Annotated in this window: 56 protein-coding genes, 1 pseudogene and 2 riboswitches (1 of these 59 only partly in view); of the genes and pseudogenes, 43 read left to right on the top strand and 14 right to left on the bottom strand. The window is 37.9% G+C overall.

Annotation, left to right across the window (positions count from 1 at the left end; translation table 11 throughout):
* Window positions 1-120 precede the first annotated feature (120 nt).
* The 6 genes from F3D3_RS02750 to F3D3_RS02720 form a co-directional block, all read right to left on the bottom strand.
* Window positions 121-1176: an AraC family transcriptional regulator gene (locus F3D3_RS02750; protein WP_069870995.1), complete on the bottom strand. Its 1056-nt coding sequence runs from the start codon at window positions 1174-1176 to the stop codon at window positions 121-123.
* A 432-nt stretch (window positions 1177-1608) separates the two neighbouring features.
* A complete protein-coding gene (locus tag F3D3_RS02740; RefSeq protein ID WP_175438268.1) occupies window positions 1609-2028 on the bottom strand; it encodes a DUF3237 family protein in 420 nt (139 codons plus the stop codon).
* On the bottom strand, window positions 2018-3160 hold the full coding sequence (locus F3D3_RS02735) for a mandelate racemase/muconate lactonizing enzyme family protein (protein ID WP_069870990.1): 1143 nt from the start codon (window positions 3158-3160) through the stop codon (window positions 2018-2020). The genes F3D3_RS02740 and F3D3_RS02735 overlap by 11 nt, the downstream gene beginning before the upstream one ends.
* A 16-nt stretch (window positions 3161-3176) precedes the next feature.
* Entirely contained in the window at window positions 3177-4106 is a 930-nt protein-coding gene (locus F3D3_RS02730) for an alpha/beta hydrolase (protein WP_069870988.1), read from the bottom strand.
* A gap of 54 nt (window positions 4107-4160) precedes the next feature.
* On the bottom strand, window positions 4161-5462 hold the full coding sequence (locus tag F3D3_RS02725) for an SLC13 family permease (RefSeq protein WP_069870987.1): 1302 nt from the start codon (window positions 5460-5462) through the stop codon (window positions 4161-4163).
* Window positions 5463-5616: 154 nt separating this feature from the next.
* Window positions 5617-6522, bottom strand: coding sequence for a LysR family transcriptional regulator (locus tag F3D3_RS02720; RefSeq protein WP_069870985.1), 906 nt, complete (start codon window positions 6520-6522; stop codon window positions 5617-5619).
* A gap of 341 nt (window positions 6523-6863) precedes the next feature.
* On the opposite strand from F3D3_RS02720, the pseudogene F3D3_RS23190 reads away from it, so the two are divergent.
* A pseudogene (locus tag F3D3_RS23190) lies at window positions 6864-7058 on the top strand (transposase); the annotation flags it as partial.
* A gap of 605 nt (window positions 7059-7663) precedes the next feature.
* On the opposite strand, the gene F3D3_RS02715 reads toward F3D3_RS23190, so the two are convergent.
* From F3D3_RS02715 to F3D3_RS02705, 3 genes are all read right to left on the bottom strand, one after another.
* Window positions 7664-8746 carry a lipocalin-like domain-containing protein gene (locus F3D3_RS02715; protein WP_069870983.1) on the bottom strand — a complete coding sequence of 361 codons (1083 nt, stop codon included), beginning with the start codon at window positions 8744-8746 and terminating at the stop codon, window positions 7664-7666.
* A 70-nt stretch (window positions 8747-8816) separates the two neighbouring features.
* The gene (locus tag F3D3_RS02710) at window positions 8817-9650 is read right to left on the bottom strand and encodes a lipocalin family protein (protein WP_175438266.1); all 834 of its coding nucleotides are present in this window, start codon (window positions 9648-9650) and stop codon (window positions 8817-8819) included.
* A 99-nt stretch (window positions 9651-9749) separates the two neighbouring features.
* Window positions 9750-11462, bottom strand: coding sequence for an IS1634 family transposase (locus tag F3D3_RS02705; RefSeq protein WP_069870979.1), 1713 nt, complete (start codon window positions 11460-11462; stop codon window positions 9750-9752).
* Between the two features lie 350 nt (window positions 11463-11812).
* On the opposite strand from F3D3_RS02705, the gene recQ reads away from it, so the two are divergent.
* Complete coding sequence (gene recQ / locus F3D3_RS02700; RefSeq protein ID WP_069870977.1) at window positions 11813-13618, top strand: DNA helicase RecQ; 1806 nt, start codon at window positions 11813-11815, stop codon at window positions 13616-13618.
* Between the two features lie 111 nt (window positions 13619-13729).
* Here the strand turns inward: recQ and F3D3_RS02695 are convergent, their stop codons facing one another.
* A complete protein-coding gene (locus tag F3D3_RS02695; protein ID WP_069870975.1) occupies window positions 13730-14050 on the bottom strand; it encodes a DUF2007 domain-containing protein in 321 nt (106 codons plus the stop codon).
* 291 nt (window positions 14051-14341) lie between these two features.
* Here F3D3_RS02695 and F3D3_RS02690 point away from each other — a divergent pair, with 291 nt between their 5' ends.
* Complete coding sequence (locus F3D3_RS02690) at window positions 14342-14770, top strand: flavodoxin (protein ID WP_069870973.1); 429 nt, start codon at window positions 14342-14344, stop codon at window positions 14768-14770.
* A 115-nt stretch (window positions 14771-14885) separates the two neighbouring features.
* Complete coding sequence (locus tag F3D3_RS02685; RefSeq protein WP_069870972.1) at window positions 14886-15476, top strand: DUF3793 family protein; 591 nt, start codon at window positions 14886-14888, stop codon at window positions 15474-15476.
* Window positions 15477-15593: 117 nt separating this feature from the next.
* On the opposite strand, the gene F3D3_RS02680 is transcribed toward F3D3_RS02685, so the two are convergent.
* From F3D3_RS02680 to F3D3_RS02670, 3 genes are all read right to left on the bottom strand, one after another.
* Window positions 15594-17000 (bottom strand): Na+/H+ antiporter NhaC family protein, encoded by a 1407-nt coding sequence (locus F3D3_RS02680; RefSeq protein WP_069870970.1) that lies wholly within the window; start codon window positions 16998-17000, stop codon window positions 15594-15596.
* Between the two features lie 49 nt (window positions 17001-17049).
* Complete coding sequence (locus F3D3_RS02675; RefSeq protein WP_069870968.1) at window positions 17050-18204, bottom strand: alanine dehydrogenase; 1155 nt, start codon at window positions 18202-18204, stop codon at window positions 17050-17052.
* A 292-nt stretch (window positions 18205-18496) separates the two neighbouring features.
* On the bottom strand, window positions 18497-19915 hold the full coding sequence (locus tag F3D3_RS02670) for a sigma-54-dependent Fis family transcriptional regulator (protein WP_069870966.1): 1419 nt from the start codon (window positions 19913-19915) through the stop codon (window positions 18497-18499).
* Between the two features lie 363 nt (window positions 19916-20278).
* Between F3D3_RS02670 and F3D3_RS02665 the strand changes: the two genes are divergently transcribed.
* Together F3D3_RS02665 and F3D3_RS02660 are read left to right on the top strand one after the other, a co-directional pair.
* A complete protein-coding gene (locus tag F3D3_RS02665; RefSeq protein WP_069870964.1) occupies window positions 20279-20566 on the top strand; it encodes a hypothetical protein in 288 nt (95 codons plus the stop codon).
* Window positions 20567-20580: 14 nt separating this feature from the next.
* Window positions 20581-20979 carry a hypothetical protein gene (locus F3D3_RS02660; protein ID WP_069870961.1) on the top strand — a complete coding sequence of 133 codons (399 nt, stop codon included), beginning with the start codon at window positions 20581-20583 and terminating at the stop codon, window positions 20977-20979.
* Between the two features lie 235 nt (window positions 20980-21214).
* Here F3D3_RS02660 and F3D3_RS02655 read toward each other — a convergent pair whose 3' ends face one another.
* A complete protein-coding gene (locus tag F3D3_RS02655; RefSeq protein WP_069870960.1) occupies window positions 21215-21598 on the bottom strand; it encodes a CoA-transferase in 384 nt (127 codons plus the stop codon).
* A gap of 35 nt (window positions 21599-21633) precedes the next feature.
* On the opposite strand from F3D3_RS02655, the gene F3D3_RS02650 reads away from it, so the two are divergent.
* From F3D3_RS02650 to F3D3_RS02475, 37 genes are all read left to right on the top strand, one after another.
* Window positions 21634-22491 (top strand): TetR/AcrR family transcriptional regulator, encoded by an 858-nt coding sequence (locus tag F3D3_RS02650; protein ID WP_069870959.1) that lies wholly within the window; start codon window positions 21634-21636, stop codon window positions 22489-22491.
* A 232-nt stretch (window positions 22492-22723) separates the two neighbouring features.
* A complete protein-coding gene (gene murQ / locus F3D3_RS02645; RefSeq protein WP_084388774.1) occupies window positions 22724-23635 on the top strand; it encodes an N-acetylmuramic acid 6-phosphate etherase in 912 nt (303 codons plus the stop codon).
* 89 nt (window positions 23636-23724) lie between these two features.
* Window positions 23725-25422, top strand: coding sequence for an ABC transporter substrate-binding protein (locus F3D3_RS02640; RefSeq protein ID WP_069870958.1), 1698 nt, complete (start codon window positions 23725-23727; stop codon window positions 25420-25422).
* A 142-nt stretch (window positions 25423-25564) separates the two neighbouring features.
* Complete coding sequence (locus tag F3D3_RS02635) at window positions 25565-26533, top strand: ABC transporter permease (RefSeq protein ID WP_069870955.1); 969 nt, start codon at window positions 25565-25567, stop codon at window positions 26531-26533.
* A 12-nt stretch (window positions 26534-26545) separates the two neighbouring features.
* On the top strand, window positions 26546-27448 hold the full coding sequence (locus F3D3_RS02630; RefSeq protein ID WP_084388772.1) for an ABC transporter permease: 903 nt from the start codon (window positions 26546-26548) through the stop codon (window positions 27446-27448).
* Between the two features lies 1 nt (window position 27449).
* Window positions 27450-28436, top strand: coding sequence for an ABC transporter ATP-binding protein (locus tag F3D3_RS02625; protein ID WP_069870953.1), 987 nt, complete (start codon window positions 27450-27452; stop codon window positions 28434-28436).
* Complete coding sequence (locus tag F3D3_RS02620) at window positions 28429-29442, top strand: oligopeptide/dipeptide ABC transporter ATP-binding protein (protein WP_069870951.1); 1014 nt, start codon at window positions 28429-28431, stop codon at window positions 29440-29442. Before F3D3_RS02625 ends, F3D3_RS02620 begins: the two co-directional genes overlap by 8 nt.
* Window positions 29432-30496 carry a serine hydrolase gene (locus F3D3_RS02615; RefSeq protein WP_084388770.1) on the top strand — a complete coding sequence of 355 codons (1065 nt, stop codon included), beginning with the start codon at window positions 29432-29434 and terminating at the stop codon, window positions 30494-30496. The genes F3D3_RS02620 and F3D3_RS02615 overlap by 11 nt, the downstream gene beginning before the upstream one ends.
* Before the next feature lie 165 nt (window positions 30497-30661).
* Complete coding sequence (locus F3D3_RS02610; protein WP_069870949.1) at window positions 30662-31459, top strand: PHP domain-containing protein; 798 nt, start codon at window positions 30662-30664, stop codon at window positions 31457-31459.
* A 44-nt stretch (window positions 31460-31503) separates the two neighbouring features.
* Entirely contained in the window at window positions 31504-31821 is a 318-nt protein-coding gene (locus tag F3D3_RS02605; protein WP_069870948.1) for a PTS sugar transporter subunit IIB, read from the top strand.
* A 102-nt stretch (window positions 31822-31923) separates the two neighbouring features.
* Complete coding sequence (locus tag F3D3_RS02600) at window positions 31924-33195, top strand: PTS sugar transporter subunit IIC (RefSeq protein ID WP_139132000.1); 1272 nt, start codon at window positions 31924-31926, stop codon at window positions 33193-33195.
* Window positions 33196-33280: 85 nt separating this feature from the next.
* Complete coding sequence (locus F3D3_RS02595; RefSeq protein ID WP_139131999.1) at window positions 33281-33610, top strand: PTS lactose/cellobiose transporter subunit IIA; 330 nt, start codon at window positions 33281-33283, stop codon at window positions 33608-33610.
* Window positions 33607-34704 (top strand): DUF871 domain-containing protein, encoded by a 1098-nt coding sequence (locus F3D3_RS02590; RefSeq protein WP_069870943.1) that lies wholly within the window; start codon window positions 33607-33609, stop codon window positions 34702-34704. The genes F3D3_RS02595 and F3D3_RS02590 overlap by 4 nt, the downstream gene beginning before the upstream one ends.
* Window positions 34705-34755: 51 nt before the next feature.
* Window positions 34756-35694, top strand: coding sequence for an N-acetylglucosamine kinase (locus tag F3D3_RS02585; RefSeq protein WP_069870941.1), 939 nt, complete (start codon window positions 34756-34758; stop codon window positions 35692-35694).
* Between the two features lie 12 nt (window positions 35695-35706).
* Window positions 35707-36867 carry an anhydro-N-acetylmuramic acid kinase AnmK gene (gene anmK / locus F3D3_RS02580; protein ID WP_069870939.1) on the top strand — a complete coding sequence of 387 codons (1161 nt, stop codon included), beginning with the start codon at window positions 35707-35709 and terminating at the stop codon, window positions 36865-36867.
* Window positions 36848-37135, top strand: coding sequence for a hypothetical protein (locus tag F3D3_RS02575; protein WP_069870937.1), 288 nt, complete (start codon window positions 36848-36850; stop codon window positions 37133-37135). Before anmK ends, F3D3_RS02575 begins: the two co-directional genes overlap by 20 nt.
* 82 nt (window positions 37136-37217) lie before the next feature.
* Window positions 37218-37928 (top strand): GntR family transcriptional regulator, encoded by a 711-nt coding sequence (locus F3D3_RS02570; protein ID WP_069870936.1) that lies wholly within the window; start codon window positions 37218-37220, stop codon window positions 37926-37928.
* A gap of 235 nt (window positions 37929-38163) precedes the next feature.
* Entirely contained in the window at window positions 38164-39966 is a 1803-nt protein-coding gene (locus F3D3_RS02565; RefSeq protein WP_242877063.1) for an ABC transporter ATP-binding protein, read from the top strand.
* A complete protein-coding gene (locus F3D3_RS02560; RefSeq protein ID WP_069870934.1) occupies window positions 39963-41741 on the top strand; it encodes an ABC transporter ATP-binding protein in 1779 nt (592 codons plus the stop codon). The genes F3D3_RS02565 and F3D3_RS02560 overlap by 4 nt, the downstream gene beginning before the upstream one ends.
* A gap of 198 nt (window positions 41742-41939) precedes the next feature.
* Complete coding sequence (locus F3D3_RS25105) at window positions 41940-42041, top strand: hypothetical protein (RefSeq protein ID WP_374700057.1); 102 nt, start codon at window positions 41940-41942, stop codon at window positions 42039-42041.
* Between the two features lie 33 nt (window positions 42042-42074).
* A complete protein-coding gene (locus tag F3D3_RS02555) occupies window positions 42075-42770 on the top strand; it encodes a DUF3658 domain-containing protein (protein WP_069870932.1) in 696 nt (231 codons plus the stop codon).
* A gap of 31 nt (window positions 42771-42801) precedes the next feature.
* The gene (locus tag F3D3_RS02550; RefSeq protein ID WP_069870931.1) at window positions 42802-43365 is read left to right on the top strand and encodes a hypothetical protein; all 564 of its coding nucleotides are present in this window, start codon (window positions 42802-42804) and stop codon (window positions 43363-43365) included.
* A gap of 242 nt (window positions 43366-43607) precedes the next feature.
* A complete protein-coding gene (locus tag F3D3_RS02545) occupies window positions 43608-44822 on the top strand; it encodes an ATP-binding protein (RefSeq protein ID WP_069870929.1) in 1215 nt (404 codons plus the stop codon).
* A 493-nt stretch (window positions 44823-45315) separates the two neighbouring features.
* Window positions 45316-46533, top strand: coding sequence for a sugar diacid recognition domain-containing protein (locus tag F3D3_RS02540; RefSeq protein ID WP_069870927.1), 1218 nt, complete (start codon window positions 45316-45318; stop codon window positions 46531-46533).
* Between the two features lie 142 nt (window positions 46534-46675).
* The gene (locus F3D3_RS02535) at window positions 46676-46942 is read left to right on the top strand and encodes a hypothetical protein (protein WP_084388769.1); all 267 of its coding nucleotides are present in this window, start codon (window positions 46676-46678) and stop codon (window positions 46940-46942) included.
* Between the two features lie 14 nt (window positions 46943-46956).
* The gene (locus tag F3D3_RS02530) at window positions 46957-48456 is read left to right on the top strand and encodes a sodium:solute symporter (RefSeq protein ID WP_069870925.1); all 1500 of its coding nucleotides are present in this window, start codon (window positions 46957-46959) and stop codon (window positions 48454-48456) included.
* A gap of 99 nt (window positions 48457-48555) precedes the next feature.
* Entirely contained in the window at window positions 48556-49737 is a 1182-nt protein-coding gene (locus F3D3_RS02525) for a M20 family metallopeptidase (protein WP_069870923.1), read from the top strand.
* 101 nt (window positions 49738-49838) lie between these two features.
* On the top strand, window positions 49839-50975 hold the full coding sequence (locus tag F3D3_RS02520; protein ID WP_069870922.1) for a glycerate kinase: 1137 nt from the start codon (window positions 49839-49841) through the stop codon (window positions 50973-50975).
* A 98-nt stretch (window positions 50976-51073) separates the two neighbouring features.
* Entirely contained in the window at window positions 51074-51295 is a 222-nt protein-coding gene (gene relB / locus F3D3_RS02515; protein WP_139131998.1) for a type II toxin-antitoxin system RelB family antitoxin, read from the top strand.
* A complete protein-coding gene (locus tag F3D3_RS02510; RefSeq protein ID WP_069870920.1) occupies window positions 51292-51558 on the top strand; it encodes a type II toxin-antitoxin system RelE/ParE family toxin in 267 nt (88 codons plus the stop codon). The genes relB and F3D3_RS02510 overlap by 4 nt, the downstream gene beginning before the upstream one ends.
* A 132-nt stretch (window positions 51559-51690) precedes the next feature.
* A riboswitch (cobalamin riboswitch) is annotated at window positions 51691-51861 on the top strand.
* A 237-nt stretch (window positions 51862-52098) separates the two neighbouring features.
* On the top strand, window positions 52099-53169 hold the full coding sequence (locus F3D3_RS02505; RefSeq protein WP_069870918.1) for an ABC transporter substrate-binding protein: 1071 nt from the start codon (window positions 52099-52101) through the stop codon (window positions 53167-53169).
* A gap of 1 nt (window position 53170) precedes the next feature.
* Window positions 53171-54232 (top strand): iron ABC transporter permease, encoded by a 1062-nt coding sequence (locus F3D3_RS02500; protein ID WP_069870916.1) that lies wholly within the window; start codon window positions 53171-53173, stop codon window positions 54230-54232.
* Window position 54233: 1 nt separating this feature from the next.
* Entirely contained in the window at window positions 54234-55004 is a 771-nt protein-coding gene (locus F3D3_RS02495; protein ID WP_069870914.1) for an ABC transporter ATP-binding protein, read from the top strand.
* A gap of 83 nt (window positions 55005-55087) precedes the next feature.
* Window positions 55088-55266: riboswitch (cobalamin riboswitch) on the top strand.
* Window positions 55267-55437: 171 nt separating this feature from the next.
* Entirely contained in the window at window positions 55438-55830 is a 393-nt protein-coding gene (locus F3D3_RS02490) for a CoA-binding protein (protein ID WP_242877071.1), read from the top strand.
* Window positions 55831-55893: 63 nt separating this feature from the next.
* Window positions 55894-56751, top strand: coding sequence for a YitT family protein (locus F3D3_RS02485; protein ID WP_069870910.1), 858 nt, complete (start codon window positions 55894-55896; stop codon window positions 56749-56751).
* 10 nt (window positions 56752-56761) lie between these two features.
* Entirely contained in the window at window positions 56762-57070 is a 309-nt protein-coding gene (locus tag F3D3_RS02480; RefSeq protein ID WP_069870908.1) for a hypothetical protein, read from the top strand.
* A 286-nt stretch (window positions 57071-57356) separates the two neighbouring features.
* Window positions 57357-57671: the start of a peroxiredoxin gene (locus tag F3D3_RS02475; protein WP_069870906.1), read on the top strand. It continues 345 nt past the right edge of the window; the window shows 315 of its 660 coding nt (coding positions 1-315); it begins with the start codon at window positions 57357-57359; its stop codon lies beyond the right edge, outside the window.

The following is a 57671-nucleotide window of genomic DNA, read 5'->3' as shown; positions in this document are numbered from 1 at the left end:
ATAAAAAAAAATACCCATTTTTACGAAGCTATGGGCATTGTAAAATCTAGATACTATAATCTGTATTAACAATCCGATTTAATTATTACCTAAAATATTGGATAGTCATTTATTTGAAAATTAAATTTTATTTGAAATTTTATTGATTTTAGACATGATTCTTCTTAAGTCTTGAGTTACCTCATTCAAATTGTCTTTAAAATCATGTGATTGATCTTCAGAATATTCCACGCTAATAGTCCCACAATTTGTTTCGTCAAGTTTATCAAGAGCTTCTCTCACCAAGTTTTCACAGATCTCATTTTCTACATATGCTGCATTACTATTATCATTTACTTTGGGATGATAAAGCAGTTTACGTCTGTATTCAGAGGGTGTTTTACCGAAGCGCTCTTTAAAAGAAATATTAAAGGCTTTTATATCAGAAAACCCATGGGCATAAGCAATATCGGATATTTTGTCTTCTGTGTTCGTTAGAGCATAAACAGCTTCCCGCATTCTCACTCTTGTAAGATACTCATAATAGTTTATCCCAAGCGTCTGTTTCATCAATTGAGAGATATAGCTTTTATTATAACCAGTAAAGTTTACAAGATCCTCAAGTGAGATTTTATCTCTAAAATGCTTATTTAAATACTCCACAATTTTCATAACATTCTCATGCCTATTTGTTTTTGAGTACTCACTAATGGACATTTTTTTAGGTGGAAAGCCTATAAATAGTTCTCCTATTAAACTCTGAAACATCGATTCATAAATTAGTCGATCCGTTTCGGATTCTCTACCAGTGTAAGTACTCATAATCAACATCTTGCGTCGTATTTCACGATAGTTTTTTTGCTCTCGATTTTGTGCATTGGAAATACAATTGAACTCATAATTTTGATAATTTTTAATCCAGTTAGAAAAATAAACTGGATCAAAATGGAGGACCATTGCAATAGAATCCGGTTTAAGCGCCATTGTTGCATGCCCTCTGTTTGAATTAATTAAAATGAGGTCTCCACGATTAAGAATATGACTATCGCCGTCTTTATTCACTTCAATTTCACCGTTTAAAACAAGTAACAATTCAATATCATTATGCCAGTTATATCTATAAGCTGAAATATAATAGATGTATTGTTCAATACTCAACGACCTTTTTTTATTCTCATATCGGAAAAAACCTTGCATAAGCACCTCGCTTTTTATACCCATTTTAAATTGATATTTCAAATCTTACAAGGAAAATTTCTATGCACATGATGAATACTAAAGTGATCATCATTCCAAGAATACTACAAATTGCCGTTTTAAATATAAATCCATGTGGTAATTTCCAATATTTATTTATAACTCTAAAACCTAACAAATCCCCCGTTGTCGCAAGAATTGCGAACTCAAAAAAAGCCACCTATATAAGACTACTGAACCGTTACAGCAATAAAAAAATTCTTGATTTCAGTAACTGTAAGCATAAGAATCCAAAATGAAAATGTAACAAGTTCTTCGTTGAAGCTTTTCAACACTAAATAATGATGATTTATTAAAAATACTGTTCTTATTTAAAAAGCTCCAAATCTTAAACTAGGCTTAGGATTTGGAGTTCTCTATTTTATAACAATTTTATAAAATTTCATAGATCTTTATCTTTAAACCCTCATGATCTCGATGACCCTCTCCTCTAAACTGATTGGTATGCAAATATTTTGAAAGCAACTCACTATCCGTATAGAATTTTGGAATCGTATGAAACGGTCTAGGGAAATCAATGTGAAAATAGCCTGTGTTCTCAATGTATAACTTACAGTCCATACCGGATGCATCTTTTCCATCAATCATATATCTTGCCGACATGTGCTTAATGTTATTGGCATCAATCAATTGAGTATCTACTGCTCCCGGAAGAATTTCACCTGAAAACAAGTCGCTTTTTACGCTTCCTTTAAAGGGAATCATCACTATTGTACCCACCTTTGTCTCCAACATGGATCTCTCTAATGTTTCAATTTCAATCTCCATGATCAACTTGTCTTTAGACATCATAAACAGCACCATCATATGAAATTAATGCTGAAATACTGCGTTGTCTTGGTGGAAACTTCTCTTGTATATCATCCGCCAATTCGATACCAATACCGGGTCTATCAGGGATTAAAATGTATCCCTCTTCGACTATGAAAGCCTCTTTAATCATCTCCGATTCCTTACCTCCGTTATAGAAAGAAGGGAACTCCAGTATTGTGAAATTTGGAACTGCCGCCGACAATTGCATACACGCCGCAGTGGAAACTGGCCCTAACGGATTATGAGGAACGATCGTCACATAGTTTGCTTCAGCGATTGCAGCCACTTTTTTACTCGGTGTCAATCCACCAAGTGCACAAACATCTGGACGAACGTATCTAGCCGCTTTTCTTTGTAACAACATTTCAAACTCTTGTATATTTATAAACCGCTCTCCTGTTGCCACAGGAATAACTGTTTTAGAAGCAACTTCATACATTACATCCATATTATCTGGTGGTATTGGATCTTCCAAAAACAAAGGATGATACTTTTCTACGCCTCTGGCAAAAGTTATAGCTTCATTTGGGTTCATACTTCTATGACACTCTAAAACAAGGTCAAATTTATCACCAACTGCCTCTCTACATGCTTTTACTTTATTGATATAGGATTCTACTTTGTTTACAAATATATCCATTTCTCTATCTACAATCGGTTTAGATATGTCCGAAGTTATCATCAATCTCGCTGCTGTAAATCCTTTTTCCTTTAGCTCAATACATCTTTTCGCCATAGCTTCTGCAGTAAATTCAAATACAGCTTCATAGCTCCTTACCTTATCTCTGCATTTACCTCCTAAAAGATCATACACTGGGACGCCTAGAGCCTTACCTTTAATATCCCATAAAGCAATATCAACCGCAGCTATAGCGCTCATAATGACTGAACCTCTAAAATACATGCTTCTGTATAAGTAATTCCAATGATGCTCAATTTGAAAAGGATCTTTCCCGATTAAGTAATCTTCCATTTTCTTCAAAGCACCCACAGTTGCATCCAAAAATCCCCAAGCGCCAGCCTCTCCAACACCATGAATACCTTGATCTGTATGAACTTTAACGAACAGGTAGCGTCCTGCTGGGATAATTTCAATATTTGTTATTTTCATTTAATCTCTCCCTTGATTAACACATTAGATATCTTTTGAAAAAATCAACGACAATGTCTTGTACTTCACTTTGGAAGAACTCATCACTGCCATGATTTGCGCCTTCTATCTCATAATATTCGGTTTGATCTTCAAGTCCGAACTCAACAAGTTTATCATAAAAAGCGCTACTCACTTCACACGGAACATGTCTATCAACCGTTCCATGCATTATAAGCATTGGGCAAGTTTCTTTGTTAATTAAATAAGGTGGACTTGCGCTAATTGAGCGTTCTTTTACATCAACCATATCTCCACCAATTAAAGCTCCTGGATGTGTTTCACTTAAATTTTTCCATCTATAATTTGGGTTCTCTTCGATTGCCTTAATTTCTTTGTCAAACATTGCCGGCATATCCACAGGACCAAACCAATCACAAGCAGCTTGTACGTAGGATGATACACCTTTATTTTCAGTTATCTCTCCATATTCAATGTTCATTCCTGCAAGTGCAGCCAAATGTCCACCAGCAGAGCGTCCCATGATTCCAATTTTATCTGTCAGAAGACCAAACTTATCTGCATTTACTCTTAAAAATCTAATCGCAGATTGAACATCTATGATCTGCGCGGGGAAAACGCCTTGTGAACTCCCACGGTAATACACAAATGCAACGCAAAATCCATGATCTGAAAGATAAGTCATTTCAGGAACTGTTAAATTTTTATCGCTTCCTCTATAACCGCCACCAGGCAACCATAAAATGACTGGTTTCTTCTCTTCATCAGCAATCTCATGAGGATTAAGACCATTTGCCATCCTAGATTCCACATTTCCATGTTGCATCATCAAAGATAAGCAAAGTTCTTGTGGATTTCCGTCCGAATCTAAAATAGTTGAGTATACAATATTATCCAGTAAGGTTATGCCTTTTCTCTTTTTATTCACAATCAAATTATTTCTCATTTTCTCTCCAAAAAAGGAGATTCACAGCATGCAATCTCTGAATCTCCCTGCTCTCTAATATAATGGTATAATCGTCATTGTCCATACTATTGAGACAACACTAAATACGAGTGCCGGTATTATTGATTGCTTAAGAACATCTTTAAGCGTAAAGTTTCCTGCAGCCATGTACATAGGTACCGCAGCAGTTGCCATTGGCGTCATAAATGCCGTTAAGGTTGCTGCCTGAACTAAGATGATTATTCCAATTGGATTAGCCCCCATACTCTTACACGCCTGAATCGCAATAGGAATAAAAATCAGCATTACAGCTCTATTTTGCATTACCTGAGTTAATAAGAACGGAATTATAAAGAATATTGCACCAATGATATATGGGTTTCCAATTGTATTCGCCATATTAGCTAAATAGTCTCCTACAACTGTTCCAGCGCCCGTTTGTGCTAAGGCACTTCCCATGGTCATAGAACCTACAAACAATAAGTACATAGGAATATTCATAGCATTAGTCGCTTCTCTACCCTTTAAGACACCAAACAATACCATTGCAAGCGCACCAATGAAGCAAATTAACCACGTCGGCATTACGATACCTCTTGGTATTGACTTTTGGAATATAAGTGCCAGCGTTGTGAGAATGAAAATAATATACCCTGCTCTCTCTTGAAATGGTCCAAGAGGAGGTAACTCTACCTTTTGTCTATTTTCTTTTATATCTTTTTCTTCAGCTTCAATGTCTGGAGCAACTTTATAGGCAAAGAAAATACAGTAAATTGCCGCCACAATGACTACTGGAAATCTAACAAGCATTGGATCTGTTAATTGAACAACAAAGCCTGTATAAGCATTAGCTTCTAAATATCCATTAAGCTCAGCTGCAACTGTCGCACCACTTCCTAATGGTAGAGCTGAACAAGTAACAATTGCAGAAATTCCTAAAGCAAACATCACTTTTGATGTGTTAATCCCCATATCTTTACATGTTGCCATCATCATAGGTGCCATAATACCAAATACAATCAATGGACTTTGAATGAACTGACTTAACAAGATTGATATTGTAACATATCCGAACATGACTTTTGTGATTGAGCCCTTAGAAATTGCGTTTACACTATGAGCCACATGCTTAACAAACTGAGTTCTCTGCAACCCTGCAGCTACAACGAACATAGACATAATCATAACCCCATTAGAATTACCAAAATTCGCAAGTGCATCTTGGGGGCTAAGACAACCTGTAATGACAAACGCAGCAAAACTCACCATCGATGTCATTGCCATACTCACTTTCCCCCACACATAGCTAATAATTGTCAAAGTACATATTATAAGACAAATAACAAGTGTATTCATTATATAACTCCTCTCCCAATTTACTTCATTAAGCCCCTGCGCATGAACTTAAAAAAACTGTATATAGCACCATATATCTATATGGTCATTATAATACAGTTTTACAATAGAAAAAATCGCAACATTTTCATCATATATGTCATTTAAGTTGATATTAAAAATAATTCTTACAAACTTTTATAAAGTGCTTAATTTCTTCATTTTGTACGAGATCATTATCTGTTACAATAATGAGATTGTGGGGCCTAGGATTTTCACCAAAACTAAACAACCTAACGCCATCACTATAACCATTTTGTTTTACCAGTAAATCCGAGGTTATTACAACGCCCAATTGATTTACAACACATAAAAGCGCTGTTTTAGTTGTCCTAACAGTGATCTTTGTAGTAGGCTCATAAAACTCGTTCTTAAATAATTGATCAAAATAATTTCGAAACACTTGACCTTCCGAATACTGAATAAAATTCTCTTCATAGCAATGTTTAAGATCTATCCACGGATATTTGAAGCCTTCTCTTCGAACACTTTTCAAACATAATGAATTGTCTGGATGTACTGCTAAAACAATTTCACCTTTTTCAAGAATGGTGCAAAAAAATTTATCGATTGATGAATCACTTGTTGTTATCAGAAGATCCAATTGCCTATTTAACAGCATTTGAGTCAAGTTCATGGAACTCTCTTCCTCAAGCATCACCTGAAAATTTGGAAATTCCTTTTTAAATTCAGTAATAACACTTGATATAACGGTTTCAGCCAGAGACATTTGAAAGCCAATTCTCAATCGTCCCATATACATATCCGAAATTCGTCCCATTTCTGAATCAATTTTTTGCTGTAATTTCCGAGCTTCATTAAGCAAAGAAACATAACGCTCTCCAGCATATGTTAAGAAAAATTTTTTGCCCTCTCTTCTAAATATCTTGAGTTTTAATTCTTCTTCCTTAGCAAGAACAAATTTACTTAATGCAGAAGGTGTTATGTACAAATTATTCGCAGCTTTAGTTATACCGCCACACTTTGCAACTTCCAAAATATACTCTGTCGTTTTATCCATTATACTCCACCTCAACTGTATGGTATTTAAACAACTTATTAAATTTCTAAACGCTGTTTATAAAAGTCATTACCAATAGCTCTATTCAAATTTCAACGCTTAGTTAGTGTCTGTTAATTACTTTATACCACTTGAAATTGCTGATTCTTAGGCTAAATTGCGTGACCAAATTGCTCTCTTACTGCAGTCATTTGATTTTCAAGTTTTTTGAACGCCTTTGAAAAGAAGTTCTGCATCGGTTGGGTCAAAATCGTTTATATATGGGTGTCTTGGTTACAACTACAGACAAATCTTCAAAGCTGATGCAAAGATAAAACTTCAAGACCATCATGCGTATGGGTTATTTATGTCAATACACACATCGCATTGCTATTGCCAATCATCGCATTCTCAAGGTTACAGATCAGTTGGTCACTTTCATATATAAAGATTATCGTGATGTCCATAAACCCAAAACAATGACCCTTACGGGTATAGAATTCATACGACGATTTTTAATGCACGTACTGCCTTCAGGCTTTGTGAAAATCAGACATTAAATGCTTTTTCCATAATTGATTTTTTAAGCAAATTTATGAACGTAGATTTTTCTAAGTGTCCCAAATGTCCTCCAGAACCTTCCAAGCTACTTTCAACAAATGCTGTATTACTTTCTCCTGATGGTTACTCAGCTGAAACTGAATATTGCTTACTTGTTCAAATGATTGTATTTTCATGGGGAGGAGGAATCTATGTCATTGTATCAATTTTTCCATGAGTTCACAATCTCATTTTTGCCTTTTATAAGGCGTTTATTCTAAATGTGTTCTAAAAAAACAAAGAGCCGATCATTGGATACCCAAAGGTATTGGTGACACGGCTTCGCTAGGCATAATGTTCCTAAATCACAATTTTTGCCTACTTGAGGCTTATTTTTTTGTGTGATTTAGAAACATTACTTTATGTTAGACGAATACTTTATCCATGTAAATAAAACCACTGTTCTTGTTCTTGATTAAAAAAGGAAATCTGCTATAAGCAAGTTGTACTCGCTCGTAGAGTTTTTGTAGCTGCTCTAAAAAAGTTTCCTAAAGCAGCCAACAAATCTAACTACAAAATCAATTATCATTTTTTTGCCACTTGCATTTGTTCACTATGACACCTATTTATTTAATTGTGGATCTCCAATTATCTCGGCATAACCAACACCTGTGACTTCTTGTCCTTTATAAGTGCCCGTCACATGGATAACCCCTTCCATTCTATTATAGTCTAATACAGTTTCCTGTCCAGGAGCTGTCACCTCTACCAAGAGTTCTGTTTCAACCCCAGGGATCTTTAACGTATATTTAGAGGGCCATGTGATTCCACTCTTTTCACTCACCCAAGGTTCAAATGCGTTTTCTGATAAAGGTTCCACATCTGCAATCGTCAAAGTGCCATCTGGTTGCATAATATTGGCCCAACAGCGCTCACGGTCACCAACGACATCCCAAACCGCAATGACATCTCCATTAGACAACGATATTGACAACCAAGTCCAATGTGCATTTCCAGGCTCTGACCCGAGTTTCTTTTCCATAAGTGATAATACTTGTCTATCATACCAACTGTTGCCCGTAACATTGTATGTCTGACCATTAACCGTTACAGTGCCTGTTGTTTCCATAACAGGAAAAGCGTATTCCAGAGTTGGACTTGCATTATCAAGGAGTGGCCAAATTCCTGTACCACTGTAAGCTAAAACAGGACCTTTTTGGATTAGGACTAAATCAAATGAGCCTTCTCCTGATTCCAATTGTCCCTTGATAGACATACTCTTTTTATCAGCAGACCAAGTCCATAACAAGTTTTTGCTATTCACCTCAAAACCTTCATCGGTTTCCTTGATTTTGCCTTCTTTTCTTTCATCAGCATAATACTTGCTATTCGTAACATCTGTAATGGCAACAGTAGTAGTGGTATTATTAAAAGGCAATGCTATATGGTGCGTCAATAGCCCAAATTCTTGGTCTCCAGCCGTGACGTTCGTTGTAATAAACCAAGAGCCACTACCCGGTTTCATATCGGCGATTGGATCTATAAACATCGGTTGATTAGGTCTTTCAGCATTATCTGGCTTTGAAGTTAATGTCACCGATAAATCAATGTGACTGATTATGATGATTAATACCGCTAGAATAATCGTAATTATTAAAGCCGTTTTACAAGAAATTTTTATTTTATTCCTAAATTTTTCAAACATATTATTTCTCCTTTTTAACACTGCGCTTAGAGTTTTTTTAAACATATTGAGTTCTCAAATCGAATAAACACTATTTCTGCCAGTTACCGACTAGTTCAACACAACAAGTCCCAGTTACCTCTTTGCCTGCAATTATGCCCTTTACGATGCTTTGTCCTTCATATTTGTTCAATTGAGGATTCGCAGAAATGATTTCTTGAGCTTCAGTTGCTGGTGTAATTTCCAATGTCATATTACTTACAGGAATCTTCACAGTAAATCGCGTTGGATAATTCTGTCCTGTTTTATCACTGACAAATACATCAGTTGCTGTTGCTATAACCGAATCTATTGCTTCTACAACTTGCTTGCCATCACGATTCAGTATTGAGGCAAAACAGTTATTCTGTCCATTGTCGTCTGTATAATCCCATATACTGATAGCTGGTCCATCCTCAATAGAAATTCCAAGCCAAGTCCACTTTCCAGGACTTAGTGGCTGTCCATTCTCATCAAGTTTATAATATAGGTTATCAATTTGACGATCAAACCAGCACTTTCCTTCAAGAGGTATCGTTTTTCCGTCTCTCACCAATTCCCCTTTCATGGTGAAATATGGTAGAGAATAGTGATGGTTTTCCTTCATTATTAGAATAGGAAAATATCCTGAACCCCCATTGTAAAGTACATATCCCTTTGGTTCCACCGTTACTTTTAAGGAGCACTCTTCATTTTTTGCAGTCAACACCATTTCGTTTAAATCTGCATTCATAGAGCAGTAATCATTGGTAATAATAAGTTTTTCATTTTCTACCTTTACATTATCCTCTAATGGAAGGAATACATCTTTAGAAGTATACCAACCCGTTTTTTTATCCGTTACAGAAAATACTGTGTTTAAAAATTCAGGTCCTCCTTCTTTCAACTTGACTTTTGCAGCAAAACAACAAAAAAACACCCTTGATCCCATTGCAAACAGTGGGATTCAAGGGTTTCTTTTTTTGCGTTTTTTTGTAGCGTAAATCTATCTCGTTTTGGTTTCTGAAATATTTTTTTTAATCTGTTGAAGTGTTCTTATCTTCGTTGAAAAATCAACATTTGTCACGTCTCCGATATCCTTTAAAACTTCATCGTAATAATCAAACAAGTAATAGTTTTGATCTACATTTGTACATGTACATTTGCTTAAACTGTCGATGATGCGTGTGATGGTGTGTTTGCCATCCATTTTAAACTCTAAAATCCTAGCAAGCACCAAAGCTATGAAGCATGTTAAGAAATGTGCTTTGATGTGGTCTTGTGTTGAAACATATACAGGTCTCGTTTCAAGATCACTTTTGGTAACCTTAAAGGATTCTTCTATCTTCCAAAGGCCTCTGTAGATTTCAATCACTTCACTGGCACTCTTCTTGTATTCGCTTGTGATGAGCACGTAGTAGCCATCAAGAGCCTCTTGCGCTTTTATTTTCTCCTCATCAAGGCTTAAAGCAGTTATATCAGCAATTTCGCCAGTATCTTTTACAAAACTAAGGTTCTTCACATATCCAGCAGCCCCATAGGATGTAGAGCGATTATAGTTTGAAGGTGTTTTTATAAGCTTCTTAGCTTTTTCAATGGCTTTAGCGCGTTCCATCCTAGCTTTCTTCGCATATTTTTCGCTATAGAAAACCACTTGCTTGGCATCGATGGTTTTCTTTTGCTTTTTTCCAGAAGTCATGGTAACCCAAATTTCAGTCGGGTAAATGCGTTCCTTCCACTTATAGTCATCCCCTTTAAAAACATAGCCCTCTTCATCTAAAATATAGTCTTTTAAAGCTTTGTTGGCGCCTCTAGCGGAGTAACTAAAAACAAAGCCATCGTTTGCTGAAAGTGTGTACTGAATGTTGTCACCTGTGGACATCCCTTTGTCAGCAACCACGATGACTTTTCCTAAATCAAACTCTTTTTTCATTCTAGAAAAAGTGGGTCTGTAGGTGAGACAGTCATTGGTATTGCCTGAATAAAGATCGTAGGTAATGGGGATGCCGTTGGTGTCCATGAAAAGGCCCATTTGAACAATGGGGTTTGGACGATGCTCTTTGCTGACGCCTTTGCACCTAAAAGCATCTTCACAATCCGATTCAAAATAATAATTGGTGACATCGTAGTAAACAAGGCTGGTATCTCGTCCGTAGTTTTCTTTGACTTTTTCATTCATCCATAGCTGCAACTCATTGCCTTTTTCATTGAAAAAACTCAGTGCGCGGTAGACGTCATCAAGAGAGTAATGAGCGTTTTCAAAAAAATCATTTCGCTGATCATAGGCTTTCTTTTTAGAGCCTGGGTTAAGGAGTCTTGAAAAAACAAGGAGCTTCATGATGTTATTGGTGCTCGCCTCAATCTTCGTTGAACGTTGGCGATTGATGAGAAACTTGTCAATTTCAAGTGTGTGGTAGATGGCGCTGAAAGCGGCATAGCCAAAGTTTTTACGGTTGTTGGTGCCGACTTCTAATTTGTCATTAGATTTGTACTTAACAAGAATATCTGAATTTTCAAAAGCTTTTTTTTGATTCATTTCGCAGATGATTTTTTCGTAATAAGCAATGGGATCTTTAAACTTTTTTTCTAGTTCATCTAAATAGCCTAGACTTTCAATGGTTCTTGATTTAGTTTTTTTAGTTGTTTTATCTCGATAGCTTTCAACAATAGAAAGATAGACACGTCCTGTGTGTTTTTGATTAATTTTACGTAGAAACATATTATTACTCCTAAACAAAGATATTACAATTATACCATAATAAATCACTTTAATCCATAATAAAATGAAAGAAAAATAAAATAAAAAATCCCTAGACCAGTTAAAACAACTTTAGTCTAGGGATACCTATGTATTATTTTGCTGCAAAACTCGGGAAAGTAAACTCATTTTAAAAAAACATTTAGAATTAGATTTTTCTACGGAGAGTTTCTAATTTACCCCAATAATTCCTTAATGAAGATAACGTTGAAAAAAATTTCGATTGCGATCATCATAATAAAAAACGGTAGGGTATGTTATAATTAAACCCGAAGACTCTATTCATCCAATAAACTTAAAGGGAGTTTTAAATGCATACAATTCTAAAAAAATATTTCGGTTATGATGCCTATAGAGAAGGTCAAGAATCTATCATAGAACAAATTGTTTCGGGCCAAGACGCCTTGATTATAATGCCTACAGGTGGCGGAAAATCCATCTGTTACCAAGTGCCAGCCATGATGCTTGAAGGCGTCACAGTGGTGATTTCGCCACTGATTGCACTGATGAAAGATCAAGTGGAGGCATTGCTTCAAAATGGTATTCCAGCGACATTTCTCAACAGCTCCATCACAGCACAAGAGATGCGGACGCGTCTTGAGGGGATTTCACAAGGTGCGTACAAATTGGTCTACATAGCTCCAGAAGCCCTCATGACCTCACAATTTACAAGGCTTTCAAAAAGCATTAAAATTCAACTGGTGGCAGTGGATGAAGCCCATTGTATCAGTCAGTGGGGACATGATTTTAGACCGAGTTATAAGGACATTTCTATTTGGATTGACCAGCTTACAAAAAGGCCCATCATAGCGGCCTTTACAGCCACAGCCACAAAAGAAGTGAGAGCAGATATTTTAGAGCTTTTAAAGCTTCACAAGCCCTTTGTAAAAATATCTGGGGTAAAGCGTGAAAATTTGATCTATAAAGTGATCAGACCTACTAAAAAGTATGACTATCTTAAGGAATGGTTTGAAAAAGTGCCTAAAGATCACACGGGGATCATCTACTGTGCCACTCGTAAGACGGTGGAATCTCTAACCGATAAACTCAAAAAAGAAGGGTATTCGGCGGCGGCGTACCATGCGGGCATGAGCACAGAAGCACGGAATAAAACGCAAGATGCCTTTATGCTGGATAAAAAGCAAATCATAGTGGCAACCAATGCATTTGGCATGGGGATTGATAAGCCGGATGTGCGATTTGTGATTCATTACAATATGCCTAAAAACATGGAAGCTTATTATCAAGAGGCGGGTAGAGCAGGACGTGACGGTGAGGAAAGCGAGTGTTTGCTTATGTACGATGCATCTGATATCGTCAAGCAAAAATTACTGATCGCACAGGGGACCAATGATCCCATCCGTTATAGGATGATGCTTTCGAATCTTCAAGCGTTGGTTCAGTATTGTCATACTAGTGCCTGTTTGAACGGTGAAATCATGCGCTATTTTGGTGAGCCAGATCCAGAAACGCAGTGTGGTTATTGTGGCAACTGCATGGATACATCAGAACTTGTGGATGAAACGCTCACGTCTCAAAAATTGCTCTCCTGTGTATACCGTGTCGGTCAACGTTATGGGATGAACTTAGTCATTGATGTCTTAAGAGGTTCAAAGGCACAGCGGATTATCGATTGGAAACTCCACGAAGTTTCGACCTATGGTATTTTAAAGGAAAAATCTGTTCAAGAGCTCAAGGATTTGACCATGTTTTTAATTGCTGAGGGCTATCTGGGTATTACTACGGATGAATTTCCAGTCTTAAAACTCAATGCGCTGTCACAAGAAATTTTAAAGGGTAAGAGAACCGTGATGATGAAAAAGTCACAAAGACATGTTTCTTCTTCTAAAAGCAAAAAAACTAAAAATAATAAGAGCAAGGGACACTCGGGTTCAAATCCAGAGCTTTATAATGCATTGGTGGATCTCAGACGCATACTCGCAGAAGAGAAAAAAGTGCCTCTTTATATTATTTTTTCAAATGCGGTTATAGAGGATATTGCAGAATATACGCCTAGAACAAAGGCAGAATTTATAGAGATTAAAGGGATTGGAGAGAAAAAATACGATCTTTATGGTGAACGGTTCATGGATGTGGTGAGACAAATGATGCTTTGAAGCACAGAAGGCTCTTGAAATCGTATGAAATTTGAATCGGGAAAAAAATAAAACGCGTTATGAGGATGTCCTGTAATTATGAGGAGATCATCTTGCGCGTTTTAATTTTGCCTAATCGTCAGTATTTTCAGAATCATATTTAGAATTGTCGGGGTCATCCTCAGGGTTGATGGCTTCTTCTGCCTGTGCAATAAGATCGGCTTCGTCTATAGTGGCAATTTCACTGAAGTAGAGTGTGTACAATTTGCGCGCCTCTTCTTCGTCTTCTTCTGAAACTAAAATATCAATGCCGTAATTAGAAGTGCCCATATAGAGTGTTAAAAATTCTCCAGCTTCTCTATGCTGGGGCATAATTTCAATACCATTATCTTCAAACAACTCTTTGAGCATTTCAAGTTCCATAGGGTTAGATACGGTCGCAATTTTAATCATAAGTGAACCACCTTTCATTTCATAGTTGAGTTGACTAGATTTTAAGCGGTCTATCAAAGGGGATGCTCATGCCCGGTGCCTCTGCCCTCGGTATTAAATAAATCATATCATCAATTGGAAATAAAATATATGAATTTATACTTAAATTGCTTGTGAGGATGTTGACAAAGGGTAAAAGATTCGCTATTCTATATTAAGATGCGATTGATAATCATTATCAATGCAAGATGATGCAATATAAACCAACCCGATTTTAAAAAACGGATACAAAACAAAGAGAGGATAAATGCGATGAAAGATGTAATGGTAATTTATTGGAGTGGTGGTGGCAACACGAAAATCATGGCAGAATCGATCTGTAAAGGGATAGAAGCCGCAGGCAAAACATATGAGCTAAAAGAGGTTGGATCTGCAACTGTACAAGATGTTGAATCCTGTAATCGGCTAGCACTTGGATGTCCTTCCATGGGTGCAGAGGTTTTAGAAGAATCCGAAATGGAACCTTTTGTAGAGGCTATACAGGGAAGTGTTAAAGGTAAAAAGATGCTCTTGTTTGGCTCTTATGGATGGGGAGACGGTGAATGGATGCGAGATTGGGAAGAACGTATGAAATCGTATGGTGCAGAACTCATTTCAGATGGGTTTATCTTAAACGAAACCCCAGATCAATCCGGAATCGATGAAAGTATTGAATTTGGAACACAACTTGCAAATGCTTAAGCATGTTGGCAAAATGGTGCAAGTGTTACGAAGGTAGCGAAGCGGAATGAGTATACGCTTTGATAAGAGCGGTTTGAACAGCCGCATGAAATGCTCTAAAAAATAGAGGATAAGAATGTATATGGAAAATAAAAACAGTGAAATTGAACAGATTTTATGGCAAATTGCCATAAATTGTGCGCCAACCATTTTGGGTGCTAAACCAGCCTCCTTGTTTTGCGTAAAGGAGAAGTCAGATCTTATAAAAAAGTTTGAAAATCAACAGCCATTGATTGAAAAGGTTTTCGGGGTCAAAGTATTTGAGTTAAAAAAAAGCGAAGATCATCTGGTATTACTTCTTTACAATCTGAAATGGTTAGATCAAATATTGAGTTTAGAATCACATAAACAATTTCTAAAATCTATAGGTTATTTAGAGTCTATTTCTTTAGAGGGGTGGTTGAGCCAATTATCAGAGCGGTTTAAATATCAATGTCCACATGAAATCGGTATCTTTTTAGGATACCCACTGTCGGATGTACAAGCGTTTATAGAACCTAAATCAGAATGCTTACATTGTGGGTATTGGAAGGTGTATTCAGAGGTAGATGCTGCTAAAGTAACCTTTGAAAAATATGACAATGCTAAAAAAGAGGTTGTGTTGGCTTTAGAAGCGGGTGTCAATCTGTTTGAATTGAATAAATATTTACTTGTTCGAAGTTCATAATTACGGTAGAGGGTTGCTCAACTTTGGACTTTTGACACTCTAACGGGTTATTGTTCAAAAAACCTCAAAGTCATTGACTCTGAGGTTTTTTAAATAATCGATAGAAGGTGGCGTAAATTATAAGACAAATCCGATAATCAGATACAAAACAGAAGCTAAACCGGCTGCGGTGAGTGCGTAAGGAATCTGCGTCTTCACATGGTCTATGTGGTCGGCAGCTGCACCTGTGGAGGCCAGAATCGTGGTATCTGAAAGGGGTGAACAGTGATCTCCAAAGACGCCACCACCAGCAACTGCAGATACTGTTGCTAAAACCAAGAAGGTGACTTCATTGCCTGAAAAATTAAATGCAAGTGGTGCTGCGATGGGCATAACAATGGCGAAGGTTCCCCACGAAGTCCCTGTGGAAAATGAAATGGTCGCTGCGATTAAAAAGGTCACGAAAGGTAATAAATTTGGCGTTAACCATGTTTCTGTGATGGAAATAATATAATTTGCAGTGCCCATTTGCTTGCTTAAACCATTGATAGAATACGCAAGTGCCAATATGATAATGGCGGGCATGATGCCTTTCATGCCTTTCATTGCAGTATCCATGATATCTTTAAAGGGAATGCCTTGAATGCGCATGATAATGCCTAGGATAACAGAGGCCGTTAAAAAGGCTTCCATTGTTTTCGCAGATTTAAGGGTGATATAGGTCCCCACTGCGATACAGATGACAATGAGAACAGGGAAAAGAAAATCGAAGAATATATGTGTTTTCACGCCAGGATAGGGAGGTGTATCGGTTAATTCTTCACCAACAAGGGGTTCGGCACCATCACGTAATACTTTCCCTTCTTTAAGTGCACGTTCTTCTGCCTTTTTCATAGGACCAAATTCGGGGATAATACCCGCTGCAAAGAGACCTACTAATGCAACTGCTATGATCGCATAAAAATTAAAGATGACGGATTTCGTAAAAATGAGCATACCTTGTTCAGCGGTTTCAACGGGTCCAATTCCCACGAGTAAACCCGATATAAAAACAGCCCAGCCCGTGATTGGAACGAGAACACTTACAGGTGCAGATGTTGAATCGGCTATATAAGCGAGTTTTTCACGTGAAATTTTAGCATCATCTGATAAACTTCTCATGGTTGACCCCACAAATAAAGGACTGAAGTAATCGCTGAAAAATACGAACATCCCCATGACCCATGCTGTGAGCTGAATTTTTTTGCGAGATAACTTTTTCTGCTTCATGACATCCGTAAAACCCTGTATAGCACCTGTTCTCTGGAAAAAAGCAATGAGTATCCCAATGAATATTTCAAGTAAAAAAATCCATGAAAAACTCGTCGTTCCAAGTGATGTCTTGATTAATGCGGGAAAAGCCATTAAGCCTTCCCCGGTGAGCAGAACCCCAATAAAAATGGCGACAAATAATGAAAAAATAGTGTTTCTTGTTTTAAATGCTAAAGCAATTGCAATTACTGCGGGTACCACAGAAATAAACCCCATATGTGTCATGCCTTCCATAATAACGCCTCCCTTTTAAATCGTGAATTTCAAAATTTTAATTTGTCGTCTAGCCAATATTTGTTGTAGTTGCACTTGGTACAAGATCTAAATCCTTTCTCTCCAGTATGCCAAGCATAGCCTCTGGAGAGACAAAAGGTCTCTTTTGAATGACGCTTGTCTCAGCATGTGTCAATGCCCCCTTATAAACACACATGCTTCTTCTGAGATAACCATCTCTCACACAAGCTTCTGTGATGCCATTGTTGGCAATAGAAAGAATGTGTGGGAAAATAGAAGCCGCATAAGCCTTCGAAACGGTATGCGGTGCGGCGCCTGGTATGTTATCAACCCCATAGTGTAAGACGCCATTAACGACATAAGTGGGTTCTAAATGTGTCGTCGGTCTATAGGATTCCACTGCACCGCCAACATCCGCACTCACATCGACGATCACAGAGCCCTTTTTCATTAACTTTAAATCTTCGTTAAAAATCAAGTGATCTTTTCTGTGCTTAGGCCATTTAACACAATTCACAACTAAATCAATCTCACCTAAAATACTTTGGATATTAGAACGATTAGAGATCATGGTGGTGACATTTTTTGAAAATTGATACTGTGCATCTCTGAGGATGCCCACATTAATGTCCATTAAATAGACTTGTCCACCTAAGGCTGCCAGAATATCCACAGCACCTTTGCCAACAATACCCGCACCGAGGACGAGTACTTTTGCAGCAGGTGCACCGCCAATGCCAAAGATGGATTGTCCGCTACCCCCATTGATGCTGAGTAAGTGATAAGTGCCCATAATCGCCCCAAGTTTTCCGGCCGCTTCACAATTAGGAGATCCGTATTTGTGTGTGTCCTCAGCGGTGAAAGCGATCACTTTTTTGTCCAATAGGGCTTGAACTTCTTCGGCGTTAGCAGCTGGGTGAATACACGTAAAGAGGATTTGATTTTCTCTGAGCAGTTCATATTCAGAAGGCTCAATTTCCTTTACCTTAGTGATGAACTCAGCTTTGCTAAAGAGCTCGGATTTTGACTCTAAAACAGTGGCACCTGCCCCTGCGTAGGCTTCATCTTCAAATCCGGCTAGGGCACCCGCTGCTTTCTGTACAAAGACCTCGTGACCATTGTGGATCAATTCTTTCACTTCTACTGGGGTTAGGATCACCCTAGACTCTCCCTCTTTAATTTCTTTTAAAATGCCTATTTTCATAAAATTTCATCCTTTCATCTGATAATCTGCTCTATATCTTGAAATGCTTTAGTCAATAAAGGATTGACACTTAGATATAATGGCAATTATCGTGCCAATTTTTAAGGTGAAATGTGATGAAAAAAGCCAAAATAAAGCCTTGAAATGGTTTCTTCTCAAATTATTTTTGTTACAGATATGTCAATTCTGCCATTAATGCGACAAAAAAGATGCCCGAAATATTACATTTTGATTTGAATGTTATATTTCGGGCACTTTTGTTATGTTTTGGGCAGTTAGGCGAAAAAACATTTTATTTTGAGTTTTGGGCGTCATAAAAATTTATTTTTCTTTGTAAGGTTTGCCGTGGCATTTGTAAAATTCGGGATGCTCTCGAGACATTGCCGCCAGTCTCTTGAATCGATTTTTGGATCAACTGGCGTTCTAAGGCTTCAACCGCATCTTTTATAGGTTGTAATTCGATCCCGTGGCTGATGATGTGCTCTTGTTCGATGGCTTTTATGTCCATGACGCGTTGCTTGATATGATGATACTCTAAAGTTTCTTCATATTTATGCGTATTGGATATGCCATATTGAAGAAAATGGTCCAGTTCTCTGATGTTACCTGGCCAATCATAGCGCGCAAAAAAATGATAGACACTTTTAGAGACTTTAGTGATGTTTCGATCGAGCTGTTGATTATATCGGGTGATGAAGAAGTCCATTAAGGCCTTAATATCTCCTATTCTATGGCGTAGAGGTGGAATGGCAAAATAGAGGACACAGAGTCTGTAATAAATATCTTGACGTAACTTATTGGACTGAATACACTTTAAAGGTTCTTCATTGGAAGCGCTGATAATTCTCACATCTATTTTTTTCTCTTTTTTACCACCGAGCCGACGCACATAGCCCTCTTCTAAGACGCGGAGCATTTTGGCTTGAAGCCCAATGGGCATGGAGTTGATTTCATCTAAAAATAAGGAACCGCCGTCTGCGAGCTCAAAGAGACCAGGCGCATCAATGGCCCCTGTGTAACTGCCCTTGGTTGCACCAAACAAGATGCTTTCAAGTAAATTTTCTGGAATAGCAGCGCAGTTCTGTGCAATAAAAGGGCCTGCTTTACGCTCGCTTGCATTGTGAACTGCATGAGCAAACAGTTCTTTACCAGTGCCCGTTTCGCCATAGATAAAAACAGGCGCTTTATTGTCGGATAAATGCCTGATTTGACTTTTGATATCCTCTATTTTAGAGTCGTTAGAAATTATATCATCCAAAGTATAGCGCGCTTGATCTGAGCCGAGGCGGTATTCAGGTAAAAATTTATGTTGAAAAATAGCCTTATCAATTTCAAAAATATATTTTTCGCGTTCGCCTTGTGAGGTGATATCTTTTGAAAGTTCAATGGCACCGATGATTTCGCCATTGGCTTTGATGGGAATTGAAACGTTCATGGTTTCGATGGTACAACCTGTGATGTCGGTAACCTTTTGAGTCTTCTTCTGTATAATTTTCTTTTGATTGATGGCAGAATAGAGCGTACTTGTTTTTTGATTAATGTTGGTAAAGACTTCATCGAGCTTTTTTCCGATAATATTTTTTTCAATCATCTCGGGATAAAAATTGGGATTGAATTTTATAGAGTATTGAATTTTACCTGTATTGTCGATAATAGTAACCCCATCGATGTATTCAATTTCTTGTAAAAAATCGTTTGATTTTGGTGACATAATCTATCCCCCTAGCAATCATCATATTATATCAACACTTTAATTCTAATATTATATCATGTCGTTGAAAAAATTGTGGTCTGAGTTTGGTGAATTTAATACCATGCACACCTATTTTGTGTAAACAAGAAAAAGTAGAAAAAGAGTGAACAGGCAGAATCTATAAATGTCTGCTAACTCTTCAGCTGTTTTTTCAAGCTTTTAAGCGGGATTCAAATTTACAAGTTTCAAAAGACCCAAGTTACAAAAAACACTTAAAAACTTAACAATATAGGAAGGGTTTACAAATTACAAAAAATATAATATAATAGGGATTGGCTTACAATTACATAATTGCAGAAAAATGAAAAAGGAGATTTAAAAATGAAAAAAAGTATTAGTTTAGTTATTATCGTGTTTTTATTAATGTCTCAATTTAGTTTTGCAACAAATTCAACTGGTGACGATGATTATTTAATTAAGTCAAAGATAGTTAAAGGAGAAATCACAGCAGCGGAAGCGTACGGTGGAGAGAGTCATGTACAAACTTATTCTCTAAACAGAATAAGTCCGGAAGACGCTACATGGGGTCAATATTATATTTTTAGTACTACTAAAGTTGAGAAGTATGGAGAGGCATTGAGCCAAAATATAAAGATTAAACCCGTTTGAAAAAGAGGTTTGAAATGTGCAGAAAAAAAACAAAAAATATGATTATTATCTTTGCTATACTCACACTAGTCATCTACTTAGGATATCAGGTGTGGGCTAAAACACCACATAGTGTAGTTGCGCAAATATATGAAAGCGGTTATGAGGGAAGTAATCCTGAAATTATGAAATTTTCTCAAATGATGAAGGATCTTAAAGATGAAGGTTATGCAACACCACTTGTGAGCAGTTGGTTTGAAGATGGGATTTGGATATCAATAGTGGATCTTTATTTATATGCCGACGAGGATGGGAGTGTATTAGACCATTGTCGTATTGATATACATTTTAAATCCAAAAGAGTACTTCAACATTTTTTCAGACCTGAAATATCAGAAGTAATTTATATTGAAGCTATTGTGTATGACAATTAGTATAGTCACAATAAATGAATAAACGAGAAGGCTTGCATCTCTAATATAGAGAAGCAAGCTTTTTTGTAAAAAGAAAACCGCTAGTTTTGCCAGTGGTTCCAAAGAGCTTTAGCGTGATCTTTCCTTCTTCAAGACTTGAAACATATCGGCTTTCTAAAATTTGCATGTGTAATTGTTTTTAGAGCCTCAATAGTCATGTCGGACACGATCTCCTCAAGCATCAATCCGTGTTCGGTCACACGAAAAACGGCCTGATCTGTGATGATGGTGTCAACGACGTTTTTTCCAGTGAGCGGGAGCGTACATGAGCGCAGTATCTTGGAATTGCCATGCTTATCGCAATGTCAAATATACTCGAATCAGGCAGTAATGTAATCGGTTGAGATGCTGCATTTGCAAAATCAGAGTCTTCTTTGCCGAATTCAGGTGTAGGACCGAACATTAATGCACCATTTTCGGTTTGAAAAATAATCTTTTTTTCTGGAGCAATATAATTGGCAACGACTACAGGTATTCCCAAACCTATGTTTACGACTTCGCCATTTTGCAATTCAAGTGCTGTCCGGTTGATCGCTACATTAATATTGTGAAATATCAATAATTCATAGTTTATAACCAATGGTTATAAATCAATTTTTAGGGGGATGATGGTAGGTGCCAAGACACTTTACACCAGAAGAAAAAAAGAATATTCAAGATAAGATTTTGGATGCAGGGATGTTTTTATTCACTAAATTTGGTGTCGGGAAAACAACGATTGAAGATATTACAAAAGAAGTCTGTGTTGGGAAAGTTTTTTTATATAATAGAGGCGCATTATCTGATTTATTACTAGAATATATTTTCGAGAACAGACGACACTTGCTAGAACATCCGATTTTGTCAAAAGCCTATGACCCATCAACGGTATCTTCTATTTTTGATCAGGCAGGCCATGATAGATTAAGAGAATTTAAACGTCTAAGCAGTGAAAGACTCAGTCGTATTATTGACAGCTGGATTTCGGAGAATCACTTAATCTGTCCCATCAGAACCGAGGTGGTAGCTGGGATGATGAGAAGTCTAAGTTTTTTGAATTATCATAAGATGGAGATCGGAGAGGATATTTTAGATGAAGTTGTTAGACGGTTTGCGGATGCCACAGAGATCATTGATAGCTTCCGTAACATTCGAAAAAAAATTAAAATGACTCGAACCCATGTAGAGAATCCGATCAAAATAGCGGTATCTCCATTTTTAGGGAATACCTGTTTTGGTAAAATTATCGCTGAGTTCTGTGAGTTAAATCCGAGTATACCGATCCATTATTTTGAGACCGATAAGCTTTCTTTGATTAGCCCAAACTATATGAAGGAAATGGATCTTTCCCTATTGTTATTACCACAGGAGGGCGTTGAAATCTCAAATGATTATCATATAAGTAATCTGAAGGCCTGCAATCTTATGGGAGTAGTATCTCGTCAGCATAAACTTGGAAAAATAAAAAAAATGATTTCAAAATCATATTTTTAATGAGTTCAATCTGAAATATGCAATGGCGTCAAATTGCTGCCTATTTGAAGAAGCGGATGAGAATAGTGTTTAAAGTAAAAGGTGTAGAGTAAATCAAACGAGATTTGCGATACATCTTTTTTTTAACACTCTGGGTAAGTAAAGAGGGATACAAAAATCGATTCAAATTGGTATAGACAAGTATACAAATCAGTGCTATAGTTTTTTTATAAGGTATTGAAGAGGTGATCATTTGTTTAAAGAATTAGAGACGCTCACAACAGAAAAAGTAAATGACAAAAGTAATCGGTTAGATCGTATGTCAACTCACGAGTTCGTAAAACTGATGAATGAAGAAGACAAAAAAGTCGCATTCGCTGTTGAAGCAGAATTAGAACAGATTAGTAAAATGATTGAAATTGTTACCTTGCAAATGAAAAAAGGTGGCAGATTGATCTACATAGGCGCAGGCACAAGTGGTCGGCTAGGAATCCTAGATGCCGTTGAATGTCCTCCGACTTTCGGGACAGATTCGTCTTTAGTCGTGGGCATAATCGCAGGCGGCGAAAAAGCTTTCAAGATAGCGGTCGAAGGTGCAGAGGACGATGAAACACTTGCAATTGAAGACCTAGAGGCGATAGGCCTAAACGCTGAGGATGTTGTCATAGGGCTTGCAGCCAGCGGAAGAACCCCTTATGTGATCAATGGCATCAAATTTGCGAGTCGTATAGGGTGTAAGACGGGTGCTGTGAGCTGTAATAAAAACTCTGAAATTGGAAAACATGCCTTAATTCCAATTGAAGTGGTCGTTGGTCCAGAAGTACTTACAGGTTCGACTCGATTAAAAGCGGGTTCTGCACAAAAGATGGTCCTCAATATGATCTCCACTGGTGTTATGGTCGGCATGGGCAAAATGTATAAAAATCTTATGGTGGATCTGCAGATGACAAACTTAAAACTTGTCGAACGTGGCAAAGGGATTATCATGAAAGCCACAGGTGTTGATTATAACATGGCCACGGAATATCTTGAGAAATCGGGTAAACACGTTAAAACAGCTATCGTCATGATAGAGAGTCAATGCTCATATGAAGAGGCAATTGTAAAGCTCAAGGGCACAGAGGGCATTTTATACAAAGCCATTGAGGAATCCATTAAAATATAAAAAGAGAGAGATCGGTATTTTGTTAAATCTTTTGGGTAAAAAGTGACATAGAGTCATTTTTATATAATAAAAGAATGGGGGACAAAAAAATGAAAAAGATCTTTAGTTTATTGTTGATACTGATACTCATGTTGAGTCTTACAGCTTGTGGGACTTCTAACACGGATGGTGGATCAACACCAGCGGCTGAGACGCCAGCAGAAAAGCACATTGTCAACTTGGGGATTACAGCTTTTCCAACGAATACGAATCCTTTTACGCAAACCATGCAAGCAGATCACAATGCACTGCGCATGTATGAATCCTTGGTTCAACAGGATGCAGCGACGCTTGAATTCAAGGGCGTACTTGCGGACAGCTGGAGTGTTTCTGATGACGGACTTGGATGGACGATTAAATTGAAAGAAGGCGTCAAATGGCATGATGGTGAAACCTTCGATGCAGATGACGTCATGTTCACTTATAGTGCGATTTTAGACAACTTGGAGAACGAAAATGCTGGGTTTAGTAGAAAATCCGACGTTAAATCCATTGAGAAAATCGAAAAAAAAGGCGATTATGAAGTACTGTTCACAACGAAAACACCAGTGGCCAATTTCCTCGATACACCACTTCAAGTGATCTATATTGTACCAGAGCACATCTTTGGTAAGATGTCTGTGGCAGAACTGATTGAATTTACAAATTCAAATCCGATCGGCACATCGCCTTGGAAACTCGTTGGAGAATTCAATGCGCAAAACACGGAACTTGAATTTGAAAGAAATGAAGACTACTATGGCACAAAACCCAATGTGGATGGCTTACTCTTCATCTTGTTTGAAAACTCAGATACGATGTATCAAGCGTTTAAAGCGGGTTCAATAGACATGTTTTCACCAAGTGGGACTCAAGCAGAGGAACTTGCAACTGATGCCAATGTTGAAGTGATTAAGAACTTGCAACCTAAATTAACGGAAATCGGTGTTAACAGTTCGGATGATCCGAGATCAACAGTCAACAAATCGCTTAAAATCAAAGAAGTAAGACAAGCGATCAACCTAGCACTAGACAAGCAAAAACTGATAGACGATGTTTTAAAAGGTGTTGGTTATGCAGGCACAACAATCGTGCCGACTTCAGCAGGTAAATGGCATCTAGAGGGAGAGCACGAGTACAGCCCTGAAAAAGCGATTGCCTTGCTTGAAAAAGCTGGATTTACAGATTTTGAAACCGTTCAAATCAGCGGTAGAGATGTAAAAGTTAGAAAAAATGCGGCAGGAGACACTTTAGTCTTCAGATTAGCACTTTTAACAGATGGCTATGCTTGGCATTACAGAGATAGTGCACTTTATATCGTAAAATGGTTAGAAGAAGTCGGCATTGGTTTAGAACTTCAATCTATGGATGGTTCTGCACTTGGAGATTTAATGGATTTAGAGTCTGATTCATTCTGTGATTATGACCTGTACATTTGGGGCTGGACACCGGGTTATGATCCAGGCTTCATTTTAACGGTGCTTACCACCGATCAAATCGGGGGTCGTCAAGAAGTCATGTATTCAAACCCAGAGTACGATGCACTAGTGGATTTACAAATCACACAAGTCAATGTGGATGAGAGACTAAAAACCGTTCATAAAGCACAAGAAATTATCCTAGAGGATGCACCTTATATTCCACTTTACTACCAAGGCGCTTATGATGCTTTTAGAAAAGACAAATATGAAGGCTTTATTCAATTTGCAGGAGATGGCACAATCTTTAACAATGAGACTTATATCAATATCAAACCTGTAGCGAAGTAATATTTTGACCTAATTGTAGGTCAGTGGATCTTTAATTCAAATGGAAAGAGTGTTCTGCTTTAGGGCACTCTTTCATTTGAATAAAAGGGTGAATATAACAGTGTTTCCTCACGATAAGTATGCGATATGATGGGGGTAATCAATGAATTCAAGGTATTTTGCAAAAAAAATATTTCAGAGTATTATTACGATTTTAATCGTGTTAACCATTAGCTTTATTCTCTTTAGAGTAATGCCTGGAGATCCCACCTCTATGTTCGTAAAAAGTGGTATCGATCCAGAAGTGGCTGCACAGATTAAGGCCAGTTATGGCTTAAATTTGCCAATCTATCAGCAGTATTTTGTCTATATAAAAAATGCACTAATGGGAGATTTTGGCACTTCCTTTTCATTCAAGAAGCCCGTTATGGAGGTCATAGGGAATCGATTGCCAAACACGCTCTTGTTGGCGCTTTGTGCTCAAACTTTAGCGATTGCCTTCGGAATCCTCTTTGGGACAGTGGCCGCTGCACATCGAGGCAAGAAAATTGATGTGGGTTTGCTGGGCATAGCACTTTTAATCTATGCGATTCCTGCATTCTGGTTCGGGATGGTTTTACTCGTCATCTTTGGCGTGAAGCTCGGCTGGGTACCTTTATTTGGGATGATGACACCAGGCCTTAGAAACGTCAGTACTTTCACCTATATCAAAGATGTAGCACACCATTTGATCATTCCAACGGTGACACTGGGACTGGCTATTTTTGGAAGCTACGTCATGATTATGAGAAGTTCACTATTAGATGTTTTTACAGAAGACTATATCAACACTGCGAGAGCGAAAGGGTTTAGTCGTAAATACATCATCAGAAAACATGCACTGCCCAATGCGATGTTACCGATGGTCACCGTAATCGCCACTTCGATAGGCTTTATTGTGGCAGGTGCCATACAAACGGAAACCGTATTCACGTGGCCAGGCGTTGGGACCTTGCTTTTAAAAGCGCTCACCACTAGGGATTATCCACTACTACAGGGATCTTTTCTAATCACAAGCTTTGCGGTAGTTGCGGCGAACTTTATTGCAGATATCATCTACATGTACATTGATCCGCGTATAAGATATGAATAGGGGGGTGGCGCAGTGGAAAAATTAAATCATAAAAAGCAGATTAAAAGAGATAAATTTGAAGTGAGAATGAGAAATTTCAAAAGATTCGCAAAATCCTTTTTTGGAAACCGGATTGGCACCATTGGATTTATAATGGTTGTATTGTTCTTCGTCATTGCTTTTGTTGGGCCTAAAGTCTACCCGTATTCAACTATAGACGTTGGAAAAGGACCTATGATGGCACCGCCATCTGCAGCGTTTATATTTGGGACAGATCATCTGGGGAGAGACCTCTTTGGCGCTATTATTCATGGTACGAAGACCTCTTTAATTGTGGGATTTTCAGCAGCTTTTATCTCGATCAGTATTGGAACCATCATCGGTCTGATTGCAGGTTTTATAGGGGGGAGACTGGACAGTCTGCTCATGAGATTTACAGATGGTATGATGGTTTTGCCTAAATTGCCACTGATTATGGTACTCTCTGCACTTTTAGGCACTAATATCAGAAACATTATTTTGGTCATCGGGTTTACAGGATGGACTGGAACGGCTAGACTTGTGCGTTCGCAAGCACTATCCATAAGAGAAAGGCCCTATATTGAGCGTGCGAAATCGATTGGGGCAGGTAGCTTTTATATCATGTACAAGCACATTTTGCCAAATGTGTTTCCAGTGATTTTTGCCAATACCATTTTGGCCACAGCATCAGCCATATTGGCAGAAGCCTCATTGAGCTTTTTAGGTCTTGGCGATCCGCTTTCGGTGAGCTGGGGACAAGTCCTCAATGGCGCATTTGTAAATGGTGCAGTGAGTATAGGCGCATGGTGGTATTTTGTACCGGCAGGGGTTGCTATCATTTTATTAGTACTCAGTTTCACTTTTGTAGGGTACTCTTTTGATGAAATTCTTAATCCAAAGTTAAGAGGTAGATAATATGAATGAGTCAGGTAGAAAAATTCTTGAAGTTAAAGATTTAAGCATCTTTTTTGATATCAGTTTAGGGACCGTAAAAGCAGTTGAAAATGTAGATTTTGATCTCTACGAGGGCGAATCTTTAGGTCTAGTGGGTGAGTCTGGCTGTGGGAAAACCACCACGGCACTTTCAACCATGGGCATGCTACCAGACAACGGCTACATTCATTCAGGTGAAATTCACTATGGGGGTAAAAACCTTGCACCGATTACTGAGGAAGAATGGCAGCTTTACAGATGGAACGATATCTCAATGGTATTTCAAGGCGCTATGAATGCCCTAAATCCTGTTAAGAAAATCAGTTTTCAGATTGCTGAGGCGATTACGCTTCACAATCCAGACATCAGTCAGAATGATGTGAAAACAAAGATTAAAGAACTCTTTAAATTAGTTGGGCTGGATGCCACGCGTATAGACAATTATCCACATGAATTTTCTGGTGGCATGCGCCAACGCGTGATGATCGCCATGGCACTGGCCTGCGATCCGAAGATACTCATAGCAGATGAACCGACCACGGCACTTGATGTGATGGTTCAAGCCCAAATTATTGATCTGATCAACAGTTTAAGGATCAAACTCAATATGAGCATGATTATCATTACACATGATTTGTCCATTATTTCTGAAACTTGTGATCGAATCGCGGTGATGTATGCGGGTAAAATTGTGGAAATTGGCAGTGTCAGAGATGTGATTAAGAACAGTTTGCACCCTTATACCAAGAAATTGATCGCTGCGTTTCCCAATATTTATGGTGAGAAGAAAATGATAGAGTCCATACCGGGATCACCTCCTAATTTATTGGATCCACCGAAAGGGTGCCGGTTCCATTTGAGATGTAGCGAGGCATTAGAACTTTGCAAAAGCATTGAACCCAAATTGATTCAATATGAAAAAGGCCACTTTGCGGCATGTCATTTACTAAGAGGTGATGCGAATGAATAAGTACATTGTTGAAGCAAAGGATTTAAAGGTCTATTTTAAAATTCGTGGCAGCTTTATAAATGACCTTTTGAATAAGGGCGACAAGATCGTTAAAGCAGTGGATGGCGTGAATCTGAGCATCAAAAAAGGTGAAATCGTTTCTCTTGTTGGCGAATCAGGGTCGGGTAAGACGACGACCGGTCGTGCAATGCTCAATCTTCAACATCATGAGGGACAGTTAAAGTTTGATGATGAAGAGTATAAGCTTAATGATAAAACGTGGTTAAAGGGCTTTCGAAAAAGGGCTCAAATGATTTTTCAAGACCCCTATCAGTCCTTGAATCCAAAATATATGATTATTGATGTGGTATCAGAACCCTTAAGGCTTATAGAGAAACATTTGACACAAGCTGAAATCAAAGAGAGAACGGTTCAAGCTTTAGAGTTTGCAGGGTTAAAACCAGGTGAGGACTACATCTATAGATATCCTCATGAACTCAGTGGTGGACAGAGACAACGTGTTGCCATTGCCGCTGTCTTTATTGTTTCGCCAGAGTTTATTGTGGCTGATGAACCGGTCTCTATGCTAGATGCGTCCATCCGTGCAGATATTGTGAAACTCATGTATGAAATGAAGGCACAAAAAGGGACTTCATATCTATTCATCACACATGATTTGTCATTGGCTTGGCTTATTTCAGATCGGATTGCCATTATGTACCTTGGTAAAATTGTGGAGATCGGACCAGCGGACATCATATCAGGTGGCTGTAGACATCCCTATACTCAGGCACTTGTAAGTGTACTTGCCAATGTGGATGTTGACAATAGACGTGAAAAGATTGTGTTAAAGGGAGAGACGCCTTCGCCAGTGAATTTGCCAAAGGGTTGTCGATTTCATCCGAGATGTCCAAATTTTAAGCCGAGATGTGGCGAGGAAGAGCCAGAACTTCGTGAACTCGAGCAAGATCAGTTTGTGGCGTGTCATTATCCAGATCGTATTTTAAAATTTGTAGATGAAAAATAGAGATTGCTATAAGAAAATAGAGGTCATTATGAGAGATCGATCCATTTTGTTAAAAGAAATAGATAACTGCATCACCAGTGGTGTACAAGAGGGCGTGTTTCCAGGGGCCAACTATTGCTTGGTGATCGATGACGTTGAATACTACGGGAGCTTTGGAAACAAAGCGACCACCCCTGTAGTAGAACCTAACCGATTGGATACAGTATACGACATTGCTTCGCTTACAAAGGTCGTCGGAACGACTACGGCGATATTGAAACTCGTTGAAGCAGGTCAGTTGAAGTTAGAGGATAAGGTGAGTCAATATTTGCCTTATATAGACAACGATATTGTGACGATTAGACATTTGATGACACACAGTTCAGGCTATCCCGCATTGACAACGGGGACCGAGGTGATGACTTCGGTTGAGCCATTATTGAGAGACCTTAGGTCTTGCACGTTAGAGTATGAGCCAGATTCCAAAGTCGTTTACTCCGATGTTGGATTTATGTACTTAGGCTTTATCATCGAAAAACTCACGGGTTCTTTGCCGCTCTACCTTGAAAAGCATTTTTTTGAACCTTTGAAAATGCAGGATACTTGTTTTAATCACAAGGAGATCGATCGAATAGCGCCCACGGAAATTTTCGGATTTCGGGGTCTGATCAGAGGCAGTGTACATGATGAGAAGAGCTTTTTACTAAAGGGTGTTGCAGGGCATGCTGGCCTCTACAGTACGGTGAAGGACCTGAGTCTATTTGCGAAGATGATCTTAAATCGGGGAGAGCTCAATGGGGAACGCTTTTTAACGGAAGAGGCCATAGAACTTATTCAGAGAAAAGTGATTCAAGCAGATGATGCGTACAGGAGCATCGGCTGGATAATTCGACAGGTATCAGACCATGAGGTCATCTATCACACGGGGTATACGGGGACCAGTTTACTCATAGATTTTGAAAAACAATTGGCTTTTATCCTGTTGTCCAATAGGGTCCATCCTACGAGGGCGAACATTCAAATCATCGGGTTTAGAAAAAGGCTTGAAGCCATTTTATATGAAAATTGCCATTGATCAGGCAGAACTTACCTGTGAGAGATCGGGGGCGATATTATTACAGAGGTCATAAATTTTTGTGAACAAATCAAAGGCAATATTCATTGTCACACCACGCGATCAGATGGTGAGTATTCTGTTGAAGGGATTCAAAAGCGCTATCAAGAAAAAGCGTATGCCTTTTTGGCCATAACAGATCATCGAATCTACTTTGACGAAGAGGGTACCCCTAGAGATCTGATTTTACTCAATGGTTGCGAGTACAATTGTTATTTAGACCTCAAGGATTATAGCGAGCGGATTCATTTTCACTTATTGACGCTTAAAGATCCAGAACTTGAGGTATCCAATCGCATTGCGCATGATGACAATTCATATAAAAGTCTGTTTTACACAAAGCTGGATGAAGTTCAATCGCTTATAAATGAGCTCAAAAGTCGTGGTAATTTGGTTATTATTGCACATCCTAAAAAGCCGTTTATTCCAATTGAACTGCTGAGGACACTTCAAAATTATGATGGGATAGAAGTCTATAATGCCAAATCTGAACAAGATGCCTCTGATTACAGGGCTCAATTGTATCAAATGCGAAAAACGTTGCTTTTCACTTCAGTGGATGATTCACATGCCTATCAAAATGAACAAGGTGAATGTGAATATTTCAAAGGCTATATTGTCGTTGAAGATGGCGCAAAGGATAAAAATAGTGTCGTAAAAGCTATTAAAAATAAAAGATTTTACGCTTCAAATGGCCCTGAAATTTACAGCTTGGCATTTGATGAAAATCAGTTGAAGCTTAGGTGTTCAGCGATTTCAAAGCTTGAACTGACCTTGTTCTCAAAGGATCAGTTCGAAACGATATGCTTTGAAAAAGAAAATGAAATGATTACAGATTTACAGTACAAATTTTCTAAAGCAATCACGCACTATATGGTGATCTGTACAGATCAAAGCGGCAACAAGGCTTGGATCTCTAATTGAAGCCTTATAGAGTTTAAAATGTTATTTATAGGAGGCAATTTATCATGAAAATTATGTTCGTATGTGCAGGTGGCATGTCCACCACAATGACAGCAAAGAAGCTTGAAGAGGTTTCAAAGAAAAATGGTGTAGAGATGACGGTGAATGCGTTTGGAACCTCAGGCTATTTAAGACAACTTGAAACAGAACACTATGATGTCCTCTTAGTAGCGCCGCAGATTAGACACAGGTTTGATGTGATCAAGGATTCCTGCGCTAAATTTGAAGGCTTAATAGTCGAAAAAATTCCGCCCAATATGTATGCACCCATGGAGCCCATGGTGAAAAAACTCTTTGATTACATTATGGAAAAAGTTAAATAATCATCGAAGCAGGCCATTTAACAGCTGTAGATTGTTCACTAAACGCAGTTTAGTAAAGCAATAGAGCACAAAACAAAAATTCATAAGAGGGGGTAACACCAAATGATGGAGAAAATCATGCTGTGGTTAGACGAAAAGTTTTCCACACCTATGGCCAAGCTTGCTGAACAGAGACATTTACGTGCAGTAAGAGATGGTATTGTGGCGACATTGCCCATTATCATCGTCGGTTCTTTTTTTCTAATTATCGCTTTTCCACCAGTACCTGCCGATACAGCAATCGCACTTTGGGCAGCAGAAAACATTGTCACAATCCTTTTACCTTATCGTTTAACCATGTATATTATGTCCCTGTATGCAGCTTGGGGAATAGGATACAGCTTGTCGAAATCCTATGATATGGATGGGGTATCCGGTGCCAATTTGGCAGTGGTTGCATTTCTAATGACGATGGTTCCAAAAGTCGCCGAGGGCATCGGTTGGGTACTACCTATGGCTAACATGGGTGGTGCAGGTATGTTCGTCGCAATTATAACTTCTATTTTAGCCGTTGAACTCATGAGAATCATTTACAAATCTAATTTCAAAATCACTATGCCAGAACAAGTGCCCGCATCTGTTGCAAGATCATTTGAAGCATTGACACCAACTGCAGTTGTCGTGGTGTTGATGACATTGATCACCTTTATATTTGGTTTTGATTGGCATGGCTTTATCGCCAAAGTCATGGCACCGCTTGTGACCACATCGGATACTCTTTTTGGCGTGTTGGTTCCTGTTATTTTAATCACTTTATTCTGGTCTGCTGGGATCCATGGTGTATCTGTGGTGGGTTCAGTGGCTAGACCGATTTGGACAGTACTACTGGATGCCAATACCAAAGCAGCTGCGGAGGGCATTGCATTACCCCATATTGCACCAGAACCTTTTTACCAATGGTTTATTTGGATTGGTGGGGCAGGTTCTACGATTGGACTGGTCTTGTTGATGGCATTTGCTTCTAAATCTGTTTACAGCAAATCTTTAGGCAGAACAGCACTTGCACCAGGTCTATTTAACATCAACGAACCTTTAATTTTTGGTGCGCCGATTGTACTCAATCCGATTTTGATCATCCCCTTTATTTTGGCGCCGGTTGTTCTTGCAATCGTAAGTTACACAGCGATGGCACTTGAGCTCGTTGCCAGACCCTTTATTTTGGCGCCTTGGACGCTTCCGGGACCGATTGGTGCCTTTGTGGCAACAGGTGGAGATTGGCGGGCTATTGTACTCAACATCATTTGTATTTTTATTGCAATGGTGATTTACTATCCTTTCTTTAGAATCTATGACAACAAGCAATTGGCACTTGAAAAAGAAGAAGTTACGCTATAATAAAGTTAATCTATCAAAAGGAGTAGAAGATTCTATAGAGCGAGCCTGTAAGGGCCTTGATCTATAGAATCTTCATAATATAAAAATGGAAATGAATGAAATGGTGATCTTCGGGATCATATCGAATGCAGGCAATGCAAGAGGCTTTGCCTATGAGGCGATTGAAGCCGCTGAAAAGAGTGAATTTGAAAAAGCAGATGCCCTTTTAAAGGAAGGTCATGAAGCCATCGGGGAAGCCCATAAGTTTCAAACGGAAATGATTCATGCTGAGGCACAGGGAAACCATATTGAATTTAACATCATTTTAGTGCATGCTCAGGATCATCTCATGACAGCGATGTCAGAACTCAATATGGCAGAAAAATTTATTAAACTCTACAGAAAAATGGAAGAGAAATGTGGAGGCTCAAAATGAGAAAACTCGGCATCTCTATATACCCTGAAAAAAGTAATTTGGATGAAATGAAAGCTTATATTGACCTCGCCGCTGAAAACGGATTTGACCGAATATTCACCTGCTTGCTGAGTGTCGATAGAACACAGATTGCTAAAATTGTAAGCGAATTTAAAAACATTAACGCCTATGCGGCTGAAAAAGGCATGTTCGTCATCGCAGATGTCAGTCCAAATGTCTTTAAAGATTTGGAGATCAGTTATAATGATCTCTCGTTTTTTAAGGCAATCGGTGCGCATGGCATTAGACTAGATATGGGGTTTTCTGGAAGTGAAGAGGCGCTTATGACCTTTAATGAACAGGGCCTTCTCATCGAAATTAACATGAGCAATGATACACATTATGTGGATACGATCATGAATTATATGCCGAACAAAGACAATCTTATCGGATGCCATAACTTTTATCCCCATCGCTTTAGCGGGTTGAAGTTATCGCATTTTATGGCGTGTACAGAGCACTTTAAAAAATACGGTCTGACCACGGCTGCATTCGTTACATCACAGGTAAAGGGCAGTTTTGGACCTTGGCCAGTAACCGACGGCCTCCCCACGCTTGATTGTCATCGAGAACTGCCCATAGACATCCAAGTCAAACACTATATCAGCATGAATGGCCTCATAGATGATGTGATCATTTCGAATTGTTATGCATCAGAAGCTGAACTCAAGTCTATTGGAAAGCTCAGAAGAGATTTGGTCTCTTTTGAAGTTAATTTAATCGATGCGCTTCCAGAAATTGAACGCAAAATTGTGCTTGAGACCTTACATTTCAACAGAGGTGATGTATCCGATCATTTGATCCGGTCAACGCAATCCAGAGTGAAGTATAGAGGACATTCATTTGATTTGATTAATCCTGTGGCGATCAAACGGGGCGATGTCATTATTGAGTCCAGCACCTATGGGCATTATGCAGGCGAGTTACAAATTGCTTTGACAGATATGCCGAACTCAGGAAAATCCAGTATAGTAGGGCATGTTAGAGCAGAAGAACACTTTTTACTAGATCTTATCAAACCCTGGCAGAAGTTTGTGTTTATAAATAGAGCGTGACACTTTAATCCTAAAGAAGGTACGCTCTACATTTTTTAAGGAGAATCAAACATGGCATATATTATTGTAGTGGATGGTGGTGGCAGTAAGACAAAGGGGCGTTCTTATAACCTTTCTGGGCGCATGATTAGGGAATCTATTGAAGGTTTTTCAAACCCAATGGTGGATTTAGAGCTCAGTGTGGATCACATCGTCAAGGTGTTAAAACAGTTGACAAGTGAAAGCCCTCCAGAAGCTGTCATTTTGGGCATAGCGGGCAGCGCACATCCAAGTGTTCATACTTTACTAGAAAATAGGATTCAACTTCAGATAAGGTCTTTTTTAAAGGCAGTTCAGATTATCCTTGTGGATGACTTAACCTTAAGTTATTATGCAGTATTTAGGGGTCGAGATGGTGTTTTAGGTCTCTTGGGGACTGGATCAGCACTTTTGACACGTGTAGAGGATGAGTGGTTACGACTAGGGGGCTATGGTCATATTCTAGGGGATGAAGGTTCTGGCTATGTGCTTGCGGTGGAAACTGTCAAGGAAGCCATTCACAGAGCCTATAAGGGTGATTATACACTTTCGGATAGGATCGTTGAGTACTTTGGACTTGAAACTTTGGAGGATATCAAAGCAATTGTATATAGGTCTCCTAAAACAAAATTGGCTTCACTGTCTAAAAAGGTGTTTGAGTGGGAAGCAGATGAGGCGCTCACACCTATAATAGAAAATCAAATTGAGGCATTTTCTACTTTAGTGATGACCCTATTAAGAAGAGTCTATTCTACAGGGACTGGTGTTAGTGGAAATGTCTTTAAAGCAGACAAGGTCCAATTGAGTCTCATTGGCGGGATGGTCCAAAATAATAGTCTGTATTTTAAGCGTATTGAAGCCCGTATTCAAACCTTGATCGGGTTGGACGCTGAATTGAATATGATTTGCCCAGAAGTAGATGCTTGTGAAGGTGGCTTACATCTTTACAATGAATATATATGGCGCATTTAGGAGGTGAACCCTATGAAACTTGCAGTTGGACTGATGAGTGGCACCAGTTTAGATGGTGTAGATACCATTTTAATAGAGATTGAGGGCAGTGGTGAAACTACAAAATTTAAAGTCATTGATTTTGAATGCTATGATCTGGAAGCTTCTCTAAAGGCAAAAATTATCGAAAACATGGCGATTGAAACTTCTAATATAAAAGCGATTTGCAGTTTGAACTTTGAGCTGGGCCACGTCTTTGCCGCGGCAGTTCAAAATATTTGTAAAAAAAATCACATAGACACCAGTGAACTGGATTATATAGCCTCTCATGGTCAGACCCTTTATCATTTGCCTAAGGCGGAACTGCCTTATTTTGCTTCCACGCTTCAACTTGGAGAGCCCAGTATAATTGCCTATAGATGTAAGACTAAAGTGGTTTCGGGCTTTAGGGGGATGGATATGGCGGCAGGTGGTGAAGGGGCGCCGTTAGTGCCTTATGTGGACGCACTCCTTTTTAGAAATGCTGAAAAAACAGTAGCGCTACATAATGTTGGCGGGATTGCCAATACCACTATTTTAAAAAAGGCGGGTTCATTAGAGGACCTATTGGCATTCGATACAGGGCCTGGAAATATGATTATCGATGCTCTTTGTGTGCATTTTTATGGCGAAGCTTATGACCGAGAAGGTGCCCACGCTGGTGATGGCAGGGTGAATCAAAGTTTATTGGAGGCATGGCTCGCGATGCCGTTTTTTAAAATTAAGGGACCAAAATCCACCGGTAGAGAACTGTTTGGGGCTGATTTTGTCGCGCGCATTATAGAAGAATCTAAAATATTGAAAATAGAGCCTGATGATTTGATCGCCACAGCGACTGCTTTTACAGCGTATTCTATGGCAATGGCGTACTCAGATTTGCCCTATAATGTGGATGAAGTAATCGTTTGCGGTGGTGGGGCTTACAATAAAACGCTGCTTAAATATTTGAGTGTAGCATTACCAGATACGTCAGTGACCACGCTTGAAGCACATGGCTCATCCTCTTTTGCAAAGGAGGCTTTGGCCTTTGCCATCTTAGGCAATGAGAGACTTCATGGACATCCTGCCAATGTGAAAAGCGCCACTGGCGCGGATGCTTATGTAGTCCTTGGAAGCGTCACAGAAGGAGGCTTAAATGTCAGCACAACCCTTTAAATTTTCTTATAAAGGTGCTATATTGATGATCCTTGGATTTTCAGTGATCAATGCCATCGCTTCTCTTTTGACTTCGGCGTATGCCTTAAATCCGATCTTGACCAGCGTCGTCTCAAATGGTATTCTATGTAGTATTTGGGTAAGCTTTATCATCTCTAAAGTTGAGTTAAAAGAAGCCTTCTCAAAACAAGCCGTTTTTAGAACTGTTAAAATAAGTCTTGTGTTCACTTTGATTGCTTTTTTATGGGGTAAAGGCGTTTACTTATAGACTGAAAATCAATAAAGGTTAGAGTGTTCGTGCGAACGGGCTCTAACCCTAGATAAAAAGCGAAAGAAATTGGGGGATTAAAATGGCATCCGTACCGAAATATGTCCTTATTGAAGACTATATAAAGATCAATATCAAAAATGGTACTTTTAAAAATAATGAAACCATCTATCCGGAACGCAAACTTTGTGAGTTGTTCAAAGTAACTCGAATGACTGTGAGACAGGCCATCAATAATCTCGTCAGTGAGGGGTATCTCTATAGACAAAAAGGCAGTGGCACTTATGTTTCAGATCAGAAGATGATCAAAGGGCGATCGGGATTGACGAGTTTTACGGAGGATATTGAGATCAGTGGTATGAAACCGCGTTCTGCAGTGCTCTCCATGAGGACGATAAAAGCGACAGAACGCATTGCTAAAAAATTGAGTATTTCTGTGAACGAGCCCGTCTATGAAATTGAGCGTATTCGCTATGCAGATGACGAAGCCTGGGGATATGAGATCGTTTTAAGACCTTATCATTTCACACCAGAGCTCAAAAAGGACGATTTAGCCAGTTCAATGTTTGTGGATCTTGAAAGTAGAGGCCTCAAAATAGCGTATTCAGATCAGACCATTGAAGCCGTATTGGCTTATGAAAACACAGCGGAATATCTTGAAATCAAGGAAAATGATCCTTTGCTTTTGATTAAATCCACCACATATCTCGATAATGGTGTTCCGCTTCAATACACGAAGGCGTTTTATCGAGGAGATCGCTATAAGTTTAGCTACCGGGCGATTCGGAAATGAGGGGGAAAGTTTAGTTATAAAAAGTTTTTCTCACTTTAAAATATTGTAACCGTACATTTGTTCTGGTATAATAAAAAGGCTTATTTTGTATATCTTAGAAAGTAATTTCGACATTTTGCAACATGCAGTTGTGTAGATATTAAAAATATCAAAATGTTGAGATTATTTTTTTGAGGTATATGTTAACGTTAACATTTGGAGTTTGTTGGTACATAAGTGTTAGGAGGGATAAACTTTGGAAATCAAATTGAAACAAACAAAATACCGCTGGTGGGACTTTATTGCACTGCCCTTTCAGTGTGATCCTGCGGCCACGATTGCCCTAGGCGTTCAAAAAGCTTTAACAGGTATATCGGCAGTGGTTCAGGTTCCCGTTATTGCCAAACTTATTGATTTAGCCATAGCATCCACCCAAGGTGAAGCTGCATTTGAAGAAGTACTGCCTTGGTTTTTTCTTTTGGTGTTATGCGTGGGTTGGAGGCGCATCTCCTTTATCGTGGGAAGTTTTTTCTCGAAGAGATTACAGGTAAATGCAGGTGCTAAAATGGGCATTGCCTTTACGGATAAACGTTCTAGGCTCCATTACAGCCATATTGAAAATGCGGACACATGGAATTTGATCAAAAGGGTATGCACGAAAGTGGATGAAACTGTGAGCCTTATGATACAAAGAGTTTACAATTTAATGGTCTACAGCATTCGTATTTTTGGCGTTTTATTCTTTGTTTTTACACAGGTGTGGTGGATTGGGCTGTTGACACTTTTATTGTGCATTCCGCTGATTCTGGTCTCTTTCAAAGGGGGCGATAAGAACTACAAGTCGAGCAAAGAAGCCGCTCAATATGATAGACGACACCAATATCTTGCAGAAGTGCTCTCTAATCGGGAAGCCGCAAATGAAAGAACACTTTTTGGTTATTCGGATCATGTGAATGAGGATTGGTATGATCAGTTTGAGAAAGCGCGTAAAATTCGCTTAAAGGCCAATATTAGACTGATGCGCAGTGTCAGAGGCGGCAGTGTGGTTACGACGATCTTATCTGCATTCATCACTGTGGCACTTATTTTTCCAACAGCAGATGGCTCTATTACAGTGGGTATGTTCATAGCACTCGCCACAAGTATGTATGATTTAATCAATATGGTGGGGTCAGAAATGACAAAGGCAGTGACGCAACTGGCACAATTTGGGGGTTACTTTAAGGATTTAACAGAATTTGTGGCCCTGAGCGAGACCGCTGGTGCCACAGATGCACCCGAAAAAAAGCCGATTGGCTTTCGCTCTCTTGAGTTTAAGAATGTCAACTTCACTTATCCCAATACAGATACCCCTATTTTAAAAAATGCAAATTTTAAAATGGAAAGTGGTATTCAATATGCCTTTGTTGGGGTCAATGGTTCGGGCAAAACCACCATTACAAAACTCATTACAGGATTATATGATCAGTATGAAGGTGAAATTTTGATCAATGAGAAGGAACTTAGAACTTATACTCAAAGTGAATTAAAGGCGATATTCTGTGGCATTTATCAAGATTTTGCTAAATATTATATCTCTGTGGCAGAAAATATAGCCATTGGCAATATCAATCAAATGGATACAGAGGAAACCAAGGCACAAATGGATGCATTGCTTAAACGGTTGGGACTTTATGATGACCTTTCTGCTCTACCAGAAGGACTCAAAACGCCACTTGGAAAAATACAGGATAATGGTGTGGATCTTTCTGGTGGACAATGGCAGAAGCTTGCCATCGCCAGAACACTGATCAATCCAGCACCTGTACTCATATTAGATGAGCCTACAGCAGCACTTGATCCAATCAGTGAGAGTAAGTTGTATGAACAATTCGAAGAAATCAGTCAGGACAAAACCAGTATTTTTATCAGCCACCGTTTGGGTTCCACAAAGCTTGCAAACAAAATTTTCGTCATAAATGATGGGTGTGTGGCTGAGGCGGGTTCACATAGTGAGTTGATGGCACTTGAAGGCACTTACGCACAGATGTATGAAAGTCAAAGGAGTTGGTATCAGTGAGTAAAATAAAAGCGCAAAAAAGTAAAAATAGGGTTCTGCAGTTGTTTAGTCTTCTGATGAAAAACAGGCGTTTGTCAACGCTTTTTACACTGGGCATGTGCGGTAGTGTTGGCCTTGCAACAGCTGGAAATACCTTGTTTACGCAGAAGTTTTTTGAGTCTGTCAATGCGGCTTCAACCACAGGCGAGGTGAGCAAAGCTGTGAGCTGGGGACTTTTCGTAGGGCTTTTTATGGCTTTCACGCTTATTCTGAACGGCATATCCGATGTGCTCATGGAAAATATGGGCCTTTCGCTTAGTGGTTTTTTAGGCATTGAAATCAACAAAAAGGCAGCAAAAGTCGATCCGATTTGTTTTGAAAATTCTGAAATGCTGAACACCATTAACAAAGCTTATGAAGGTGTTGAAAGATCAGGCCGTTTTATGACGATTCTACTGACGAATTTCACTTTTTATATGCCTTATTTTCTTTTTTTCCTCGTTTATCTGTTTTTAATACATCCCATGTTGTGTTTGGGGATCGTATTTGTTATTATTCCAACACTCATTGGCATTAAAGTGAGAGGTGATTACTACAGCACCTTAGAAGACACTGTAGCACCAATTCGAAGAGAGATGACTTATTATGAAAAATGTCTGGTGGATAAAGAATACACAAAAGAGACAAGACTTCTAGGTGCGGTATGGTTCTTTAGGGCACTGTATGAAACATCAACGCTGTTGTTTAAAAAAGAGCAGTGGAAAATAAGCGTCAAAAGCCAGTTTTTAGAGCTGGGTCTGAGATCGTTGACTTTAATGGCGTATGTGTTTATTTTATGTCAGCTTTACTACTATATGAGCATTCATGTGATCAATATTGCGATCTTTGCAGCCGTTTTTACTTCTGTGGACCGGATGTTTGCATACATGGATTATATAGGCTATAGCTTAGGAGAGGTCGCTTATATTTATTCGGCGGTTGACAATACTCTGAAATTTTTAGAATTACCTGAACGCGGGGGGATTGAAATTCCAGAAGAAGATTACGATATCCACCTTAAAGCGGTTTGTTTTTCATTTCCAAATAGCGCTGAAAATGCTTTAAAAGACATCAATTTGACTATAAAAAAGGGCGAAACCATTGCAATTGTGGGCGAAAATGGTGCTGGGAAATCCACCTTGGTCAAATTGCTCATGAATTTATATCTGCCAACTGAGGGGGCGGTCTTCTTTGGCGAACACAATACAGCAGATATAAAACCCGGCGGGGGGGCGAATGCCATCTCTGCTGTTTTTCAGAATTACCAACGTTATAAGATGAGGGTATCGGATAATATCTCTATCAGTCATACTCAAGAAGCATTAAATCCTGCGAAACTAGAAGCGGCTATTCAAAAGGCGGATTTGACTATGGCACATCGCAGCTTTACAAAAGGGATCGATACCATGTTATCTCGTGAGTTTGAGGGTGTGGAACTGTCTGGTGGGCAGTGGCAGCGCATCGCTTTAGGCCGTGGTTTTTATAAAAACCACAATATGATCGTCCTTGATGAACCCACTGCGGCGATTGATCCTGTAGAGGAAACACGCATTTACAAGAAATTTGCAGAACTCTCTCAAGATAAAACGGCTGTCATTGTGACGCATAGACTAGGTTCTGCTAAGATTGCAGATCGAATTATCGTCATGGACAAGGGGCGTATCACAGATGTGGGAACTCATGATGAGCTGATTTCTAAAGAGGGGCTTTACAGTGAGATGTACAGCGCACAAGCGCAGTGGTATGTGGCTGGGTAATTTGAATAGATCGATGCAGCAGTCAAACTGGTAAAAGAAATGGATACAAAGATTGCTACATGGATGCTTTCGTACTAATTGAGAAGAAGAAAAGGCACCTTGAATGGAATTATCCTCAAAATGTCAGTTATGAAGCAGACTTCATGGGTAATCATAAAATAGTTCATTTAATTTTTTCCGATCAATATAACATTTGTCGTGTCTGAAGTTATGAAGAGTTACTTAAATGCCAGAAAGAGATCCCCTTTATTTTACTATAGAGATTCGGATCAAAAAGAAATCGATTTGATTTTGAAATAAACAGAGTGCATAAAACGATGAAAAGGAGAGTATATGAAAATAGCTAACTCTATTAACTTATGTTCAAGTATAAGCGTATTAGAAGCACTTAAGAAAATTTATAGATTTGGGATTAGTACAAATCTAAATCTTAATTTATCATTAGGAAATATTATAGATCCATTTGATGTTGAAACACGAAAAAGTTTATATGATCATTCTGTTGATCCTGATTTATTAAAAAAAGTGGACTTTTTCTTAAGGTCTGTTACAAAAGTTAAACATATACGTTTGTGGATCAATACTAATGATCCCGATGATGCTTGTCTTAAAGCGTTCATTGCGACTAAATATGATAACCATAAAATAAGCATTTGTGATATAAATGCGAGCATCGATAAATACAAGAGAAATGCAGTGCGGAATATCAATAATCTCAATATAAGGCAATTAAAAGCATTGAAAAAATATGAATATATTTTGTCCTTTAATGAACGTCAAGAATGTCAAAATAATTGGAATAAATTTATTTTAGAGAATGCTGAGTTGCGTACGATTGTTGATGGTGTTCTTGCTTCTGTTTGTATCGATTTTTATGATAAAGCAATAATGAATGAATTGCACCGTATTAATTTACCTTTTATGCGATCGTTAGCATATCTGCTTACATGTTTTCCATCACTTTCAGAAACTTTCTTACGAAATCGTCTAGAATATCTAATTGATACATTGGGTTTGGATATAAAATAATTTATAGTTTATATTAATGGGAGCAAATTTAATGAAAAGATCAAAAAAAAGAAGTATAGGGATTCTAATACTCTTCTTATCTATAGTTTTTATTATTGGAGTCTACTCAATTAATACAAATACACAAAATAGACATTTACAAGTAGCCATGTCCATCTATGAACAAAATGAGAGCGATTTTCTTCATTTAGTTACTGATAAAAACAGTATTACTTTCAATCTGGATATAGCCTATAATACAAGTACTAATCAGACGCTGCGATTGTATTTACTTTCTAATTTTCAATTGGCTCCGTACTCTTTAAATGGGAAGCCACCCAGTTTAAAGAACGAATTACATCTGGAATCATCCAATAACATTCAAGTAACAAAAGGGAATCAAATAGTTATTAATAACCTTAATGCTAGAAAAAATGATTTGAGCTTATTATTGGTATCTGACTCAATGATTGCAACAAAAAGATTTCAAATAGATAATGTTAATGGTGAAGTACTAGCGTTAGTACCTAAAGTAGAATTGATACCGTCAGAAAAAAATATATATGACTCATATCAAGTAGCTACTGTTGATAGGGGTAGCATCCCCCTTGTGTAACAAAATTTTAAGGATTTGACCGCAAACTGCTAGAATTTGGGTGGTGATGCAGAAATATAAATATCAGTGTCGTAAGTAATAACACGACAATAACAAGAGTGTTCGTGTGATTTAAAACAAAATGTTAAATCACACGAATTTCTTTTGTTTTTGTTAAATTTCGTGTAATATAAAAATAGGGTTTAAATTACACGAGTCTGGATAATATAATTGTAACACCCATGATGTTAAGGAGGGCACTCATGTTTATTGATAGAGCATTAGAATCGGTGGTTAGAGAAGTATCGAGTACTTTTCCAGTTCTACTAGTGACTGGTCCAAGACAGGTCGGAAAAACGACTTTATTAGAACGCGTTGCAGATGAGAACCGGCAGTATGTAAGTTTGGATGATCCTGTGGCGAGACAATTGGCAAAAGAAGAACCTTCACTTTTTTTACAGAGGTATGAGCCTCCTGTAATAATTGACGAAATTCAATATGCCCCTGAATTATTACCCTATATTAAATTGCATGTCGATCAGAATAAGCGTAATGGTGATTTCTGGCTTATCGGTTCACAAATGTTTCCGATGATGAAGGGTGTAAGTGAAAGTCTTGCCGGTAGGGTTGGGATATTACCTATGCAGGGACTTTCGGCATCAGAACTGAATAAATTACCCAATCAACCTTATACAACAGAGGTAAATCGACTCTTAAGTCGACTGAAGATTGCAAATAAGATGACCCTACAGGAGGTCTATAATTTAATATATAAAGGTTCCATGCCAGCGGTCCATACAACAGAACAGAGTGTTGAAAGGTTTTATGCATCCTATGTAGATACTTATGTTCATCGTGATATAAAAGAGTTATCACAAGTTGCTGATGAAATGCAATTTCAACGTTTTTTAATAGCGTGTGCCGCTAGAACAAGTCAAATGGTAAATTATTCAGAACTTGCTAAGGACGTAGGGATATCTTCTCCAACCGCTAAAAATTGGCTATCGCTTTTAGTAACATCAGGGATTGTTGTTCTTGTTGAACCGTATTTTAACAATACGTTAAAAAGAATTGTAAAAGCCCCAAATATGTATTTTATGGATACAGGGTTATGCGCGTATTTAACAAGATGGACATCAAGTGAATCTTTAGAAGTGTCTGCGATGTCAGGTGCTTTTTTTGAAACGTTTGTCGTGTCTGAAATTATTAAGAGTTATTTAAATGGTGGAAAGAGACCCCCTTTATTTTACTATAGAGATTCAGATCAAAAAGAAATCGATTTGATTATTGAAGAAAATGGAAAGCTACAACCAATAGAAATAAAGAAAAGTGCTCATCCTAAAAAAGATGCAGGTCGCCATTTTGTAGTTTTAGAAAAAACAGGTAAAAAGTACGAAATGGGTAGCATCATTTGTATGAGTGATGACTTAGTGCCGATAACTAAAGAAACTTGGGCAGTCCCTTTATGGTTGATTTGATAACCGATCTTTAAATAAACAGAGTGGATAAAACGATGAAAAGGAGAGTATATGAAAATAGCTAACTCTATTAACTTATGTTCAAGTATAAGCGTATTAGAAGCACTTAAGAAAATTTATAGATTTGGGATTAGTACAAATCTAAATCTTAATTTATCATTAGGAAATATTATAGATCCATTATAATTGGAATGACCGTATTTTAGAGAATGCTGAGTTGCGTACGATTGTTGATGGTGTCCTTACTTCTGTTTGTATTGATTTTTAGGATAAAGCAATAATGAATGAATTGGGCTTGAATATAAAATGTTTTTTTTATTGGAGTCTACTCAATTGATACAAATACACAAAATAGACATTTACAAGTATCCTGTCCATCTATGAACAAAATGAGAGCGATTTTCCTCATTTAGTTGTTGATAAAAACAGCATTACTTTTAAAATGTTGCTTAACTAGAACTCATACTTAACCTAAAGAGAGAAGGTGAAATTTATGCTGACTGAGGAACTTGCTCATAATATTGTAAAAAAAATAATTTCTATTCTGGGGAAGAACATAAATATCATAAACAGTAAGGGCATTATAATTGCTAGTGGGGATATAAAGCGTATTGGAAGCTTTCATGAGGGTGCTGCACGGGCTATAAGCAAAAAGGAAACAATTGAGATCAATATGACAAATAAATTAACAGACGCAGTAAAACCGGGCGTAAATATCCCCATATATTTTGAAGGTAAAATAGAGGGTGTAGTTGGCATTACTGGAGACCCGAATGAAATTCGAGGTTATGGTGAATTAGTTCGTCATATGGTAGAGATGATGATGGAAGAAGTCGTATTAAGGCAACAAGCACATTTTGAAGAGCTTACAAGAGAAGCCCTTATCCAAGATTTAGTGAGTGGCAACTGGATTAAGGATTCACAAACTGTTTTTTTAAGAGGAGAAAGAGTAGGCTATAATCTGAGGTTGCCAAGAATCGCTATTGTATTTGATATTAAAGATTTTTCAAAAACGGCAAGAAACTATCTCGAAGATTCAAAGGAAAAAGTTAGTGGAGAGATCTTATTACAGCAGTTAAAAAACAATGCGTTATTGGCTATAAAAGCTATATTTGTTGACAGTCCAGAGGAAATTATTGGATTCATAGGCACTAACCGTATTGCTCTTCTAAAAGTTATTAATACAAAATTAGGACTTTCAGAGCTTGAAAATAGGATTAATGTAGATATTCAAAAATGTAAGACCAAAGTATGTGAGACAACAAACTTAGAGTTGTTCGTAGGAATAGGGCGATACCACGATGAACTTATAGGGCTAAAGCATTCATATGAAGAAGCAATATCAGCATTAACAATTGGAAGAAGAACTTTTCCTTCAAACGAAGTTTTTTTTATGGATCATTTACAGTACGAGTATTTGGTAAATCATATACCTAAAGAGTTAGCAAGAAGCTTTTATAGGGACGTATTGAAGGAATTGATTGAATTAAACGAAAGAGAATCTAATTCTAGTCTCATACAGACATTAGATGCTTTATTTAAGAATAATTTAAATTCTAGCAGTGCTTCTAGGGAATTGTATATTCATCGAAATACAATGCTGTTTCGTTTAGATAGAATAAGAGAAATTACCGGACTGAACCCAACAGATTTTTATGATGCGGCCTCTTTACATCTATCAATATGTTTATACGGATTATACAAAGAATAAGAATTAGTAAAACATTTAATAACTGTGCATGTTGCACAGTTATTTCTATGTTTATAAGGCAATACTTCTTACAAAATAACCGAAGATTTTAGGCATATTGTCATAGTATAATTAATTAGAATATTTTTAGGAGGTGGATTTAGTGAAAAAGAAAGGAAATGGTTATGGGAATGGGTTGTATATTTTTAGACCTGAGATAAGTGAAAAAGAAAGGAAAAGAGGTGTGTTTTGGGCTATATATTTTCTATTATGTGGATTAGCAACTATTTGGCCAATGTATAAGTTGATTGGTAATAGAATATACCCAATGATTGGAGGACTACCTTTTAGTTTCTTTTGGATTGTATTTGTGGTGGTAATGATTTTTGTAGGTGTTTATACTTTATATGCGCAACAATATAATAAGTAAGGGGGGGATTATTTATGTCTGGATATACTATTATTGTAATGGTTATTGTTTTACTTTATTTGGTTATTACTATGGCAACAGGAATTATTGCTGGTCGCAAAGGTAAACATGACGGTGAAACTACTCTTTTAGAATATGTGGCGGCAAGCAGAAACTTAGGCTTCTTTGTCACCTATTTTCTAATGGGAGGTGCAATATTTAGTGCATTTGCTTTTCTTGGGGGACCTGGAACGGCTTATTCACAAGGAGCTGTAGCATTTTATATTATTGCTTTTGCTTCAATAGGTTTTGTACCGTGGCTATTATGGGGAACAAGATCATACAGAATGGGAAAACGTTATGGATATGTAACACAAGCTGAATTATTCGCAGATAGATTTGAATCAAAAGCTTTATCAGCAATTATGGCAATTATAAGTGGATTAGCATTAATTCAAAACATTGCAGTTCAAATAAAAGGGATGGCATATATAATTAATGTGACATCTGGGAATTATGTTCCTTTTTGGTTAGGTGGTTTGATCGCATATGGCGTTGTCGTTATTTATGTATTAACGAGTGGCGTTAGGGGTGTTGCATGGACAAACGTGTTACAAGGTATTTTGATGATTGTAACGGCTTGGACCTTAGGTTTATATCTTCCTGTTAAGTTCCACGGCGGAATTGGAACAATGTTTGAAAAAATTGCAACAACTAATCCAGAACTTCTATTAATAGGTGCTAAAATGTCTTGGGCAGCTTTTTCATCTGCAATTATAGTGTCCGTGCTTGGCTTTACAATGTGGCCACATCTATTTATGAAAGCATATGTTACTGATTCAGAAAAAACACTTAAAAAAACTGTAGCGATGTATCCTACATTTGCTATTTTCTTGGTTCCAGTTTTGCTAATTGGTTTTTCTGCAGTAGGCATTGTACCATATGATACTCTAAAATCAACTGATGAAATATTACCACATATTGTTTCTATTTTGAAGTTATCACCTGGTATTATGGGTTTAGTTACTGCAGCTACTTTAGCAGCTGCAATGTCTTCAACAGATACGATTACTCATGCAGCTGCATCAATATATACTTTGGATTTTCATAAAAAAATAATTAATCCATCTGTTAGTGATAAAAACGCAATTAGAATTACTAGAATAGCCATTCTTGTATTTTGCTCTGCAGCGTACTATGTTGCTATATTTGGTGGGAAATCTATTGTTGCATTATTGCTAGGTGCTTATGGCTCAATTGTTCAATTTTTTCCTCTATGTGTAGCGATGTTCTTCTGGCCAAGAGCAAATAAGTATGGTGCGATCGCGGGGTTGCTTACGGGAACAGCGATTAATTATTATATCACTTTTGCAAAAGTTTCTTACGGTGGTATTAACTCAGGGGTATGGGGCCTACTAGGTAATATTATTGTTTTAGTAGTTGTTAGTTTATTGACAGAACCTCAAAGCGAGAAGCATTTAAAGAAATTTATTGAAGAATCACAAATACCTCTTGAAAGTGATGTTATAAGCTAATTAAAAGTATTATAGATAAACAAAACAGGTTTGACAAGTATGTGATCTATATCGCATACTTGTCAAATGCTAATGGATTAATAAGAAAGGTTGTATAATATGAAGGCTTTAATAAAGAAAAAAATAGATGATTTTTCTAAAGAATTGATTGATATTCGGAGATATTTTCATCAATATCCAGAATTAATGTTTGAAGAATATGAAACATCAAAAAAAATAAGCGAATTATTAACCAGTTGGGGTATCGAGAATAAAACCATTTCGAAAACAGGTGTTGTTGGACTAATTAGAGGGTCGAGGCCTGGAAAGACTATAGCTGTTAGAGCTGATATTGATGCATTGCCGATAGATGAGGAAACAGAATTGGCGTTTTCTTCAAAAAATAAAGGACGAATGCATGCTTGTGGCCACGATGGACATATTGCTATGGGTTTGGGAACGGCAAAAATTTTATCAGAACTAAAAGATCATTTTAATGGTAATGTCAAATTTATTTTTCAGCCAGCGGAAGAAATGCCAGGTGGTGCAGGTTATCTGATAAAGGAAGGCGTTTTAGAAAATCCTAAAGTAGATGCAATTATCGGACTTCACATTTGGCCCGATATGGAAAAGGGCTATATAGGAATTTCTAAAGGGCCTTTAATGTCCGCAGTAGATAAATTTGATGTGGAAGTAATTGGAAAGGGTGGACATGGCGCTTTTCCTAATAAGGCAATAGATCCGATCGTTGTTGGAAGTCAAATAATAACGGCTTTACAATCGATTGTGAGTAGAGAAATAGATCCTTTTGATTGTGTCGTGTTATCCAGCTGTGCCTTTAATTCGGGTAATGTATTTAATGTCATTCCAGAAAAAGCCAATATTACAGGCACAATAAGGTACTTTAATAAGGCGTTTAGTGAGTATATTCCAAAGAGAATGGAAGAGATTATTTCAGGTATTACTATTGGATTTAGATGTAATTATAAGTTTGAATATACACAGCTTTGCCCTGTCGTTGTTAACGATAGAGCATTCACTAATTTTTTTGAAAATGGTGCCAAAGAAATAATGGGAAGTGAAAAAGTAATAGAAATTGAAAGGCCTGCAATGGGGGGCGAGGATTTTAGCTTTTATTTAGAAAAAGTACCAGGTACTTTCTTTTTTTTAGGGACCAAAGATGAAAAAAATGGAATTAGTAAATCCTTACATCATCCTCAATATAATTTTTCTGAAGAAATTTTATCAGCGGGCGTTGAATTGTTTGCTAATACAGTAGTGAATTATCTTAATAAGATCTAAGTATTGAATTATGCCTTATTTCCACAGCGGCTATATCAGTATATAATTAAAAGAACAGAAGCTGCAGCTTGAGTATGACTTCTGTATACAAGGAGATTAGTATGAGAGTTTTGATTGCAATGGATTCTTTCAAAGGTACTTTTGCATCTTTAGAGGTAGCAAATATAGTGGAAAAAGGATTAAAAAAAGTTTATGAAAATGCAATTGCAGATAAAGTTTTAATCGCAGATGGAGGCGAAGGTACAGTTGATGCTGTTGTTAATGCTCTAAATGGCAAGTATTTTTTTGTAGATGTTTTGGACCCTTTGGGTAAAAAAGTAAGGGCTAAGTATGGTATCGTTAATGGCATGACTGCAATAATTGAAATGGCTGAGGCTTCAGGACTTATTTTAATGTCAGAAGAAGATCTAAATCCATTGGTGGCATCGAGCTATGGCACGGGTCAATTAATATTAGATGCACTCAATAGAGGTTGTAATAAAATAATAATGGGCATCGGAGGTAGTGCGACTAATGATGGTGGAGCAGGAATGGCTACAGCTCTTGGTGCGAAGCTTATAGATAGTGATGGCAATGAAGTCGCTTCAGGAGGAGGCGCTTTAGATCAATTAGATTATATAGACATTAGTGGATTGGATCCAAGGATAAAAGAAGTAGAATTTATTGTAGCTTGTGATGTTGATAATATTTTATGCGGAGAAAAAGGTGCATCTAGAGTATTTGGACCTCAAAAGGGTGCTAATGAAGAAAAAATAAGAATATTAGATCAGAATTTAAATTATTATGCACAGTTGATAAAAAGAGATCTTGGAATGGATGTAGGAGAAATACCTGGTGCAGGCGCTGCGGGCGGCTTAGGTGCAGGATTAATGGCATTTTGTAATGCAAATCTTTCAAAGGGAATTGATGTTCTTTTGGACATTGTAAAGATTGATGAGAGCATAGAGGCAGCAGACATCGTAATAACGGGTGAAGGCAGGATTGATAAACAAACAGCTTATGGAAAGGTACCTGTTGGGATAGCAAAAAGGGCAAAAAAGTTTAACAAGCCAGTCTTTGCAATTGCTGGGTTTGTTGACAAAGGCGCAGAGCTCGTTTATCAGCATGGAATAGATGCTATAATAAGCTCCGTCGTTGCACCGATGACGTTAAAGGCGGTTATTGAGGACTCGCCAAGGCTTATTGAAGAAGCAAGTGAACGCCTTTTTAGAATCATTAAAGCGATAAAATCTATGTGATTTATGATCCGGTTCTAATATTTGACGAGGAGATAATATAGTGATACAATACAGATGTAATACAAAGTATTACGATATTTTGTAAACTAGGAGGTGTAATGATGAGTACAATTTCGTTGAGATTAAATGATAAAGAGGATATGTTGATCAGAAAATATGCAGAGTTACATCATGTTGATTTATCTACATTTATTAGACAAACCGTCATTGAGAAAATTGAAGATGAATATGATCTAACATTGTTTAACAAGATTTGGGAAGAAGAGCAGGATCAAGCAAGAATGAGTCATGATGCAGTTAAAAGAGAACTGGGATTATGAAATATACCGTTGAATACACCAATGCAGCAGTCCAACAGTTAAAAAAAATGGATAAAAAGATTGCTGCATTTATGCTTTCGTATATAGAAGAAAAGCTTGTCGATTGTGATAATCCCAGAGTATACGGAAAAGCATTACAAGGCAATTTAGATGACAAATGGCGTTATAGAGTCGGAGATTATAGAATACTGGCAAAGATTGAAGATGACAAAGTCATTATTACTGTAGTTGAAGTTGGGCATAGAAAAGAGGTTTACAGATAGCGTTCTTATTTTGGGATTGCTTTTTTTGAGGATGGCTATTCTTCGTGGTATCGCTGATTTTATAAGGTGTCGCATTCATCCTATATTTTCATATTGCCAAACACAAGATAGAGTGATAGTATAAATTTAAACAACTGAATAGCGTATTTTGGTCATGAAAATGTGAAAAAGGGAATCAGGTAAAAGCCTGAGCAGCACCCACTACTGTAAGCCAGACGAGCATATAAAGCCACTGAGAAATCGGGAAGGTATATGTGAGGATGAAAGCGAGCCAGGAGACCTACCAAAATGCAAACCAATTTCTCGGGGATGGAGATTTTTATTGGAATTTAGCAGTAGAATTCTGTTTTTAAGAGGACTCTGCCTGAGTTTAATAAATAACATCGAACACCCGAGAGGGTGTTTTTTTATGTCTAGAATCACACACGATTATAAAAGGGGAGGTTTTATGATTGCCATAGGGATCTGTGAAAAAGTAAATGGTATTTGTACCACGACGGGTTGTTTTAAAGCGTTTCCCAGATACAAGAGGAGAAAAAGATGAAATTAGCATTTAAAAAAATGGAGTTGATGGTTTTAACACTGAGCTTGATGTTAGTGTTGTTAACTGGTTGTGGYAACGAAGTAAAAAAAGACTCACAGGAAGTGGCACCAAACAACGCAACAGAAACGGYTCAAGAGACAAATACAGAGAGCACCGATCTTGTGCAGAAGACAGAAGCCTATTACCCAGTAACCATTCAAACTTATAACTGGGCGAAAGAACCGGTTGAAATTACTTTTGACAAAGCGCCTGAGCGCATTGTTGCAATCTACCAGAGTTCAATAGAGACGCTTCTAGCGCTTGGACTTGAAGATCGAATCATTGCAGCTGCCTACTTAGATGATCCAGTGAAACCTGAATATGAAGCCGCGTTTGCAAAAATAAAATATTATGACAGTCGCCCKACAAAAGARGAAATAATCGGTATGAATCCTGATTTTATCACCAGTTGGTATTCACTTTTTGCAGAAAAGAACTACGGTGATGTGRCGTTTTGGCATGAACGTGGGATCAACACGTATATGCAACAAAATAGTGGTGCAGTAGTGCCGAATTCACTCGAAAATGAATATGAAGATATCTTAAATATGGGGATAATCTTCAACGTTCAAGACAAGGCAAACCAAATCGTTGAAGATATGAAAACAGAGATTGAGCAGGCGAAGACTTTTGTAGAAGGTCAAGACAAAGTGAAGGCGGTTATCCTAGAAATCAATAAAGACGGTGCCTTTAGAATTTACGGTAAGGACAGCATCGGTGGCGATATTGCGACACAAGTGGGTGCAGAATTAGTGGCGGATGTGAACGGCACCATCGGCAAAGAAGACTTGATCGCGTTAAATCCAGGGGTGATATTCAGTGTGTACTATGGTGATTCTATCAAGAGAGATGAAGCGGTGACAAGACTTATGAGTGATACATCACTTTCGAGCCTCAGTGCCGTACAAAATAATAAAGTGTTCCCAATCGTCTTAAGTGAAGTCTACTCCAGTGGTGTGAGAACTTTAGACGGGATTCAGACGATTATCAGCGGTCTTTACCCTGAGTTAAATCAATCGGGAAAGTAGAATGAAATCTGAAAAAATACTCAATAGTCATGTGAAATTTGCCAGCTTTATTTTGGTACTGATTGTGGTTTTAATCTTCACATTCTTTTATTCGATTACCATGGGATCTGTGGATATATCGGTAAATGAAATCGGCAAAATTATCGCCAATAAAGTATTTCGGCAAGGCATAATCGATGATATTCCAAGGTCCATTCAAGATATCATATGGGAGATCAGATTGCCACGGATCGTACTGGCACTTTTCACGGGCATTGGTTTATCCATCTCTGGTGTTATCATGCAGGCCATTGTTAAAAATCCACTGGCAGACCCTTATATCCTAGGGATATCTTCTGGCGCATCCCTTGGGGCTACGCTTGCGATCATGCTTGGTGTTGGTGCGTTCTTTGGATCCAATTTTGTAGGTGTCAGTGCGTTTTTAATGGCTTTTTTAGTCTCATTAATGGTTCTAGCACTTGCAAATGTGCGTGGCAAGTCAGATGCCATAAGGCTTTTATTATCGGGAATGGCTATGAATACCATGTGCTCAGCTATATCCAGTTTCATCATCTACACGTCCAGTGATCGGGAGGGCATGCGAACGGTTGCCTTTTGGCTCATGGGTAGTTTTAGTGGCGCAAACTGGAACAATCTCAAACTTTTAATGCCTGTGATTTTAATGGCTCTTGTATTCTTTTTGACTCAAAAAAGAACGCTCAATGTGATGCTTTTAGGAGATGAAGTTGCGGTAACACTGGGCAAGAAATTGACGGCCATAAGGCATTTATATTTGTTATTGATCTCTGCGATGATGGGATTTCTTGTGTTTAATGCGGGCATTATAGGTTTTGTCGGATTGATTATGCCCCATCTGACGAGATTGATCGTGGGTACAGATCATAATAGAGTGCTACCGACTGTGGCATTACTCGGGGCAATCCTGTTGATCTGGGCAGATGTTATCTCTAGAATCATCATAACAGGGAGTGAACTTCCTGTGGGGATTATCATTTCTTTGGTGGGCGCGCCTTGTTTTATTTATCTTATGATCAAGAGCAGCTATGGATTTGGAGGGGCCTAAATTGAATATAAAATTTAAAGACATCAAGGTTAAATTTGATGAAGTGCCCATTTTAAAGGGGATTGACCTTGAAGTTAAAAACAAGGCGTTTATCGGTATAATAGGCCCTAATGGGAGTGGCAAAAGTACGCTTTTAAAATGCCTTTATCGGGTGATCAAGGCCAATGGAGGGCATATTTCTTTAGACGATCACTTGCTTGAAAAAATTTCTTTGAAAGAATCTTCTCAAAAAATGGCAGTGGTTGCTCAGCATAATGAACATCAATTCGATTTTTCTGTTTTTGATATGGTTTTATTAGGGCGGACACCGCATAAAAAATTCTTGGAAAAAGACAATGTGGATGATTATCAGATTGTGAGTGATGCGCTTGAAAAAGTGGGCATGAGTGCTTATCAAAATAGAAGTTATAGTACTTTATCAGGCGGTGAAAAACAACGTATTATTTTGGCGAGGGCCTTGGCTCAAAAATCGGAGTGTTTGATACTGGATGAGCCCACCAATCACCTTGACATCAAATATCAACTGCAGATTATGGGAATTGCTCAGAAACTCAATATCACAACGATTTCGGCGTTTCACGACCTCAACATAGCCGCACTTTTTTGTGATAAATTAGTGGCTATGAAGGATGGCCAGATATATGCTCAAGGCAGTCCAGAAGCTGTATTGACAAAAGAAAATATAAGTGCTCTATATGAGGTTTCAACGACGGTTTCTAAAGATCCCAAATCTGGGAAGATTCATATAAGGTATACGCCAGAGGGCTTTTAGAAATTTAAATTGAGATGGGATTTGCGTTAAATATTAATTGTTGGATTTGACACTTTAACCTTATATAAAATAAGAAAATAAAACTGAATATACTGTAGTTTGGTGTGCGCATTTGCGTGCTTAAAAGGGAAGCATGGTGTAAATCCATCACGGTCCCGCCACTGTAAAAGCCTGTATTTCTCATAGCCACTGTGCTCGCACGGGAAGGGAGAAAATATGTAATGCTTGAGTCAGGAGACCTGCCAGCTATGAAACGCTATGATACTCACGAGGATGAGAAGGTGTGAATCTCAGGGAATACCCTGATGGTTTTCATGCTCTTTAAAAAAGGGCTCTTTTTGTAATGGTATAAAAACCTTGTTTAGTGATAGCGTCCAGATTATTTTGGAGGCTTTTTTTTGTGGATAATGAAGAGGAGGGATTAAGTTTGAATATGTGGTTAGATGAAAACACCAAAGTTATCATACAAGGTATCTCGCGTCCAGTAGCTCAATATCATGCTAAGCAGATGTTGGCACAGGGAACCCAGATCGTAGGTGGGGTTTCACCTAGATCTGGAGGGACGCAAATTTTAGGAATCCCCGTATTTGATAATATGTTTGAGGCAGTTCGCGTAACACATGCCAATACTTCTATTATATTTATGCCTCATTATGTGGTGGCAGATGCTATTTTAGAAGCTGCAGATGCGGGGATCAAAACCATCGTGTGCATAACGGAAAACGTGCCTATTATGGACATGGTCAGAGTTCAACCGGTGCTAGAACGGAAAAAAGTGAGATTGATTGGCCCTAATTTTACTAAAATCATAAGACCAGAAGGATGAAATAGAGGCCAATCAACCCAAAATACTTATCTGAACGCTTTAAATATGAAATCGGAGGCTTTTATGACTAAAAAACTAAAAAGATTTATTGGCATTAACATAGGTCTATTGACCATGAGCTTAGGGCTTTACTTTTTTCTCATGCCTTCACAAATGGCTGTGGGTGGTGTAACAGGGTTTGCTATGGTGATAAAACACTATATCCCCTCTGTGAATTTAGGTGTTATCATGGGTGGGTTCAATATTGTGCTGCTCATTTTAGCATTTTTACTAATTGGCGCCGAATTTTTTGGCTATACGATTTACTGTAGTTTAGTTTTGTCAGGGATCATTGGTGGGTTAGAATTCATCTTCCCGATGAATGGATATATTGTTGAGGATTTAATGCTCAACTTGATCTATGGGATTATCATACAAGGCATTGGTATGACCATGATCTTTCATCAAAATGCTTCAACGGGTGGGACCGATATCATTGCTAAAATATTAAATAAATATTTCAGAATTGACATTGGCAAAGCACTTTTTTTATCAGATGCACTCATAGTGATATTGGCGGGAATCGCTTTCGGTAAAGTGCTCGGATTATATGCTTTGATGGGAATCTTAATTAATGGCCTTGTGATCGATAAATGGATTGAACAGATCAATCAAAAATTTCATATTCTCATTATTTCTGAGGAATATTTAACCATATCTGAGTACATTCAAAATGAACTCCATCGTGGCAATACACAGATTTGTGGGAAAGGTGGCTACTCGTTACTAGAAAAGCATATTTTAAGTGTTGTACTTAATCGTCGTGAATACGTCTTGCTCAAACAAGCAGTGATTATGATAGACCCAGAAGCATTTTTAACAGCTAGCAGCGCACATGAAGTTATCGGCAGAGGATTTAGCTATAACTTCACAGGTGCATGAGGAGGCCGAGATGAATGATATACTTTATGCAAGTTTAACAGTGCTCTATTTTAAAATTTATCAATATGAAAAGCTGGATTGCGAAGCAGATTATTCGGATATACAAGCCTATATAACCAAGCAATTGTTTGAGCTTGAAAGGGAAGAAAGTGTTCAAAGAAAATATTGGCATAAGTCTTTCGATGTGGTATTTGAAAAGAGTAAAATTCCCTTGAGAGTCATTCAAAACGGCTCAAATCATTATATGAGCGTACAGTTTAAAAATGATCTCAAGATTTTATCTGAGATGGATCCTAAGTTTACTGCGTTTATGAGATGATCCTTTGGGTATATAGCACTTGTGAATCGTAGATATAATAAAATCTAAAAAGGGTTAGGGTGTCAAATCCGAAACTGACTTTTGACACCTTAACCCAAAATAATCTATAAAAAAAATTGACATTCAAACTGCAATATGATATTCTCAAAATGTAATCATTACAAATTGAGAATTCGTATCACTGTTCTGTCAATCCTTTTTTCTGATTTTACAAGCTAAATGCTTTATCAGCATAAATGATTTACAAGGGTGGCAAAAAAATTATGTTTCAATAGGAGGAAGAAAAATGGAAAATTCTAAATTACCTTTATTAGGCGATCAGTTCCCAGAAATGCAAGTTAAAACAACTCATGGTATCAAAAATCTCCCGACGGATTATAGTGGCAAGTGGTTCGTTTTATTCAGTCATCCTGGTGATTTTACACCTGTCTGTACAACAGAATTTGTCGCGTTTGCTAAGAAAAATGATGCCTTTAAAGCGCTGAATGCAGAATTAATTGGCCTCTCGGTAGACCAAGTGTTTTCTCATATCAAATGGGTAGATTGGATCAATGAAAATACAGATACGACTATTCCTTTTCCAGTCATCGCAGATGAACTC

This window comes from Fusibacter sp. 3D3, from assembly GCF_001748365.1.
Classification (GTDB): Bacteria; Bacillota; Clostridia; order Peptostreptococcales; family Acidaminobacteraceae; genus Fusibacter_A.
This window is presented reverse-complemented; position numbering and strand designations above follow the sequence as displayed.

Excerpts from the sequence above, each read along its gene's own strand:
- F3D3_RS02680 (WP_069870970.1), bottom strand. The coding sequence starts at position 17,000 with ATGGAAGGCATGACACATATGGGGTTTATTTCTGTGGTACCCGCAGTA.
- F3D3_RS02715 (WP_069870983.1), bottom strand. The coding sequence starts at position 8,746 with ATGTTTGAAAAATTTAGGAATAAAATAAAAATTTCTTGTAAAACGGCT.
- F3D3_RS02600 (WP_139132000.1), top strand. The coding sequence starts at position 31,924 with ATGATGGAGAAAATCATGCTGTGGTTAGACGAAAAGTTTTCCACACCT.
- F3D3_RS02480 (WP_069870908.1), top strand. The coding sequence starts at position 56,762 with ATGAATGATATACTTTATGCAAGTTTAACAGTGCTCTATTTTAAAATT.
- F3D3_RS02735 (WP_069870990.1), bottom strand. The coding sequence starts at position 3,160 with ATGAAAATAACAAATATTGAAATTATCCCAGCAGGACGCTACCTGTTC.
- F3D3_RS02490 (WP_242877071.1), top strand. The coding sequence starts at position 55,438 with ATGTGGTTAGATGAAAACACCAAAGTTATCATACAAGGTATCTCGCGT.
- F3D3_RS02695 (WP_069870975.1), bottom strand. The coding sequence starts at position 14,050 with ATGATTAAAATTGCGACCGTATCTAACCCTATGGAACTTGAAATGCTC.
- F3D3_RS02705 (WP_069870979.1), bottom strand. The coding sequence starts at position 11,462 with ATGTTTCTACGTAAAATTAATCAAAAACACACAGGACGTGTCTATCTT.
- F3D3_RS02750 (WP_069870995.1), bottom strand. The coding sequence starts at position 1,176 with ATGCAAGGTTTTTTCCGATATGAGAATAAAAAAAGGTCGTTGAGTATT.
- F3D3_RS02485 (WP_069870910.1), top strand. The coding sequence starts at position 55,894 with ATGACTAAAAAACTAAAAAGATTTATTGGCATTAACATAGGTCTATTG.
- F3D3_RS02550 (WP_069870931.1), top strand. The coding sequence starts at position 42,802 with ATGAAAAGATCAAAAAAAAGAAGTATAGGGATTCTAATACTCTTCTTA.
- F3D3_RS02725 (WP_069870987.1), bottom strand. The coding sequence starts at position 5,462 with ATGAATACACTTGTTATTTGTCTTATAATATGTACTTTGACAATTATT.
- F3D3_RS02690 (WP_069870973.1), top strand. The coding sequence starts at position 14,342 with ATGAAAGATGTAATGGTAATTTATTGGAGTGGTGGTGGCAACACGAAA.
- F3D3_RS02640 (WP_069870958.1), top strand. The coding sequence starts at position 23,725 with ATGAAAAAGATCTTTAGTTTATTGTTGATACTGATACTCATGTTGAGT.
- F3D3_RS02625 (WP_069870953.1), top strand. The coding sequence starts at position 27,450 with ATGAATGAGTCAGGTAGAAAAATTCTTGAAGTTAAAGATTTAAGCATC.
- F3D3_RS02555 (WP_069870932.1), top strand. The coding sequence starts at position 42,075 with ATGAAAATAGCTAACTCTATTAACTTATGTTCAAGTATAAGCGTATTA.
- F3D3_RS02675 (WP_069870968.1), bottom strand. The coding sequence starts at position 18,204 with ATGAAAATAGGCATTTTAAAAGAAATTAAAGAGGGAGAGTCTAGGGTG.
- F3D3_RS02730 (WP_069870988.1), bottom strand. The coding sequence starts at position 4,106 with ATGAGAAATAATTTGATTGTGAATAAAAAGAGAAAAGGCATAACCTTA.
- relB (WP_139131998.1), top strand. The coding sequence starts at position 51,074 with ATGATGAGTACAATTTCGTTGAGATTAAATGATAAAGAGGATATGTTG.
- F3D3_RS02590 (WP_069870943.1), top strand. The coding sequence starts at position 33,607 with ATGAGAAAACTCGGCATCTCTATATACCCTGAAAAAAGTAATTTGGAT.
- F3D3_RS02620 (WP_069870951.1), top strand. The coding sequence starts at position 28,429 with ATGAATAAGTACATTGTTGAAGCAAAGGATTTAAAGGTCTATTTTAAA.
- F3D3_RS02545 (WP_069870929.1), top strand. The coding sequence starts at position 43,608 with ATGTTTATTGATAGAGCATTAGAATCGGTGGTTAGAGAAGTATCGAGT.
- F3D3_RS02500 (WP_069870916.1), top strand. The coding sequence starts at position 53,171 with ATGAAATCTGAAAAAATACTCAATAGTCATGTGAAATTTGCCAGCTTT.
- F3D3_RS02720 (WP_069870985.1), bottom strand. The coding sequence starts at position 6,522 with ATGGATAAAACGACAGAGTATATTTTGGAAGTTGCAAAGTGTGGCGGT.
- F3D3_RS02615 (WP_084388770.1), top strand. The coding sequence starts at position 29,432 with ATGAAAAATAGAGATTGCTATAAGAAAATAGAGGTCATTATGAGAGAT.
- F3D3_RS02660 (WP_069870961.1), top strand. The coding sequence starts at position 20,581 with ATGTGCAGAAAAAAAACAAAAAATATGATTATTATCTTTGCTATACTC.
- F3D3_RS02635 (WP_069870955.1), top strand. The coding sequence starts at position 25,565 with ATGAATTCAAGGTATTTTGCAAAAAAAATATTTCAGAGTATTATTACG.
- recQ (WP_069870977.1), top strand. The coding sequence starts at position 11,813 with ATGCATACAATTCTAAAAAAATATTTCGGTTATGATGCCTATAGAGAA.
- F3D3_RS02685 (WP_069870972.1), top strand. The coding sequence starts at position 14,886 with ATGTATATGGAAAATAAAAACAGTGAAATTGAACAGATTTTATGGCAA.
- F3D3_RS02540 (WP_069870927.1), top strand. The coding sequence starts at position 45,316 with ATGCTGACTGAGGAACTTGCTCATAATATTGTAAAAAAAATAATTTCT.
- F3D3_RS02665 (WP_069870964.1), top strand. The coding sequence starts at position 20,279 with ATGAAAAAAAGTATTAGTTTAGTTATTATCGTGTTTTTATTAATGTCT.
- F3D3_RS02520 (WP_069870922.1), top strand. The coding sequence starts at position 49,839 with ATGAGAGTTTTGATTGCAATGGATTCTTTCAAAGGTACTTTTGCATCT.
- F3D3_RS02605 (WP_069870948.1), top strand. The coding sequence starts at position 31,504 with ATGAAAATTATGTTCGTATGTGCAGGTGGCATGTCCACCACAATGACA.
- F3D3_RS02525 (WP_069870923.1), top strand. The coding sequence starts at position 48,556 with ATGAAGGCTTTAATAAAGAAAAAAATAGATGATTTTTCTAAAGAATTG.
- F3D3_RS02740 (WP_175438268.1), bottom strand. The coding sequence starts at position 2,028 with ATGATGTCTAAAGACAAGTTGATCATGGAGATTGAAATTGAAACATTA.
- anmK (WP_069870939.1), top strand. The coding sequence starts at position 35,707 with ATGAAACTTGCAGTTGGACTGATGAGTGGCACCAGTTTAGATGGTGTA.
- F3D3_RS02510 (WP_069870920.1), top strand. The coding sequence starts at position 51,292 with ATGAAATATACCGTTGAATACACCAATGCAGCAGTCCAACAGTTAAAA.
- F3D3_RS02570 (WP_069870936.1), top strand. The coding sequence starts at position 37,218 with ATGGCATCCGTACCGAAATATGTCCTTATTGAAGACTATATAAAGATC.
- F3D3_RS02575 (WP_069870937.1), top strand. The coding sequence starts at position 36,848 with ATGTCAGCACAACCCTTTAAATTTTCTTATAAAGGTGCTATATTGATG.
- F3D3_RS02530 (WP_069870925.1), top strand. The coding sequence starts at position 46,957 with ATGTCTGGATATACTATTATTGTAATGGTTATTGTTTTACTTTATTTG.
- F3D3_RS02670 (WP_069870966.1), bottom strand. The coding sequence starts at position 19,915 with ATGTCACCAAAATCAAACGATTTTTTACAAGAAATTGAATACATCGAT.
- F3D3_RS02585 (WP_069870941.1), top strand. The coding sequence starts at position 34,756 with ATGGCATATATTATTGTAGTGGATGGTGGTGGCAGTAAGACAAAGGGG.
- F3D3_RS02595 (WP_139131999.1), top strand. The coding sequence starts at position 33,281 with ATGGAAATGAATGAAATGGTGATCTTCGGGATCATATCGAATGCAGGC.